The 57671-nt window shown below is 44.3% G+C and carries 55 protein-coding genes and 8 tRNA genes (1 of these 63 running past the window's edge); 50 read left to right on the plus strand and 13 right to left on the minus strand.

The window, feature by feature from the left end:
• Positions 1–116: 116 nt before the first annotated feature.
• The 16 genes from IEW05_RS20920 to IEW05_RS20995 all read left to right on the plus strand — a co-directional run bounded on the left by IEW05_RS20920 (position 117) and on the right by IEW05_RS20995 (position 7346).
• Positions 117–208: transfer RNA gene (locus tag IEW05_RS20920), tRNA-Ser, on the plus strand.
• A gap of 45 nt (positions 209–253) precedes the next feature.
• A tRNA-Met gene (locus tag IEW05_RS20925) sits at positions 254–330 on the plus strand.
• 7 nt (positions 331–337) lie between these two features.
• Positions 338–413 (plus strand) — tRNA-Val (locus tag IEW05_RS20930).
• Between the two features lie 42 nt (positions 414–455).
• Positions 456–531: transfer RNA gene (locus tag IEW05_RS20935), tRNA-Thr, on the plus strand.
• A 29-nt stretch (positions 532–560) separates the two neighbouring features.
• Positions 561–637 (plus strand) — tRNA-Asp (locus tag IEW05_RS20940).
• A gap of 79 nt (positions 638–716) precedes the next feature.
• Positions 717–789 (plus strand) — tRNA-Phe (locus tag IEW05_RS20945).
• Positions 790–835: 46 nt separating this feature from the next.
• Positions 836–920: transfer RNA gene (locus IEW05_RS20950), tRNA-Tyr, on the plus strand.
• 15 nt (positions 921–935) lie between these two features.
• Positions 936–1008: transfer RNA gene (locus tag IEW05_RS20955), tRNA-Lys, on the plus strand.
• A gap of 169 nt (positions 1009–1177) precedes the next feature.
• Positions 1178–2278: a PucR family transcriptional regulator gene (locus IEW05_RS20960; RefSeq protein WP_188541816.1), complete on the plus strand. Its 1101-nt coding sequence runs from the start codon at positions 1178–1180 to the stop codon at positions 2276–2278.
• Positions 2279–2404: 126 nt separating this feature from the next.
• Positions 2405–3523, plus strand: coding sequence for an ABC transporter ATP-binding protein (locus IEW05_RS20965; RefSeq protein ID WP_188541817.1), 1119 nt, complete (start codon positions 2405–2407; stop codon positions 3521–3523).
• 48 nt (positions 3524–3571) lie between these two features.
• Complete coding sequence (locus tag IEW05_RS20970; protein ID WP_188541818.1) at positions 3572–3766, plus strand: hypothetical protein; 195 nt, start codon at positions 3572–3574, stop codon at positions 3764–3766.
• A complete protein-coding gene (gene hprK / locus IEW05_RS20975; protein ID WP_188541819.1) occupies positions 3759–4700 on the plus strand; it encodes an HPr(Ser) kinase/phosphatase in 942 nt (313 codons plus the stop codon). Before IEW05_RS20970 ends, hprK begins: the two co-directional genes overlap by 8 nt.
• Positions 4701–4711: 11 nt before the next feature.
• Positions 4712–5725: a prolipoprotein diacylglyceryl transferase gene (lgt, locus tag IEW05_RS20980; protein ID WP_188541820.1), complete on the plus strand. Its 1014-nt coding sequence runs from the start codon at positions 4712–4714 to the stop codon at positions 5723–5725.
• A 17-nt stretch (positions 5726–5742) separates the two neighbouring features.
• Positions 5743–6396, plus strand: a complete 654-nt coding sequence (gene ppaX, locus IEW05_RS20985; RefSeq protein ID WP_188541821.1) for a pyrophosphatase PpaX — start codon at positions 5743–5745, stop codon at positions 6394–6396.
• Positions 6393–6911 (plus strand): acyltransferase, encoded by a 519-nt coding sequence (locus tag IEW05_RS20990; protein WP_188541822.1) that lies wholly within the window; start codon positions 6393–6395, stop codon positions 6909–6911. The genes ppaX and IEW05_RS20990 overlap by 4 nt, the downstream gene beginning before the upstream one ends.
• Positions 6912–7025: 114 nt before the next feature.
• Complete coding sequence (locus tag IEW05_RS20995; protein ID WP_188541823.1) at positions 7026–7346, plus strand: carboxymuconolactone decarboxylase family protein; 321 nt, start codon at positions 7026–7028, stop codon at positions 7344–7346.
• 77 nt (positions 7347–7423) lie between these two features.
• Here the strand turns inward: IEW05_RS20995 and IEW05_RS21000 are convergent, their stop codons facing one another.
• Together IEW05_RS21000 and IEW05_RS21005 are read right to left on the minus strand one after the other, a co-directional pair.
• Positions 7424–8806, minus strand: coding sequence for a DUF4179 domain-containing protein (locus IEW05_RS21000; protein WP_188541824.1), 1383 nt, complete (start codon positions 8804–8806; stop codon positions 7424–7426).
• Positions 8799–9323, minus strand: a complete 525-nt coding sequence (locus IEW05_RS21005) for a sigma-70 family RNA polymerase sigma factor (RefSeq protein WP_188541825.1) — start codon at positions 9321–9323, stop codon at positions 8799–8801. Before IEW05_RS21005 ends, IEW05_RS21000 begins: the two co-directional genes overlap by 8 nt.
• A gap of 186 nt (positions 9324–9509) precedes the next feature.
• On the opposite strand from IEW05_RS21005, the gene IEW05_RS21010 reads away from it, so the two are divergent.
• The 12 genes from IEW05_RS21010 to IEW05_RS21065 all read left to right on the plus strand — a co-directional run bounded on the left by IEW05_RS21010 (position 9510) and on the right by IEW05_RS21065 (position 20799).
• A complete protein-coding gene (locus IEW05_RS21010; RefSeq protein WP_188541826.1) occupies positions 9510–10727 on the plus strand; it encodes an acyltransferase in 1218 nt (405 codons plus the stop codon).
• 265 nt (positions 10728–10992) lie between these two features.
• The gene (locus IEW05_RS21015; RefSeq protein ID WP_188541827.1) at positions 10993–12198 is read left to right on the plus strand and encodes an ATP phosphoribosyltransferase regulatory subunit; all 1206 of its coding nucleotides are present in this window, start codon (positions 10993–10995) and stop codon (positions 12196–12198) included.
• Positions 12199–12201: 3 nt separating this feature from the next.
• A complete protein-coding gene (gene hisG / locus IEW05_RS21020) occupies positions 12202–12840 on the plus strand; it encodes an ATP phosphoribosyltransferase (protein ID WP_188541828.1) in 639 nt (212 codons plus the stop codon).
• Positions 12837–14147 (plus strand): histidinol dehydrogenase, encoded by a 1311-nt coding sequence (gene hisD / locus IEW05_RS21025; protein ID WP_188541829.1) that lies wholly within the window; start codon positions 12837–12839, stop codon positions 14145–14147. Before hisG ends, hisD begins: the two co-directional genes overlap by 4 nt.
• On the plus strand, positions 14134–14745 hold the full coding sequence (gene hisB, locus IEW05_RS21030) for an imidazoleglycerol-phosphate dehydratase HisB (RefSeq protein ID WP_188541830.1): 612 nt from the start codon (positions 14134–14136) through the stop codon (positions 14743–14745). The genes hisD and hisB overlap by 14 nt, the downstream gene beginning before the upstream one ends.
• 4 nt (positions 14746–14749) lie before the next feature.
• Complete coding sequence (hisH, locus tag IEW05_RS21035) at positions 14750–15379, plus strand: imidazole glycerol phosphate synthase subunit HisH (protein ID WP_188541831.1); 630 nt, start codon at positions 14750–14752, stop codon at positions 15377–15379.
• 70 nt (positions 15380–15449) lie between these two features.
• The gene (gene hisA / locus IEW05_RS21040) at positions 15450–16187 is read left to right on the plus strand and encodes a 1-(5-phosphoribosyl)-5-[(5-phosphoribosylamino)methylideneamino]imidazole-4-carboxamide isomerase (protein ID WP_188541832.1); all 738 of its coding nucleotides are present in this window, start codon (positions 15450–15452) and stop codon (positions 16185–16187) included.
• Positions 16188–16210: 23 nt separating this feature from the next.
• A complete protein-coding gene (hisF, locus tag IEW05_RS21045; protein ID WP_188541833.1) occupies positions 16211–16969 on the plus strand; it encodes an imidazole glycerol phosphate synthase subunit HisF in 759 nt (252 codons plus the stop codon).
• On the plus strand, positions 16966–17661 hold the full coding sequence (hisIE, locus tag IEW05_RS21050; RefSeq protein ID WP_188541834.1) for a bifunctional phosphoribosyl-AMP cyclohydrolase/phosphoribosyl-ATP diphosphatase HisIE: 696 nt from the start codon (positions 16966–16968) through the stop codon (positions 17659–17661). Before hisF ends, hisIE begins: the two co-directional genes overlap by 4 nt.
• Before the next feature lie 17 nt (positions 17662–17678).
• Positions 17679–18506: a histidinol-phosphatase HisJ gene (gene hisJ / locus IEW05_RS21055; RefSeq protein WP_188541835.1), complete on the plus strand. Its 828-nt coding sequence runs from the start codon at positions 17679–17681 to the stop codon at positions 18504–18506.
• A 35-nt stretch (positions 18507–18541) separates the two neighbouring features.
• On the plus strand, positions 18542–19489 hold the full coding sequence (locus IEW05_RS21060) for a ribose-phosphate diphosphokinase (RefSeq protein WP_188541836.1): 948 nt from the start codon (positions 18542–18544) through the stop codon (positions 19487–19489).
• Positions 19490–19572: 83 nt separating this feature from the next.
• On the plus strand, positions 19573–20799 hold the full coding sequence (locus IEW05_RS21065; protein ID WP_188541837.1) for an aminopeptidase: 1227 nt from the start codon (positions 19573–19575) through the stop codon (positions 20797–20799).
• Positions 20800–20944: 145 nt separating this feature from the next.
• Here the strand turns inward: IEW05_RS21065 and IEW05_RS21070 are convergent, their stop codons facing one another.
• Positions 20945–27310 (minus strand): S-layer homology domain-containing protein, encoded by a 6366-nt coding sequence (locus IEW05_RS21070; protein WP_188541838.1) that lies wholly within the window; start codon positions 27308–27310, stop codon positions 20945–20947.
• A 321-nt stretch (positions 27311–27631) separates the two neighbouring features.
• On the opposite strand from IEW05_RS21070, the gene IEW05_RS21075 reads away from it, so the two are divergent.
• On the plus strand, positions 27632–29362 hold the full coding sequence (locus IEW05_RS21075; RefSeq protein WP_188541839.1) for a tetratricopeptide repeat protein: 1731 nt from the start codon (positions 27632–27634) through the stop codon (positions 29360–29362).
• Positions 29363–29538: 176 nt separating this feature from the next.
• Positions 29539–30489 carry a thioredoxin-disulfide reductase gene (gene trxB / locus IEW05_RS21080; RefSeq protein ID WP_188541840.1) on the plus strand — a complete coding sequence of 317 codons (951 nt, stop codon included), beginning with the start codon at positions 29539–29541 and terminating at the stop codon, positions 30487–30489.
• 108 nt (positions 30490–30597) lie between these two features.
• On the opposite strand, the gene IEW05_RS21085 is transcribed toward trxB, so the two are convergent.
• The 4 genes from IEW05_RS21085 to IEW05_RS21100 are packed head-to-tail and all read right to left on the minus strand — an operon-like array spanning position 30598 to position 33994.
• On the minus strand, positions 30598–31200 hold the full coding sequence (locus IEW05_RS21085; RefSeq protein ID WP_188541841.1) for a response regulator transcription factor: 603 nt from the start codon (positions 31198–31200) through the stop codon (positions 30598–30600).
• Positions 31197–32339: a sensor histidine kinase gene (locus IEW05_RS21090; protein WP_188541842.1), complete on the minus strand. Its 1143-nt coding sequence runs from the start codon at positions 32337–32339 to the stop codon at positions 31197–31199. The genes IEW05_RS21085 and IEW05_RS21090 overlap by 4 nt, the downstream gene beginning before the upstream one ends.
• A 6-nt stretch (positions 32340–32345) precedes the next feature.
• Positions 32346–33083: an ABC transporter permease gene (locus tag IEW05_RS21095; protein WP_188541843.1), complete on the minus strand. Its 738-nt coding sequence runs from the start codon at positions 33081–33083 to the stop codon at positions 32346–32348.
• Between the two features lie 2 nt (positions 33084–33085).
• On the minus strand, positions 33086–33994 hold the full coding sequence (locus IEW05_RS21100) for an ABC transporter ATP-binding protein (RefSeq protein ID WP_188541844.1): 909 nt from the start codon (positions 33992–33994) through the stop codon (positions 33086–33088).
• Positions 33995–34227: 233 nt separating this feature from the next.
• Between IEW05_RS21100 and IEW05_RS21105 the strand changes: the two genes are divergently transcribed.
• Positions 34228–34461: a ferredoxin gene (locus tag IEW05_RS21105; RefSeq protein WP_188541845.1), complete on the plus strand. Its 234-nt coding sequence runs from the start codon at positions 34228–34230 to the stop codon at positions 34459–34461.
• Between the two features lie 139 nt (positions 34462–34600).
• Here IEW05_RS21105 and IEW05_RS21110 read toward each other — a convergent pair whose 3' ends face one another.
• Entirely contained in the window at positions 34601–35350 is a 750-nt protein-coding gene (locus tag IEW05_RS21110; RefSeq protein ID WP_188541846.1) for an MBL fold metallo-hydrolase, read from the minus strand.
• Between the two features lie 130 nt (positions 35351–35480).
• Here IEW05_RS21110 and IEW05_RS21115 point away from each other — a divergent pair, with 130 nt between their 5' ends.
• Positions 35481–35909, plus strand: a complete 429-nt coding sequence (locus IEW05_RS21115; protein ID WP_188542087.1) for an Lrp/AsnC family transcriptional regulator — start codon at positions 35481–35483, stop codon at positions 35907–35909.
• Positions 35910–35959: 50 nt separating this feature from the next.
• Here the strand turns inward: IEW05_RS21115 and IEW05_RS21120 are convergent, their stop codons facing one another.
• The 5 genes from IEW05_RS21120 to IEW05_RS21140 all read right to left on the minus strand — a co-directional run bounded on the left by IEW05_RS21120 (position 35960) and on the right by IEW05_RS21140 (position 40775).
• Entirely contained in the window at positions 35960–36694 is a 735-nt protein-coding gene (locus IEW05_RS21120; RefSeq protein WP_188541847.1) for an ABC transporter permease, read from the minus strand.
• A gap of 1 nt (position 36695) precedes the next feature.
• Positions 36696–37412 carry an ABC transporter permease gene (locus IEW05_RS21125; protein ID WP_188541848.1) on the minus strand — a complete coding sequence of 239 codons (717 nt, stop codon included), beginning with the start codon at positions 37410–37412 and terminating at the stop codon, positions 36696–36698.
• Positions 37409–38323, minus strand: a complete 915-nt coding sequence (locus IEW05_RS21130; RefSeq protein ID WP_188541849.1) for an ABC transporter ATP-binding protein — start codon at positions 38321–38323, stop codon at positions 37409–37411. Before IEW05_RS21130 ends, IEW05_RS21125 begins: the two co-directional genes overlap by 4 nt.
• Before the next feature lie 371 nt (positions 38324–38694).
• Positions 38695–40092 carry a sensor histidine kinase gene (locus IEW05_RS21135; RefSeq protein ID WP_188541850.1) on the minus strand — a complete coding sequence of 466 codons (1398 nt, stop codon included), beginning with the start codon at positions 40090–40092 and terminating at the stop codon, positions 38695–38697.
• On the minus strand, positions 40089–40775 hold the full coding sequence (locus tag IEW05_RS21140) for a response regulator transcription factor (RefSeq protein WP_188541851.1): 687 nt from the start codon (positions 40773–40775) through the stop codon (positions 40089–40091). Before IEW05_RS21140 ends, IEW05_RS21135 begins: the two co-directional genes overlap by 4 nt.
• A 175-nt stretch (positions 40776–40950) precedes the next feature.
• On the opposite strand from IEW05_RS21140, the gene IEW05_RS21145 reads away from it, so the two are divergent.
• From IEW05_RS21145 to IEW05_RS21230, 18 genes are all read left to right on the plus strand, one after another.
• A complete protein-coding gene (locus IEW05_RS21145; protein ID WP_188541852.1) occupies positions 40951–41178 on the plus strand; it encodes a DUF1858 domain-containing protein in 228 nt (75 codons plus the stop codon).
• A 207-nt stretch (positions 41179–41385) separates the two neighbouring features.
• Positions 41386–42660: a DUF438 domain-containing protein gene (locus IEW05_RS21150; protein WP_188541853.1), complete on the plus strand. Its 1275-nt coding sequence runs from the start codon at positions 41386–41388 to the stop codon at positions 42658–42660.
• 202 nt (positions 42661–42862) lie between these two features.
• On the plus strand, positions 42863–43813 hold the full coding sequence (locus IEW05_RS21155; protein WP_188541854.1) for an ROK family glucokinase: 951 nt from the start codon (positions 42863–42865) through the stop codon (positions 43811–43813).
• Positions 43814–43859: 46 nt separating this feature from the next.
• Entirely contained in the window at positions 43860–44762 is a 903-nt protein-coding gene (gene rapZ, locus IEW05_RS21160) for an RNase adapter RapZ (RefSeq protein ID WP_188541855.1), read from the plus strand.
• 18 nt (positions 44763–44780) lie between these two features.
• Complete coding sequence (gene mgfK, locus IEW05_RS21165; RefSeq protein ID WP_188541856.1) at positions 44781–45767, plus strand: gluconeogenesis morphogenetic factor MgfK; 987 nt, start codon at positions 44781–44783, stop codon at positions 45765–45767.
• Between the two features lie 5 nt (positions 45768–45772).
• Positions 45773–46702 (plus strand): DNA-binding protein WhiA, encoded by a 930-nt coding sequence (whiA, locus tag IEW05_RS21170; protein ID WP_188541857.1) that lies wholly within the window; start codon positions 45773–45775, stop codon positions 46700–46702.
• 108 nt (positions 46703–46810) lie between these two features.
• Entirely contained in the window at positions 46811–47080 is a 270-nt protein-coding gene (locus IEW05_RS21175; protein ID WP_188541858.1) for an HPr family phosphocarrier protein, read from the plus strand.
• A 175-nt stretch (positions 47081–47255) separates the two neighbouring features.
• Positions 47256–48011, plus strand: coding sequence for an SIMPL domain-containing protein (locus IEW05_RS21180; RefSeq protein WP_188541859.1), 756 nt, complete (start codon positions 47256–47258; stop codon positions 48009–48011).
• Between the two features lie 400 nt (positions 48012–48411).
• The gene (locus IEW05_RS21185; protein ID WP_188541860.1) at positions 48412–49380 is read left to right on the plus strand and encodes an ABC transporter ATP-binding protein; all 969 of its coding nucleotides are present in this window, start codon (positions 48412–48414) and stop codon (positions 49378–49380) included.
• Entirely contained in the window at positions 49377–50225 is an 849-nt protein-coding gene (locus tag IEW05_RS21190) for an ABC transporter permease (protein WP_188541861.1), read from the plus strand. The genes IEW05_RS21185 and IEW05_RS21190 overlap by 4 nt, the downstream gene beginning before the upstream one ends.
• On the plus strand, positions 50225–51031 hold the full coding sequence (locus tag IEW05_RS21195) for an ABC transporter permease (protein ID WP_188541862.1): 807 nt from the start codon (positions 50225–50227) through the stop codon (positions 51029–51031). The genes IEW05_RS21190 and IEW05_RS21195 overlap by 1 nt, the downstream gene beginning before the upstream one ends.
• A 39-nt stretch (positions 51032–51070) precedes the next feature.
• On the plus strand, positions 51071–52117 hold the full coding sequence (locus IEW05_RS21200; RefSeq protein ID WP_308420460.1) for an ABC transporter substrate-binding protein: 1047 nt from the start codon (positions 51071–51073) through the stop codon (positions 52115–52117).
• Between the two features lie 143 nt (positions 52118–52260).
• On the plus strand, positions 52261–53361 hold the full coding sequence (locus IEW05_RS21205) for a PdaC/SigV domain-containing protein (RefSeq protein WP_188541863.1): 1101 nt from the start codon (positions 52261–52263) through the stop codon (positions 53359–53361).
• A 289-nt stretch (positions 53362–53650) separates the two neighbouring features.
• Positions 53651–54385 carry an HAD family hydrolase gene (locus IEW05_RS21210; RefSeq protein WP_229753638.1) on the plus strand — a complete coding sequence of 245 codons (735 nt, stop codon included), beginning with the start codon at positions 53651–53653 and terminating at the stop codon, positions 54383–54385.
• 15 nt (positions 54386–54400) lie between these two features.
• Positions 54401–55258, plus strand: coding sequence for a MurR/RpiR family transcriptional regulator (locus IEW05_RS21215; protein WP_188541864.1), 858 nt, complete (start codon positions 54401–54403; stop codon positions 55256–55258).
• A gap of 20 nt (positions 55259–55278) precedes the next feature.
• On the plus strand, positions 55279–56013 hold the full coding sequence (locus IEW05_RS21220; RefSeq protein WP_188541865.1) for an MBL fold metallo-hydrolase: 735 nt from the start codon (positions 55279–55281) through the stop codon (positions 56011–56013).
• 21 nt (positions 56014–56034) lie between these two features.
• Positions 56035–57624, plus strand: coding sequence for an ABC transporter substrate-binding protein (locus IEW05_RS21225; protein ID WP_188541866.1), 1590 nt, complete (start codon positions 56035–56037; stop codon positions 57622–57624).
• A gap of 20 nt (positions 57625–57644) precedes the next feature.
• On the plus strand, positions 57645–57671 hold the beginning of the coding sequence (locus IEW05_RS21230; RefSeq protein ID WP_188541867.1) for an ABC transporter permease. Its footprint extends 918 nt past the window's final position; only the first 27 of its 945 coding nucleotides appear in the window; it begins with the start codon at positions 57645–57647; its stop codon lies beyond the right edge, outside the window.

Raw genomic sequence — 57671 nt, forward strand, 5'->3', positions numbered from 1 at the left:
CGGTCGAGGGCTTATCCTAAAGCTTTACGATTGTATCGTAAGCATAGGCGATTACACACTACACACAATGAATTTCGTATCCAGTTTTCAAGGATTAAACCTTGGTATTATAGCTTGGAGAGATACCCAAGTGGCTATAAGGGGACCCTCTGCTAAGGGGTTAGACTGCGTAAGCGGTGCGAGGGTTCGAATCCCTCTCTCTCCGCCATTAGTACAAGCTTATTGCTGTAAATAAGATATATACTTTTAATGTGGCGGTGTAGCTCAGCTGGCTAGAGCGTACGGTTCATACCCGTGAGGTCGGGGGTTCGATCCCCTTCGCCGCTACCATATTCCTGGAGGCTTAGCTCAGCTGGGAGAGCATCTGCCTTACAAGCAGAGGGTCGGGGGTTCGAACCCCTCAGCCTCCACCATAATTTTTTACCTGCTTCATATCTCATGAAGACCTTACACTTGCCGGTGTAGCTCAACTGGTAGAGCAACTGACTTGTAATCAGTAGGTTGGGGGTTCAAGTCCTCTCGCCGGCACCATTCTTTATCTGAACTACACATAATACTGCGGAGTCGTGGTGTAGAGGCCTAACATGCCTGCCTGTCACGCAGGAGACCGCGGGTTCGAATCCCGTCGACTCCGCCATTTTTTACAACACATGTTTCCACAAGAAAGTGGGAAGGTTAACAACTGTTCCACTTTATTTTTTTGACCAATTACATATGGCTCGGTAGCTCAGTCGGTAGAGCAGAGGACTGAAAATCCTCGTGTCGGCGGTTCGATTCCGTCCCGAGCCACTTTTATGTCAATCAAATCATCGCGATTTGAAGCAGACATCAATCCGGAGGCTTAGTGAAGTGGCTAAACACGGCAGACTGTAAATCTGCTCTCTTCGAGTTCGGTGGTTCGAATCCATCAGCCTCCACCATTCTTATTTTAATAAGAGCCATTAGCTCAGTTGGTAGAGCACCTGACTTTTAATCAGGGTGTCGAAGGTTCGAGTCCTTCATGGCTCATCATAGAAGTCGTTAACCTTAGGGTTAGCGGCTTTTTTGCATACTCACATACTAGGGAAGAAGTGGATTGTGCAAGTAATAGCTGAAGAAGAAATGTTGTTTACGACATGTTATGATAAAATAAACTTGTTTAGCTAAAAATACGTTAGGTTAGGGAAAGGCGCTCGCGATGAATATTGACACGCTAAAACAACAAATTGAAGAAGTTGTCGGAGTTCCTTTAACTCTGTCAGAAATGGACATTCAGTCTTGGCATCAACTGATGGAGGAAGCAAATCCTGTACACGCTGGATATATTCAGTTGAACGATCGGTTTCTTTGGTTATGGCAGTCCCGCTCTTCAAGTGTTCAGTTGATTGAGGCGGAGGCAGCTCGCGTGACAGAGAAAGAAGCCAAGCTGATTATGCTCTTACTAACAGCGGCTCTTGAAGGTATGAAGCCAGCTCTTTCCACAAAAAGAGACGATGAAATTCGAAGCATCCAGTTAGGTGAATGGGTTGAGGAGAGAATTCAGCAAGGTGAACTTCATAGCCCGGTTCCAGAGCAATTGATTGGAAAGTATCGTCTGAATGGAACCATGCTTCCTTTTCTACTATCCTGTGAGATGGGATCAGGACATAGTATTCAATTCTCCAAATTGAATAAGCTATTGCGCAGTTATTTTGGCGGAGAGGTCATGTTAGCCACGTTAAAAGAGGAATGGCTTATTTTGGTTAGCGAGCGATTACTTGTTGATCTTCGTGAAGAAAGCGAGGAAGGTACTGAAGCGGAACGGGAGATGCTTAGCGCACTGTGCCAAGGTCTGTATGAGCTCATTACGAGCGAGTGGGGCGGCAGCGGGTTCTATGTGTCAGTAGCTAGTCAGCTCATTACTGATCAACAATTGACGCAGACGGTTCTCATTTTGCGTGAAACACTTAAGCTTGGACGAGCATTCCGTGTAACCGAGCACGTACATCTTCCATGGGAGCTTCAATTAGAGCGGCTTGTGTACAGCATATCTGATCTAGAACGGAATCGCTTCATAGAAGAGAGCGGTAACGATACTAGCTTATTACATGATGAAGAGACCGTAACGACAATTGAAACGTTTTTTGAATTGGACTGTAATGTAAGTGAGACGGCAAAGAGATTGTATATCCATAGAAATACGTTATTGTACAGATTGGATAAGTTCAAACAAGAGACGGGGCTTGATGTTCGGAGCTTTCGAGATGCTGTTCTCGTTCAATTGGGATTGCTATTGTACAAAGTGACAAAAAAGGTCTAATATTTTTGTGCATTTTGTGGGTAGTAGACTATTGGTGCTTTAGGTTAATATGAATATAGAAATTGTATACGATTACATTTGGTATAGATCTTATTTTAAATACATTATCCCTAGGAGGAAAAACAAATGGCTGGAGTAAAATTAGAACACATCTACAAAAAATATGCAGGTTCAGACAAAGCAACTGTAATTGACGTTAACCTTGATATTCAAGACAAAGAATTTCTCGTATTGGTTGGTCCTTCCGGTTGCGGTAAATCCACAACTCTTCGTATGATCGCTGGTCTTGAAGAAATTTCTGAAGGTAAATTGTATATCGGCGATCGCGTCGTAAATGACGTAGCTCCTAAAGATCGTGATATCGCGATGGTATTCCAATCTTACGCGTTGTACCCACATATGAACGTATATCAAAACATGGCGTTTGGTTTGAAACTTCGTAAAGTTAAGAAAGAAGAAATCGATCAACGCGTTCGCGAAGCAGCGAAAATTCTTGATATCACTCACTTGCTTGATCGTAAACCAAAAGCTCTTTCCGGTGGTCAACGTCAACGGGTTGCCTTGGGTCGTGCGATTGTCCGTGATCCACAAGTCTTCCTTATGGATGAGCCTCTTTCCAACTTGGATGCTAAACTTCGTGGTCAAATGCGTGCGGAAATCACAAAATTGGTTAAACGTTTGGAAACTACTTGTATCTATGTAACGCATGACCAAACAGAAGCTATGACAATGGGTGACCGTATCGTAGTTATGCAAGACGGTATCATTCAACAAGCTGCTTCTCCAGAAGAACTTTACAACCAACCAAATAACATTTTCGTAGCTGGATTTATTGGTTCCCCTACGATGAACTTTGTTAATGGTACAATTGTAGAACAAAATGGCGCTATCTTCTTCCAATCCGATCTTATCAAAGTTGAGGTTCCACAAGGCAAAGCTGTTATCTTGAAAGATAAAGGCTACGTAGGTGGTAAAGAAGTGATCATGGGTATTCGTCCAGAAGATATTCATGAAGAGCCAATCTTCTTGGAAGGTTCCCCTAACAGTATCTTCACTGCATCTGTTGATGTAACTGAGAACTTGGGTCATGAAATGTTGTTGTACTTGAACAACACATCTCCATTGATCGCTCGTGTAGACGGACGTTCTAACACTCGTGAAGGTGACAACGTGAAGCTTGCTATCGATATGAACAAAGTTCATATCTTTGATAAAGAGTCCGAATTGAATGTATTCTTCAGTTAATCGTAATAACGATTAATCCGAAACCGCCCTTCGGGGCGGTTTTTTAGTATGAGTTCAGCGGGCGTGATTGATTTACGCTGCGTTTTCATTTACGATGAATACATTGAATTAAAGTATGGAGATAGCGAACATATTTTACATAATATCCGCAGGTACATTTCTGGAGTTATGAATAATTTCAATATCATTATTGAAGTGATCCAGATGATTAGTAGTTTGGGGAAGGGAGAACATCATGGTTAAAAAAGTGAAGGTATCGGAAATGGTTAACCAATTTGGACTTGAAGTTGTCTCTGGAGAAGAGGGCTTGAAGCGGCCGATCACGGTAGATGATCTATACAGACCAGGTCTGGAAATGGCCGGTTATTTTGAGTATCATCCACCAGAACGCGTACAAATTTTAGGGAAAACGGAGCTTGCTTTCTTTGAAATGCTTCCTCCTGAAGTACGTAAGGATCGGATGACGCGCCTATGTAGCAGTGAAGAGACACCTTGTATTATTGTGACAAGATCTTGGGAAGTACCTCAGGAACTGATTGATATTAGTGCTGAGAATCATATTCCTATTCTGCGAAGTAGTATGGCGACAACCATTCTTTCCAGCCGGATTACGAGCTTCCTGGAACGGAAGCTGGCACCTACGGCGACAATCCATGGTGTACTCGTGGATGTATATGGTGTTGGTATGTTAATTACCGGTACAAGCGGCATCGGGAAGAGTGAGACAGCCTTAGAACTCGTAAAGCGGGGTCACCGATTGATTGCCGATGATGCAGTAGAAATTCGTCAGACATCGGACAACCAATTGCATGGTACGGCACCGGAATTGATTCGTCACCTACTTGAAATCCGCGGGGTCGGCATTATTAACGTGATGACACTCTTTGGAGCGGGCGCAATTCGTAACAATAAACGGATCTCGCTAGTCGTGAAGCTGGAAGCATGGCAGCAAGAGAAGCAATATGATCGTTTAGGTCTTGATGAAGAAACGACGCGTATCATTGATACAGATGTGCCACTGGCTACGATTCCAGTCCGGCCTGGACGGAACCTTGCTGTTATTATCGAAGTAGCTGCGATGAATTTCCGTCTGAAACGGATGGGATATAACGCAGCGCTTCAATTTACTACGAAGCTGACGGAGACGATTGCGGAAGATATTGACGATTTGGATTAGGAGTGTGAACGATGGGAACTTTGTTGTTGAATCCGATTGTTTTCTCAATTGGTAGTTTGAGCGTACGTTGGTACGGCTTGATTTTGGGAGTCGGCGCGTTAGTTGGTTTGCTGCTTGCTATTCGGGAAGGCAAACGGTTCGGTATTCCTCAGGAATTCTTCATGGATGTACTGTTGATTGGTGCCCCATCGGCGATTGTGGCGGCGAGAATTTATTATGTCGCTTTTATGTGGGACGAATATAAGAACGATTTGTGGAAGGTATTTAAAATTTGGGAAGGTGGCATCGCTATTTATGGCGCACTAATTGGTGCGATCATAAGTGCGGTCATCTTAGTTCGTCGCCGGGGTTATAATTTCTGGCGTATTGCAGATATTTGTGCACCGGGTCTAATTGTTGGTCAAATGATTGGACGTTGGGGTAACTTTATTAATCAGGAAGCTTATGGTGGTCCGACAACAGAGAGTTTCCTAAGGGATACGCTGCATCTGCCTTCATTTATCGTCAACCAAATGAATGTAGAGGGTACATTCCATCATCCAACATTCCTGTATGAGTCTTTATGGAGTCTAGGAGTTCTTATTGTTCTGTTTATTTTAAGAAGAAGGAAATCTTTGCGTGCAGGAGAACTATTCTTCTCCTATTTTATTCTTTACTCTATCGGGCGCTTCTTTATCGAGGCTGTACGTACAGATAGCTTGGCGTTTCAGGGACCGGATTGGCTTGCTTCGTTCATTAATGGTTTATGGACTCCGATGACTTGGCTTGGATTTGAGCAAGGGGCACTGGATCCAGCATACGGTAATATTAGAATATCTCAGTTACTACCGATTTTCATCATAATTATTGCTATTGTTAGTATGATACTTCGGCGTAAAATGATTCCGAATCTTCCTCGTTATAGTGATCCGATTATTTCGACGAAAGCTAGTTACATGGACAGTCTACCAGGCGAGGTTACGCAGGAGAAAGCCGCTGCATCAGCAAAAGACACGAGTCCAGAGCATCCAGATAAGACAGAATAAAAGGAGCAAATATTGTAATGATAGACACGGTGTTATTTGATCTTGATGGAACAATTGTTAACACAAACGAATTGATCATTTCCAGCTTTCAACATGTTCTAGATAAGCATATGAAGCAGCAACTTACCCGGGAACAGATCATTCCGCATATGGGAACAACTTTGGAGCATCAGCTTCAAACTTTCACTGGACTTGAAGATATTAAGCAAATGGAGCTAGACTACCGTGCGTTTAACTCGATACATCATGATGCATTGGTAAGGGAATTCCCTCATGTAAAAGAGGTTATAGCTACATTGCATGAACGTGGGATTAAACTTGGTGTGGTGACGACGAAGATTCGGCCTAGTACTTTGAAGGCATTGGAAATGTTCGGGTTACTTCAATATATGGATACGATTGTTACGGTAAATGATGTTGAGCATCCGAAGCCGCATCCTGAACCAGTCCTAACGGCGCTGGATAGATTGAAGGCTGATCCAGAGCGCACACTTATGGTAGGTGATAGTGCGGCGGATATTCAATCCGCGAATGCGGCCGGTGTGAGTTCGGCTGCTGTGGCTTGGTCTCTCAAAGGTGTGGATGTGCTGCAGAAGTACAACCCGGATTATATCCTAAATGACATGACCGATCTGTATGGTGTGTTGGGATGGGAGCTTGAGAAGAAGTGAGAAAAGTGCAGCGTTATCCAGTTGAAGGCCCTAACGCTTTGTGGCAATTGTATCGTACCGTGAGTCCTTGGAAAGGTGTAAAGAACTTCATCTTTATCCAGATCGCACGTTATTGTCCGGTGTTGTCCATTAAAAACTGGATTTACCGTCATATTCTAGGCATGAGGGTTGGGGAGCATACCGCCTTCGGCCTGATGGTGATGGTCGATGTATTTTTTCCCGAATTAATTACGGTTGGCCGTAATTCGGTAATTGGATATAACACAACGATTCTTGCGCACGAGTACCTGATCAAAGAGTATCGACTTGGTGAAGTGAATATTGGCTCAGAAGTAATGATTGGGGCCAATTCTACAATTTTACCAGGGATAACGATAGGGGACGGTGCGGTAGTAGCAGCGGGTTCTGTTGTACATAGGGATGTGGCACCCGGTACGTTTGTGGGTGGCAACCCATTACGTGTACTGGAGCGTAATACGCCAGAAGGAAACAGACCCATTGATAGCGAAAATTAATTGGTGAAGTTTATTTCAATAAATTACGTGTTCAAAAAGTTAGCTTTTCAGCACCGAGAAGGTTGAATGAAGTTAGATGACTTTTTGAACTACCTCTTAAAGGAGTCTTTTGAAATGAGTGACATGTCTACGGTTAGTAATGCATTTCACACCTTCATCAAAGAAGCGCCGGAACAGCAACAAATTTGGATGGAAACCGTGCAGAAGTTGGGTGCTGCCAGTAAATTAGACCCCAAAACCGAAGAGCTTGCGTATATTGCTGTTCTCGCAGCTACGCGGATGGAAAGTGGTCTTCCTTTTCATGTGAAGCATGCCAAGTCGCTTGGAGCAACGCGAGAAGAGGTCATTAGCGCTATATTGGTGGGACTTCCTGCGGTCGGGAATGCCGTGATCCAAGGGTTGCCGGTAGCTATCAAGGCGTATGACGAATTATAATGATTAAATTGAAGAACGGATCGTTCCGGGGTGGACGATCCGTTCTTTTCTATGCGTAACTATTAGCCGTCGTCTACTTACTTAAGCTTAACGCGTACGTTCTCTTTGATTATTTTCCCAGGGTAAGTTGAAATATCAAAGGTTAGTGGTTGAGGATAGCTCCCCGGCTCTAGTTGGTAGGTGGCTTTTTCAAAATTGTCATTACTTGAAAATGTACTTGATCGTCCACCTTTAAAGGAATGTGTTGTACCGTCAGCATCCGTAAATTCATAGTTCAGATTGAGTGTAGTGTGTTCATTAGGTTCTTCTCTATAAACTTTTAATTGGAGGTCGGTTGAGTCTTTACCGGGAATAACATTTAGCAGCTCTACCATAGCATCTGGTGCGCTAATCAGCTTCTTTGTTTCTGTATCAATAACGAGCTTCAAGTCCTTTCCGATCGATTCTTCAATGCCAGAGACTAGAAAAGAAAGATCATCCCATTTGGTGTAATATAGGCTTGGAAAGTACATCGAAGTAATGAGATCTTCTCCATTAATTGTGCTGAAGCTTGCTCCCTTTGAGTCTAACGTTTGGTTTCCTGACTGACCTCTAATATATAACTGAGGGGTGAGATAACTTTGTATTTTTTTATTAGACAAATGGTTATATTGGATCCTGATGGTTGTGCTGAGTGGTCTAATCGTTGCTTCAGTTATCGTGATCTCATGACCGCTAATTGAAGCCTTTTGGTTCACTTCAAAGTTCTTTTCTAGGCTGGTATAGATATTAGGATCTAACTTGACAGGGATATCAAATTGCACCCGTTTGTCATCGGATTGCTCACCAATACCCCATTTTCCGGAAAAAGTAAATTGTTCAGGTGTATGGCCATCGTAGAACTCAAGTACATAGTGACCGTGTTCCGTATTAGTCGGACTTCCCGGAGGATTCTCCTGTGGATCATATAAATAAATCCCTGCCTCTAAAGACTTTCCCTCTTTATCTACAAAGTTTGGATTTTTGGTGCGAATCGGCACATTTCCTGGTAAGTACTCCGAGGTGTAGAATACAACCATGGTGTTGTTATCAGCGAGCACACCGTCGATAGTCACCTTATAACCGCCATGTGTAACCATTTGATTCATGGGCTGATACAATCCATGCTTAACGGCTTCTTTCATCTCTAGTGTAAGCATATCGGCGACATAATCGGGTATATCTATCTGGCTTCCAAGGACAGTATCCTTGTGCGTAATTGGGCTCCAGAACTGCCAAACAGCAATTAGTAGGAGGCAGTAAGCCAGAACGCCGGCAGGGATTCCCCATCTTCGTTTAAGGAGAGTACTTTTTCGTTTCATTCGACCACGCTCCATTCCTTTCTGTAGTGCGAGATCGAGTTTGTGCTCATCTACTTGTTGTTCAGCGATTCGACTATGCTCAAAGAGTTGCACGAGGTCGAGCTCTTCGCGTTCAGCCATAGTAACGTTCACCTCCATAATCCATTTGTCCCCGAATTTGTTTTAGACCTTGATGCAACCAGGTTTTGACGGTGCCTTCCGGGCAGTCAAGGACTTTGGCTATATCGGTCAGCGTCATGTCTTGATAATATTTTAAAGTAAGAACATGACGGTATTTGGGTTTTAGTCGTTCGAGAGCTATCTCTAAATCCAAACGTTGGACACTAACCATTTCCGCTGTACCTGTGGAAGTCTCTACTGTTTGTGGAGCAACTCTTTTCCGACGCTTCTGTTCATCGATACTACAGTTAATTAGAATACGGATAAGCCATGGTATAAAGGACTCGGGATCTTTGAGTTGATGACATTTACTCCAAGCTCGACATATCGTCTCTTGAACGACTTCCAAAGCATCAGCCTCATTCTTTAAATAACTAAAGGCAATCCCATACAGTTTCCTCTTATGTGTGGTTATTAAATGATAAAAGGCGTCCTCGTCTCCTTTGCATGCAGCATCGGCCCAATCTCTCTCTATCATTGCTCGGGCTCCTTTCTGTGTAACCTTATCGGTGACTGAATTCGTTATATATGAATAAAGACGGGGGGGAGGCGCAAACGGTTTTATTTTAAGTATAATGAGATAAGAAAGATGGCAAAGTGGACAAGTTCCTAATTATTAGGAGATAATAAATATGTTACTATCAAACTGCAAGGAGCTGGTTAAGTGAATAGGATTATGAAGGAACGATTGCCTCAGTTAGATCTGTTTAGAGCATTCGCGATCTTCTGTGTCATTCAGGTTCATTCATCTTCGTTTGCCGCTGCGGAGCAAGCGTTGAATTCACCCTATTTTTATTTTTACAATTGGATGAACATTTTCTTTAAAGTAGGTACACCGTCTTTTATTTTTCTTAGTAGTTTTGTCTTATTCTATAATTACTTTGATCAACCGGTAAATGGAGCGCTGGTTCGTAAATTTTACAAAAAGCGGCTAACCTATATCATATTGCCGTACATATTGGTCTCTTGTTGTTACTATGCGGTTGTTGCTTATGAACGTGGAATTCTGCGCTCGACACCGATTCTGGATCATTTACAAACTCTCGGTTTTAAGCTACTGACGGGCACAGCGTATACTCATCTATATTTCGTCTTTATTAGTATTCAATTCTATATCTTGTTTCCGCTATTATTGTGGTTATTTCAATCATTCCGTAAGCACAAAGTGTTGTTAGCTCTTATTCTGCCGCTGGGGCTTGCGCTGCAGTGGGGCTTCGTATTCTTGAACAAATATCAACTGCAACTTCCCAATAAAGGAAGCTACGCGTTATCTTATATGGCTTACTACATGATGGGTGCCGCCTTTGCTATTTATTTTGAACAGATCAAGGGTTGGTTGAAGACGGACTGGAAAAAGATGTCCAAACGCTATAAGTTGTATACCGTAGCTCTCTGGTCCTGTTGGTTGATCATTGCTTTTGTACATGTTCAACTGTGGTACTCCTATCGTCTAGGCTTAAGTAAGCCTAATACGTTCTGGTTCGAATTGTTATGGAATGTGCATACGCTGTTCTCGGCTATTGTGTTAATGAAGGCTGCTTTCATTATTCATCGTAAAGCATCGACATTTTGGGTTAAATTTTTCACTCGTATGGGAGAGGTATCATTTGCAATGTATTTGTTCCATCCGATCGTGCTGCTATATTATCGTAAGATAAGAAATTATGTGTATCTTCCTGGTGAGTCCCTACGCTATTTAGCTTTTATTGTGGGTGGATCGCTGTGTGCCATAGGTATATCATGGATTTTTGTGCAATTCTGTTTCAAACGACTGCCATTTGCATCTTTGTTCCTAGGCAGTGTTCCTTCCTCTTTGCGAAAGAAGAAAAGTCCGGCGGGAACAGACTCCAATCAGAAGCAATCGATTCCTTCTAATATGTAAAGTTGTAACTTCCGGCTTGGATATCAAGCCGGTTTTTTTGTGATTTCGGTAAATAAAGATGACCTCATGACATGTACAGATTTTACCACTATACTAATAGTACGAGCCTAGCTTATTCCATTTTGGACCGCAAATTGTTAGTAAAGAGACAAGGTTAAGCGCGTTGACGGTTGATGAAAAAGTATGATAAGATATCCCATATTCTTTAATTTGGTAGTATGGTAGCACTTTAATTTACTAAAGTAAATGTTGAGAGGTGAAGGTCTTGTCGAAACCTAAAGGATTTGAAAAACCGTCCGGCGTACGCGACTATCTTCCTTATGCGGTGGAGAAACTCCGGGCGATCGAACGTAGTGTTCTGGATTGTATGGCTGGCTGGGGTTACTGCCAAATTATGACACCAACGATGGAATATTACGAGACGGTAGGGGTAGCTAGCTCCACGTCTGATCATAAGCTGTTCAAGTTACTCAATAACCGGGGAACCTCGATGGTTCTGCGTTCGGATATGACGGCTCCGATTGCGCGAGTCGTATCATCTCTACTCAGGGAGGAGCCATTGCCACTTCGACTGTCTTACCATGCGAATGTGTTTCGCGCGATCGAAGAAGAAGCGGGTCGGGAAGCTGAATTTTTCCAAACGGGTGTAGAGCTTGTTGGAGACGACTCGCCCGAAGCGGATGCTGAGGTAGTTGCACTTGCTGTAGCTTCGCTGCAAGCCGCCGGTGTCACATCGTTCAAAATCGCGCTGGGACATGTGGGATTTCTGAATGGGTTACTGGAGGATGCGGTTCCCGGGAGAGAAGATATTCGGGAAGCCCTTAAGGATGGATTATTGCATCGCGACTATGTTGGATATCGTGAGACGTTGACACAGCTTTCCCTGTCGACGGAACAACGGGAAGAGTTAGAGGGAATTCTTCGGCTTCGCGGGGGCAAAGAGATCTGTTCTCAAGCGCTTTCGCTTAGTCAGAACACACTAGCTAAGGCTTCAGTGGAGCATCTCAGTCAAGTGTGGGACGCTTTGGAGGATTACGGCGTTGCTGAGCATGTGATGATCGATCTAACGATGATTGGAGATTTCTCTTACTATACAGGAATGACATTTGAAGGTTATGCAGCTGAACTAGGATTCCCCGTTTGCAGTGGGGGGCGTTATGATAATTTACTTCAGCAATTTGGTCGTCCAGCTCCGGCAACGGGGTTCTCCTTGAAGACGAACCGGATCTTAGACGGCGTTAATGGGATTCAAGTTAATTCTGCGCTCCCAATTCTTGTACAGTATGATGTGGCTCATCGAAAAATAGCGTTTGCTGAGGCTAAGAGACTGCGTGGCGAAGGGCGAAGTGTAGTAATGAAGCATTGTGATGGACCTTTCGATTTGGTCAGTGATGCGGTAGGTCAAGAATCCCGTAAGGGGCCACTCGGGCCAGCCTATGGTGAGATCATCAGCTTTGTAGGGGGGGACTGAACCGTGGGGGAAATTATTAAAGTTGCCATGCCTAAAGGGCGTATTTATAAAAAGGCTTCGGAGTTATTCCGCGCTGCCGGACTACAAATTCCGGTCGATGTGGATGAATCACGAAAACTAGTCATTCCACTTCCGGAGATCGGCATGGAATTTATTATGGCTAAGCCAGTAGACGTTCCTACCTATGTGGAATATGGGGTAGCTGATATCGGTGTTGTTGGAAAAGACGTGCTATTGGAAGAGAACCGAGATGTATATGAATTGCTTGATTTGGGCATCGCTCGCTGTCGTATGTCAGTGATTGGGTTGCCAGATTGGAAGCCAGGCATTCATCAACGTGTGGCGACAAAGTATCCCAATGTGGCTTCGCAATATTTCCGTGAACAAGGACAACAAGTTGAGGTAATCAAGCTAAATGGATCAATCGAATTGGCACCTCTTATTGGGTTGGCTGATCGGATTGTTGATATGGTAGAGACGGGCCAGACATTGCGTGAGAACGGTCTGGTCGAGATGGAAAGTATCTTTGAAATCACAAGTCGCTTGGTCGCCAACCGTGTCAGCTATCGCATGAAGAATGGAGAAATCCAAGCGGTATGTGATGCCTTAAGCCGGGTGATACAAGGAGGCATGCAATTATGAGAATCGTTGCGGCAGAGGATTATGATCTACGCCGAGAAGTAGAATATGGATCTCCTGAACAGAACGAAGCGGTTAAGCAAATCGTGGCGGCTGTGAAGCAGGAAGGTGATGTAGGGCTCCTTCGTTATACAGAAGAGTTTGATAGAACAAAGCTGGAAGCGGGTGCCCTTCGGGTTACGCAAGAGGAACTGCAAGCGGCTTACGAACGTGTGGAACCGTCATTCGTGAGCGCTATTTCAGCAGCGGCTACTAATATTCGCGCTTTTCACGCGAGACAGAAACGAAATTCATGGATGGATGTACAGCCTGACGGCAGTCTATTAGGGCAAATTATTCGTCCTCTTAATCGGGTGGGTGTGTACGTACCAGGCGGGAAGGCATCGTATCCTTCTTCTGTATTGATGAATGTAATTCCTGCGCAGGTGGCAGGTGTGCCGGAGATTGTTATGGTGACACCACCAGCAACAGGAGGGCAAGAGGGGATAGACCCTTATATTCTTGTCGCTGCAGCTGAGGCTGGGGTAACGGAGATTTACCGAGTCGGCGGGGCGCAGGCTATTGCGGCACTCGCCTATGGTACAGAGAGCATAAATCCTGTAGATAAAATCTGCGGTCCAGGCAATATTTACGTTGCTCTAGCTAAACGTGAAGTTTATGGAGTAGTGGATATCGATAGTATCGCTGGACCAAGCGAGATCGCCATCTTGGCAGATGATAGCGCAGATCCTGCATATGTTGCAGCCGATCTACTATCTCAGGCGGAACATGATGAGATGGCCTCTGCTATTTTGGTGACAACCTCACCGGATTTTGCTAAGGCATGCCAAGGAGAAGTAGAACGACAATTGTCAGAACTGCCGCGGAAAGATATTGCCGGAGCTTCGATTGAGAATTACGGCGTAATTCTCCTCGTCAATTCAATAGAAGAAGGCATCGATGTGATCAATCGGCTGGCACCTGAACATTTTGAATTAATTGTAGAGAACCCCATGGGTTATCTCGGAATGATTCAGAATGCGGGAGCGATATTCCTTGGACCGTATAGCTCGGAACCTGTAGGCGATTATTTTGCAGGACCCAACCATATTATTCCCACCAATGGAACGGCGCGATTCTCATCGCCAGTTGATGTAGATGATTTTATCAAAAAATCAAGTCTGATTTACTACAGTAAGGAAGCACTATTAGAGAACGGTGAGACCATTATGGAGCTTGCGCGTAAAGAAGGGCTGGAAGGCCACGCACGGGCGATAGAAATTCGACTTCGCAAAGAAGGAAAGGCGGGAACAAGCAATGACGACAAGTAACGGGGAAGTACAAGCGCGTAAAGCGGATATTAGTCGCAAAACCAATGAGACGGATATCAAGCTGCAATTTGCGGTAGATGGTACGGGGAAATCTTCACTCGAGACGGATGTACCATTTCTGAATCATATGCTAGACCTGTTTACGAAGCATGGTCAATTTGATCTGTCGGTTGAGGCGCATGGGGATATTGAAATCGATGACCATCATACGGTTGAGGATATCGGTATTTGTCTTGGACAATGTATACATGAAGCGTTGGGTGATAAAAGAGGAATCAAACGTTACGCTAGTGTCTTTATTCCGATGGATGAAGCATTAGCTCAGGTCGTTATTGATGTCAGCAATCGCCCACACTTCGAATATCGTGCGGAGTATCCTTCGGACCGAGTTGGCAGCTTTGATGTGCAACTTGTCCAAGAATTCCTGTGGAAGCTGGCGCTAGAAGCACGGATTACGCTACATGTTATTGTGCACTACGGGCAGAACACGCACCATATGGTCGAAGCGGTGTTTAAGGCACTTGGGCGTGCGCTTGATGAAGCGACGAGTATAGACCCGCGCGTAAGCGGTGTGCCGTCGACGAAGGGAGTGCTATAGAGCTGTGGGCATAGCCATCGTTGATTACGGAATGGGCAACTTGCACAGCGTTGGCAAGGCCGTCGAGCGTTTAGGATTTGAAGGTATCGTGACCGGAGATGAGCGGGAGATTCTGGAGGCGGGTGGCGTCGTGTTGCCAGGCGTTGGCGCCTTCGGCGATGCGATGAAGCATCTGCGCGAAACCGGACTGGACGCGGTAGTGAAGCAAGCGGCGGCAAGCGGTAAGCCGCTGCTTGGCATTTGCCTTGGCATGCAGCTGCTCTTCGACGAGAGTGAGGAGCACGGCCTAAACACGGGCCTCGGCATTCTACCGGGCCGTGTGGTTCGGTTTCAAGGCGGCGATTATAAGGTGCCGCACATGGGCTGGAACCGGCTGGAGTTCAAGCAGCCGGATAGTCCACTTCTGGCGGGACTTACGGAAGGACACGTATACTTTGTCCATTCCTATCATGTGCTGCCAGAACGCGGAGATGATCTACTAGCCGTGACCGATTACGGTCGACCGGTGACAGCTATTGTCGGCCGAGGTAACGTATTCGGTATGCAGTTCCATCCCGAGAAGAGCAGCGAGCTTGGTATGGCGCTGCTCGGCAATTTTCTCTCGCTAGCTGAGGGTCGTGGGGAACGGAACTGACTAGAAGAGAAGTATTGGGCTTATGAGCTTATATGCAGAATCGATTAATTAGAGCGGGAGGAAAGCAATCATGTCTTCATTCGTAATTTACCCTGCGATTGATATCCGGGGAGGAAAATGTGTACGACTGGTTCAGGGCGATTATGGCCGTGAGACCGTTTATAATGATAATCCGCTCGAGGTGGCAAAGTCATGGGAAGCTCAAGGCGGAAGTTATATCCACTTAGTGGATCTGGATGGAGCAAAAGCAGGCCACCCTGTTAATGATGAATTAATTGGACAGATTGCTCGCAGCGTGCAGGTGCCTGTGCAAGTGGGCGGTGGATTGCGGACATTCGAAGATGTTCAGCGCCTGTTATCTCTTGGCGTTAGCCGCGTAATTATTGGTACAGCAGCGATTGAAGATGTGGAGTTTACTGAGAGTGTACTAGCTACCTACGGGGATAAAGTCGCCATTGGCATTGATGCACGGAATGGTTATGTAGCTACTCGTGGATGGCTTGAGACTTCGGAGGTTAAGGCAGAGGAATTGGCTAAGCAGCTTGCTGCTAAAGGTGCTGAAACGTTTATTTTCACCGATATTTCTCGTGATGGTATGATGCAGGGACCAAACGTGGATGCAATTGTTGCACTTGCCAAGGCATCCGGTCGGACCGTTATCGCCTCCGGTGGTGTTACAGTTCAAGATGATTTGCTAAGTCTTGCAGCACATGCAAATCAAGGTGTTGGTGGTGCGATTGTCGGCAAAGCTCTTTACACAGGCAATATCGAACTAGCTCAAGCGATTAGTGCTACCTCGAAACTATAGATGATGAAAGGAAGTCGATGTTCATGCTAGCTAAGCGAATTATCCCCTGTTTGGATGTAAAAGATGGGCGGGTTGTGAAAGGCGTGAATTTCGTCAATCTGCGTGATGCTGGCGATCCGGTTGAACTGGCAGCGCTGTATGATCGTGAGGGTGCAGATGAGCTTGTGTTTCTCGACATTTCGGCTTCAAATGAAGGCCGGGCGACGATGATTGAGGTCGTGAAGCAAACGGCAGGAGAAATTGCGATTCCCTTTACGGTAGGCGGCGGCATTTCTGGGGTAGACGATATGAAGCGTATCCTGCGTGCAGGAGCAGATAAGATTGGCATTAATACGGCGGCGGTACTAAATCCAGATTTGATTAGTGATGGAGCACGGCGGTTTGGTTCCCAATGCATTGTGGTTGCAGTTGATGCCAAATACAATGAAATTTGGGGCGAATGGGAAGTATATACCCATGGTGGACGGAAGCCGACGGGCATTCGAGCTTTGACTTGGGTGAAAGAGGCGGAATCGCGCGGCGCAGGAGAGATTCTTCTGACGAGCATGGATGCTGACGGAACAAAGGATGGTTTCGATCTGCCGCTGACGAAGGCGGTAAGTAGTACCGTAGGAATTCCGGTTATCGCATCAGGTGGAGCAGGGAAGACGTCAGACTTTTACGATGTATTTACAGAAGGTCAGGCAGACGCTGCATTGGCAGCGACTATTTTTCATTATAAAGAGATTGCGATACCCGATTTGAAACAGGGTCTAAAATCCAAAGGGGTTGAAATACGATGAGTCAGTCATTAGAATTATCACTTCCGTTTGAAGAGCTTGTGAACAGTATTAAATGGGATGAGAATGGTTTGGTTCCGGCAATCGTACAGGATGCAGATACCAAGGAAGTGCTCACGCTTGCCTATGTGAATCGTGAATCGCTGGGTAAATCGGTAGAAACAGGGCAAACTTGGTTCTGGAGTCGTTCTCGTGCGGAGCTGTGGAACAAGGGGGCAACTTCAGGTAATACACAACAGATTATCTCGATGTCATATGACTGTGATGCAGATACATTGCTGTTCGTAGTAGATCCAAAAGGCCCAGCTTGTCATACAGGAGCAGAAAGCTGCTTTTTCCGTACGGTGGCAATGGCGACGGGTCAAGAGAAGTCACCCAAATCGCCGAGTCAGAGCGATCGTTTTATGGTGCTCACCGAACTAGAGCAATTGATTGCAGAGCGTTATGAGAGTCGTCCAGAAGGTGCTTATACGACCTATTTATTTGAAAAGGGTCTAGATAAAATCCTTAAAAAAGTAGGTGAAGAGACCGCTGAGTCGATTATTGCAGCTAAAAATGGCGATAATGATGAGCTACGGTATGAGGTAAGTGACTTGATCTATCACTTATTAGTGCTATTAAGAGAACGTGGATTATCATTGGATGAAATCATGCAGGAATTGGAGCGGCGTCATGAACGTCCGCGCCGTGATTAGGACGAGGTGAAACGACGATGTTAATCGATTATCACACTCATCATGCACGCTGTGGGCATGCCGTGGGCAATCTGGAGGATTATGTACGGCGGGGCATTGAGATCGGATTGGCGCAAATCGGCTTATCAGACCATATGCCCTTGTTACATGTTGATCCAGCTACATATTATCCGGAAATGGCGATGGCCAAAGAGGAACTCCCACGTTATGTGGAGGAAGTTCTGGAACTGAAGGAGAAGTATCGCGGTCAAATCGACGTGAGACTTGGTCTGGAGGGCGATTATATCGAGGGTTGGGAATCTGAGATTGAAGCCATCGTGCAGAGCTATCCATGGGATTATGTCATTGGTTCGGTTCATTTCTTAGGAGAATGGGACGTTTCGGACTTTCGCCAGGTGCATCATTGGGAAGGGCAGGACATTTTTGCCGTGTACCAACGATATTATGATGCTGTACAAAAGGCCGCAAAGACTGGGTTCTACGATATTATGGGGCATCTAGATGTGATCAAGCGTTTTGGTCATAAGCCAGATCCTGTGCGGGGTAATGAGGTTATTCAATTAGAGAATAGTGTGCTAACAGCAATTGCTGGTGCAGGAGTGGCGATGGAACTAAATGCCTCGGGATGGTCTAAGCCTTGTGCGGAATCTTTTCCAAGCCGCCGAATCTTGGAATCGGCTCTGGAACTTAGAATACCACTAACCGTTGGTTCTGATGCCCATGATCCGCTCAAGTTGGGTGATAATTTGGATGTAGCTCGCAAGATGCTGCATGAAATTGGGGTGACCGAGTTAGCCACTTTTCAAGGTCGGAAACGAACGATGATTCCGCTCGTGAATAACTGATAACGTAATTTACTATACGATTGTGGGAGGATGTTATGGAATCCAAGCTGCGAATCTTTTCCGGCTCGTCGAATCCGAAGTTAGCAGGGCAAATTTGTAGGCGGTTAGGTGTTGAGCCTGGGCAAGTGAAGTTATCACGCTTCAAAAGCGGTGAGATTTACGTGCACTATGAAGAGAGCATTCGCAACTCCGATGTATTCATCGTGCAATCACTCTCTCATCCGATCAATGAGCTATTTGTAGAGTTGCTGGTCATGATTGATGCTGCGAAACGAGCCTCAGCACGGACGGTTAACATTATTATGCCTTATTACGGTTATGCTCGTCAGGAGCGCAAGTCGGCTCCAAGGGAACCTATTTCCGCTAAAATGTTAGCCGATGTGCTGACGACTGCTGGTGCAAGCCGGGTAGTGACAATTGATCTACATGCTCCAGCCATTCAGGGATTCTTTAACATTCCAGTAGACCATCTCACCGCACTCGATCTCATGACGGATTATTTGAAATCTAAGGATATTCGTAATCCTGTCGTCGTATCACCGGATGCAGGAAGGGCCTCCATGGCTGAGAAGCTGGCAAGTGGTCTAGACTCACCATTCGCCATCATGATCAAGAAGCGCACCGCTCACAATGAGTCTTCCATTACGCATGTCATCGGGGATGTGGCGGGTCATACACCGATCATTATTGAAGATCTAATTGATACCGGTTCCACGATTATCAACGTAGTTGAGGCACTCAAAGAGCGGGGGGCGGAGGATTCATTTGTCTGTGCAACACATGGGTTATTCTCTGATGATGCTCTAGAGAGACTGGATCATCCTAATATTCGGGAAGTGGTCACGACAGATTCTATTGCGTTACCAGAAATTCATTCTTCCAGATTCAAAGTATTGTCTGTTGCTCCTATGCTGGCGCAGGCAACGCAGTTTATTATGGAGGGCGGATCTATCGCTGCCTTGTTTAAGGATCGAGGGATTTAATACATTATTGGGTAAATAAGAAATCTGGATATGGATAATCAAACAAGTCATCATATAACTGGAGAGCTAAAGGGAGTGTTTAGATGACTTTTCAGGAGAAGTTAGCTAAATATGCTGACTTGATCTTAAGTGTGGGCTTGAATCTCAAACGAGGAGAGAATATTCAAATTAAATTTGATTCGCACAATCTCGAATTAGTTCGATTGATCGTCAAAAGAGCGTATCAAATGGGAGCCTCTCATATTGTATATGATTTTCAAGATGATGAAATGAATTTGGCAAGGTACCACGATGTGCATGATGACTATTTAGATGAGTTCCCATCTGTAGTGGCCGATTTTAAACTGAATTTGTATAAAGAAGGTTTTTTGCAATTGTCGTTAGTATCTCCCCATACAAACCTGTTACAAGAAGTAGAGAGCGATCGAGTGGGAAGAATTAATAAAGCTCGCTCACAAGCTATGCAAGCAACGATGAGATACGGCATGGAAAATCACACGAAATGGGTTGTGGCAGCTGCGGCATCAAGAGACTGGGCAAAAGCTGTTTTCGAAACCTTACCTGAAGAAGAGGCCTTATCCCTTTTATGGGAGAATATCTTTATAGCAACACGTGTTACTATGGAACATCCTAAAGAGGCGTGGATACAACACGATGCTCATTTAAAACAGTATCAAGCGTATTTGAATCAAAAAAGATATTCCAAATTGCATTTTGTAAGTAAGCAGACGGATTTAACAGTAGGACTTACTCGAGGTCACGTGTGGAATGGTGGCTCGGATAAAACCATTTCAGGCGAAGTGTTTATGTCCAATATGCCCGTTGAAGAAGTCTGGACGATGCCAAATGCATTTGAAGTAAACGGATATGTTACTATGACGAAACCGCTAAACATTTTCGGTAGGATAGTGAAAACATTGAAGTTGGTATTCAAAGATGGGGAAGTAGTGGAGTATGAAAGTGATCAGCCAGACATTATTAAGTCGTTACTAGAATCAGATTCTGGAGCTAAACGTTTAGGAGAAGTTGCGCTGGTTTCTATTGATTCACCCATTGAGAAAACAGGTGTCTTATTTAAAAATACGTTATTTGATGAGAATGCGGCGAGTCATTTGGCTCTTGGTCAAGCTTACATAGACAATATAGAAGATGGCAATATCATGAGCCTTGAAGAAAGAAAAGAACGTGGTATGAATCATTCTTCAATACATCAGGATTTCATGATTGGCAACAAGGAAATGGTAGTTTATGGTGTTACAAATGTTGGTGAAGAAGAACCTATAATGATAAAAGGGCAGTGGGTAATTTAATATTAGGTGTTATGATTCTGTCACACAAGGAGGAGCCAGTCCTCGCCGCCCTTCTGGGGCGGGATTTTTGCTGTATCATCAAAAAACAGGTTGATCTCAGGTTCTGGCCCTGGATCAACCTGTTTTAGTTAAGAAACTTCTGCTTCTATGGGTTCAGCAGCTTACCTAATACGAGCAATCTGGATAAAATGACAGCTGATTCCGCCCGGGTGGTCTGGCTTCCGGGAGCAAATCGTGCTTCGCTTTGCCCCTTCATGATTCCTGCGGCAAGCAATAACTCTACATCTTCACGAGCCCACTCATGTACGAGAGCAGCGTCATTAAAAGCGACAAGCAGAGGAGAATCCTGAGTCACTTTTGCTTGTAACAGCTTCAGTGCTCGAGCTGTCATAACCGCCATTTCTTCCCTACTAATGTTGGCGTTTGGACGGAAAGATCCTTCCTTATAGCCATTTACCAACCCGTAATGGGCTGCAGCAGCGATTGCTTCACTGTACCAGGCATTCGAGTTCACATCTTGGTACGTAACGTTGTTCCCACCGCTTTGCAGATCAAGTGCTCTAACAAGCATGGCTGCAAATTCGGCCCGGCTTACTGATTGTCCTGGCGCAAACCGATCCGAGGATATCCCTTTCACAATATACCGGGAGGCTAATCTGTCAATTTCCGATTTAGCCCAATGATTGTTAATATCGGAGAATGTCATCGGGTGATTAGCAACAGTAAAGATTCCATTAGCCGTACTTTTGATGGTTACAGTCGTTGTTCCATCAGCATTTACCACGAACAACGCAGGTACGTAGCGTAGTGTGCCTGTTGTTGGATCATAGAGTAATACTACGGCAGTCGCAGGATCTACTTTTCCATTTACAGTCATCTGACGTTCAACGTATGTTGTGCCATCATAATGGGTAATTTCAGTTGTTTTATTGCCTTCAGCCACGCTTACAGTAAATTTCTTGGCGTCGCCAATGAGCTCTACACCTTGTTTCTTTGCTTGTTGCGACAGTCCGGCTTGCTCTGATTCTGTAATTGGCGATACCTGAATAGATATAACCGCCTTACTAGAATCAACAACTCCAGCTTGCTTCAATACTTGTTCGGTTAATGCCAGCGGGAAGAGATACGCTGCCCCATCACCGACAACCGCAATCATTGTATCAGGATGAGCAGTTGCTGCAGCTAATAAAGCCGATGCCGTCAGGTTAACATTTCCGTCAGAACCAACCTTAAGCTCAATCCTTGCCTGGCCTGCTTCAAGACCAGCTTTTAATGCAGCATCAAAAGCGGCTGTAGAAGAACTGGATGGAGCTGTACCGGACGCACCACCGCTACCACTCGCTCCTGAACCTCCACCTGGACTACCTGGTTCATTGGGATCGCCCGGATCAACGATCGGTGGGTTCTTGAGCGAGGCAAAGCCTAGGTTGATTTCATTGAATCGGAATTGTGGTGCAGGATTGGACACCATCTTCATTCGATCTCCACGAACAATTACATTGTCTACTGTTGCAGAGCCTTTGACTTTAGGTGTCACGTCAATTCCGTTCGTACCTGTACCGTCAATAACGATATTTTGCAGGAGAACATCTTGCATCGTAAAGTCACCGTGGGCGATAAGTCCTGCATAGGTGCTATCTTGTGCGACATTGTTCCGCAATATGATTTTGCCTGTCATATCGCTTTCTCCGGCAAATAACCACAAAGCCCCTAGACTGACTCCGTATCCGGTATCATAGCTACCGGTTCTTGTTAGTGTGTTGCGTTCCACAATAGTCGTTCCTTCAAATGGCTCTGCACTGAAACGGGTCGAGACCGCAATTCCCGCGCCATTGGTTACCGTGTCCTTTACGATATTATCCTGTATTTTGTTATCTTTGCCGCCAAATAAGACAATGTTATCCGCGAGCCACGGAATGGATACCGTGTTAAAGCGAGCCGTGTTGTTCACACTAGGCGTTCTTTCCGTACCATTCACATCGTTCAGTTTCGGATCTGTGAACGACCACATGGCGATTCCATCATCGCCTGGGTATCTAATATCACTTTGCTCCATCATGCTGTCATGTGTCCCAACGGCAAAGTTAATTCCATCAGCCATCAAATTACGGATACGTAGTCCCATCATATATAGTCCGTTGGTACGTGCTTTCTCGCCAATTGGTTGAGTCAGCCACAGACCTGCTTTGGTGTGCTCGATCCATACTTGTTGAATGACCGACTCTGGCCCGAATGCTCCGTGGAAAGCATTGGTGAACGCCTCATCGTCCCGTTCATTAATACCTCCGTCAATCAGTAGGTCATATACTTCGATCCGGCCACCATGACCAAAGAATTTGGCGCCGTTAAGTGTTGTATACCACATTCCAGCACCACGGATGATTGCCGAGTCCAAATCCAGCAAATCATCGCCAAAGTCGAAGGTTCCTGCCGGGAACCATACTCCTGTGCCCTGATTATTGGCAGCTTCTAAGGCTTTATTGAATGCTTCGGTATCATCCATACCATCATTAGCTACTGCTCCGAAATCGGTCACGGAGACGAAACCTTCAGGTTGTTGATTAGCAGGTGCGACTTGCTCCATATCAACCAAATCGATGACATAGGATTCTGCCTGATTACCTGAGTCCTTCTTCAACTGAATCGTTGCTCCTTGTGGAACGTCACCGATCAATGCATGTATTTCATCAAAGAAGCGATGTCCGCTACCTTGACGCGGGTCGTTGGACCATGGATAGCTTCCGTATTCCCATGCATATTTCGATGTTAAGTTCAGCGATTGCTTAAAGACTCCATCGATATAGAGGGATAAGGTCTCATCAGCACCTAGTCCATCCTTACTATCCGGTATCGAGTACCGAAGTACGAGAGAGTTAGCTGGTTTAGCCAGCGTAAATTCCACGTAGTCACCGCTGTTGTCCAAGCTTACAGCCTTGCGGCCAGAAGCCTCAGAAGCGATGCTGCGATATTTACGGGATGGGCCAATTAGCGTTCCGTTTGTCTTCATGTCTTCTGCTTCATAGCTGATATAAGGCACTGTTGCTCCCCGGTAAGCCTTATTCACGCTGTTCTTTACAGTTAGGCCGTCAACTTCAACTTTAGCGATAGCTTCGCTTGTTCCGCTTAGCGAAACCGAGTTCATGCCTGCTCGAAGATTCAGCGTTACTTCGGCTGTACTCCAGCCGGATGAGCCTTTAATAACAAGTTCTTGTTGAGCGTATCCATTTACAGAAAGCTGCAGCTTTTGCTCTGTATTCGCTCCATTTCTATAACGAATTTGCCCTGTAAACTTACCTTCAGTTTCTGCATTCACTGCGAAATGGATGACCGTATCACTCTTAAATGCATCCTTTGCAGGATAGGTAACATCCGAGGCTACGGGTTGGAAGCTCCATTTAGCTTCCTCAAGGGAAGCAGACTCCGCGAAGCTGATTCCGGCTGCTGTATGCAGCAATAAACCATTCGCTCTTTTGGCATTGGACAGTGTACGATACCCCAATTTATCTTCCAGCGTCCATTGAGAGCTTAAATCCCCCGTGGAACTGGAGACTATTGGCTCGAGCTTGTCATTTAAGGACAAGTAATGATTGGATGAAGTATTTTTGAGCAGATAACGTCCGTTGAAATCTTGTAGTAACCATTTGGAGTAAATATTGCTCTGATTTGCATCGGCTAATACAATCTTTCCGCCACTTTCTGCTATCACTTTGCCTTGTGTACCTGGAACAGATATAACGACCATATTGGTATCATCTTGAACTGGAGTCGTCGTATTCAAATTCCGATACTCTTGCATGTTTGGTGTTGTGAATTGCGCCGGAGCAGCTTGAAGCTCCCATTGTACTGAACTTGATGAATCCAGTAATAAACCACGTTCTGCATAACCAGTATTATTTTCAATGTTAATGAATTCATCGTCATAACCAGCATAATTACTACGAACAGTTACACGTTCTCCGTCTGGTGCCCGTTGGACTGACCAAGAAGAGGCACCGCTATCAGCTGGAGTTGCATCCTTACTCTCTAAGAAGGTATAGTCCTCAGTTAATGTTAAATAGTGTCCAGTGGCTCGATTCTGGATCAACTGCTTACCATCGGACCCTATTGATATGAGCCAATGAGCATATCCATTGTTCTCCGCAAGATCACCATACAATACGACTCCGCTACTATTCTCATAGAGATAGGATGAGCCCATTACACTCTTAATCCGAACCGGTGTCTGTGGAATAGGTTGTGGTGCGATTTGTACCGTTTCTGGTACGAAGATAGATTCTGTGCGATCGGCAGCTCCGCTTGCCTTACTTACTTTAAAGACAGGTCTGTTCTGATCATCATGTGTAGCATATAGATAATGGGCATTTGTCCACCCACTCTTGATATTAACCTCTCCAGTTTCAGGTCGATTCTCAAGCAGCCATTTGATACTGGCCCAAGAATCATACACTTCAGTCCGTGTTTCAACAGCTAATGCAGGTTCTTCTTCGGTTTCTTTACCTGCGATATTCTCCATCGATAGCGTTCTACCGCTGCCTTGGTTCTTCATGATCAGTTGCCCGCTAGCGTTCTCCTTGAGGAACCAAGTGGAAAAGTCACCATCCAGCGGTCCGTAAGTTGCAGTACTTATAGTATCCGTGCTGTGATCATCATTAAGGTATTGATCCGTTCCTTTAAGCTTGAAATGATAAAACTGCGGTTTGTTTTCTTTTACAAGTATAAACCTCCACTGTGGGCTGCCCCAAGATGGATTAATTACGCTGTATTCAGCATATTTGGTTAGGTTTTGCAGGGACATAAACTTGGTAAAGGGTTGCCCTGGCACTTTATCCGTTAAATTGCTTATGACGTATGTGCTTGCACCTAGGTTTTTTCCACTCCAGATATACGTATTATCCACGTTTGATAGATCGGCAAGCTCAGTCGCTTGAATATGGCCATCAGGCATATCGGCTATGTTCATATAGTGGCCGGTTTCACGGTTTTTGAACAGTTTGCGACCATTATATTTCACTACAAGCCATTGATCGCGCTGATCATCCTGACGGATATTTCCGTATTTCAGCGTCCCGTCCTGATTCTCATATAAATAAAAGGGCTGCCAGACATTCTGAATCCGAATGTAATGATCGGATCCATCTGTTGGTGTCGAAGGGTCAACCAACTCCCACTGTGCCTCTAGACTACTGGCATCCGCCGACACCGTGGTGGAATCTCCACCACCTATTGTAATATACAGATTAGGGTTGCCTACGTTCTGAATGGTCTTATAATCATCGTAGCTGTCGGACTCTGTGAAAGACCACTGATACGTTGCTTCCGTAGCACTGACTGGTTGGGCAAGCAAATTGCTCCCATCTATCATGAGATAATTATTACTGCCTAGATTCCGGATGCGTTTACTTAGATCATAGTCTTCCACGACCCAAGAGAAGTAAGGATTATTGTCTGTATCGATGGATCCATGCTTTATACTGCCATTATCTTCATAGAGGAAGTCGGTGGCTACATTGTTATCTGTATAAGCACCAATCCGAACGGACGGTAACTTTGAAGTGGGAACAATTTTCCACAGTGCATTTATTCCATCTGGTCCACCTGCCCAGTTATTCGAGCGAAGAACTTGGTCACTTGGTTCTTGTGGATGAATATAGTTGCCGGGTTGAGCAACACTTTCGAATACGACATAACCTGGCTTATTTGTTGCAGGTAGTTGTAACCAATGAGTTGCGTTGGGAATATCAGATGGTTTTTTTGTGGTAGATATTCCTGCCCAGGACAACTCTTCAGTATTCTGCTTAATGAGATTGCCCGTTCCTGCGTTACGTATGGTAATTTGATTGCTACCTTCTTCACTATCAATATACCATTGTGAATACAAATCACCTTCTTTTATTTCACCATGTTTCACATCACCTGTTTCTTCATCTTCATAGATGAACTCATTAGGTTTCATATTGCTTTGAATCCGTACCGGAGAAGGAGCATCAACTGAACTAAATGCCCACTGCGGACTCTCGAAGGTGATGTTGATATCCGAGCTAGCTTCGGCGAATCCAAGTTGATCCTCTTCATGAATGACTAGATTCCCTTGCGGTGCTGTTGCGCTGCGAATCACCATGAAGCCGTCCCGATTGGATAGGTCGATGATCCACTGTGTATCGATGGAGTCACCGGATGCTGTTGTCGTCAACGCATTATTACGCTGAGGGGTATTGGAAATTGTAATGTAATTACCTGTTTTGACATTTCGAATGCGTGACAATCCATTTGCAGTATCAACAGCCCAATGCGCTGACTCGTCCTGCGGATTCGTCATACCGTACCTGACCGTCGCGTTCGAGGCTTCGTACAGATAGTTTCCCTTCCATTTGTTCATGATGGTTACGGTTCCTGAAGGAATCTTTGTCGCACCAGTTCCTCCAGATGCTGCTTGAGCTGAATACGAGGGGATGACTGACAAGATGAGTAGTAGGGACATCAGGCTCGCGAATATTGGCCTGAATCGTTTCATACTCGAGACCTCCTTTGTTATTTGGACTTCCCTATCATCTTAGAATAATAGCGCTTACAATCTGATGTGTGATTTTATGGGAAAGAGGTGTATTTATACGCAACATACTTAACAGGAGTTGGACTAATTACGCTCCCAAAGCTCGAAATAAATAGCGTTATATTGTTTTAAGTCATATAAGATCGCATTTAGTTAAGTATTGTCGGATGTTCCGTTAATAACCACTTGTCTACAGGATGGGAGGAGTGCTTTCACTATGGTATACTGTTTGGAGGGATATATAGGACTAAGGATTTAGAGTATATGAAGGAGGTGCCTTGTATGAAAGAGAAAAATCAGCCGGCTGAGAGCTCGGGCTCTAATGTAGTGCCCATCTCTATGGATGCAGGCTTTTTCTTCCAGAGAGCCGTCTCTTCATTAGACCGCTATCACTATGACAAGGCATTGAAGTATTTTCGCAAAGCAGTAGAATATGAACCTGAAAATCCGGTTAATCATTGTAATATGGCGGGGATCTTGTCGGAAATGGGAGATTATGCGGCTTCAAATGCCGCACTATCCGTTGTTCTGAAGGATATCGATCCGTCGATGACGGAGTGCTATTTCTATATGGCGAACAATTATGCGAATATGGATATGTTTGAAGAGGCGGAAGAAGCGCTGGTGAAGTATTTAGAGGAAGACCCAAATGGGCAATTCCTCGGAGAAGCGGAAGAAATGATGGATTTGCTGCAGTTTGAGTTGAATCGACCAACCAAGCTGAAGAGCATTAAATCAAGAGAAGGCATTGTGGAGCATGATCAGGCAAGAGAATTGCTAGAGGAAGGTAAGTTCATCCAAGCAGTTAAATTGTTAGAGGGCGTTACGGAGAAGCATCCTGATTTCTTGGCTGCTCGTAATAATTTGGCACTGGGATATTATTATCTTGGACGGTTTGCTAAATCGAAGGATACGATTCATGGCGTGCTGGAACAGGAACCTGGTAATTTGCATGCGCTATGTAATCTAGCGATATTCTATCAATACGAAGGACAAGAAGAGTTGCTGCTAGAGCTTGCTGGACGTCTCCGCAAGGTAGTTCCGTTCCATCAGGAGCACGTATTTAAACTAGCAACTACGATGGGGATCTTGGGAGAGCATGAAGCAGCCTACGGCCATTTCAAAAGATTGCTTCAAGATGAGGAAGTTAATTTTGATCCTTGTCTTTATCATTATGCTGCAGTAGCTGCGTATAATTTGGGTCGTTATAAGGAAGCTACAACATTATGGACCCAGGTGAAGAAGCTTGATCCTGATTCTGTAATTCCTATATTCTATTTGAGCCGAATTGAGGGAATTCATGCTGGAGAGCAGGCATTGCCTATAAGCTATAACTACCACCTTCCCTATGAGGAGCAGTTCCGTCTATGGGAGGAGTCGAAGGAATGGCTTCCAAATGATTTGGGAAAGAACCCGTTGATCCGTTCCTCGTTCTTCTGGGCACTTCGCCATGGCGATCAAAAGACGAAGCTACAAGTAATTCAAGCCTTCGGCCGAATTGCCGATAGGGAAGTAGAGGAAGCGTTACAAGCATTTCTGCTCGAGCCGGATGAGGATGAGTATTTGAAGGATATGGCACTCTTTGTTCTTCGTAATATGGGCGTCACCAAGCAGATCGCAGTAACATCGGAAGGCTCGACTACTATGGTAGATCCAAGTAAGGTATCGACCAAGCTGCCAGTATGGAAGAGCGAATGGCAGTCTGTTGTGGATTTGGTATTGACGAATATGAGTAACAATTTCGATCTTCAGCAGCAATATGATCTCGAAACGTTGTGGGTCGATTTCTTGACTCGGTTATATCCAGATACTCCCGCGATCAATCATATTGAAGGTTGGGCAGCGGCACTTGAATATTTGACGGCCAAAATACACCACCTTTCCATCTCATATGATGAGGTGGCGAGTCGGTATGGTATTTCGGCTTCTACTGTCCGTAGGTATGTTGGTCGAGTGGATGAGGTGTGCGGGATTAAGGAGAAAATACAATCTGTTTTCCCGTCGGTTCAGTAGTTTTGACTATTTGGTAAACATAGCACTCGCTAACTTCACATATTAGGGGTAAAGAACGGCCTCCTTGGGAAAAACTTGTTATATAAGAGGTAGTTCAAAAGGTCATCTTTTGAACACATACTTTAAGGGTAGTTGCCTTAACTCTTACGATAGCAGGAACCGGGAGGTTAAAAGTCATGTACAAGTCTATTGTTATTGGAACGGGTCCAGCCGGGTTAACGGCCGCCATTTATTTAGCAAGGGCTAATTTGAAGCCGATCATTATTGAGGGTATACAGCCTGGGGGACAGTTAACTACGACCACCGAGGTAGAGAACTTTCCTGGTTTTCCGCAGGGGATTATGGGTCCGGAACTCATGGAGAACATGCGTAAACAAGCCGAACGCTTTGGTGCAGAATTTAGGAGCGGATGGGTGGAGGAAGTCGATTTCTCTAAACGACCTTTCAAAGTGAAGGTTGATGGTGGCGATGAACTGCAGGCAGAGACGGTTATTCTGTCAACAGGGGCATCGGCAAAATATCTAGATATTCCAGGCGAACAGGAGAATGTTGGACGTGGCGTGAGTACGTGCGCAACCTGTGACGGATTTTTCTTCCGGGGGAAGAAGATCATCGTAGTTGGTGGTGGTGATTCCGCGATGGAAGAAGCAAGCTTCTTAACGCGCTTTGCGTCCACTGTAACGTTGGTGCATCGGCGTGAAGAACTCCGTGCTTCTAAGATCATGCAAGACCGCGTCAAGAGCAATGAGAAAGTGAAGTGGGCGCTTGGACGTACACCGCTGGAAGTAGTCACGGATGATAATGGTGCTGTTATCGGCCTCAAGGTCCGTAATAATGTAAGTAATCAGGAAGAATTGGTGGAGGCGGACGGTGTCTTTGTAGCCATTGGACATACTCCTAATACGAAGTTTCTAGGTGGTCAGATTAAGATAGATGACCATGGCTATATTGTAGTCAAACCAGGGACGAGTGAGACGAATGTATCGGGGGTGTTCGCTTGTGGTGATGTGCAAGACACACGTTATCGTCAGGCGATTACTGCAGCAGGTTCAGGATGTATGGCTGCGATGGACTGTGAGAAGTTCATGGAAGGTAGTATGGTTCATGATTGGAGTGAGAATCTGTAGCTCTAACGGGTTATAGGGTTTGTTTAAAACGAAGAAGGCTGTCCCACCTAGGTTTTTGTAGATGACCTAAGGGACAGCCTTTATGTCTATTAAAGACTAATTAAGCTGCTACATCCAGCCTTTTTCCTCGGCTAGACGGACAGCCTCAATCCGGCTTTTGACATCCAGCTTATTCATGATCTCAGAAATATAATTGCGTACGGTTCCGTAAGAAAGGTGCATCGAGCTGGCGATTTGGTTGGCGGTCAGACCTTCTGCGGCAAGCTTTAGAATTTCCCGCTCTCGATCACTCAGCGGATTGTTCTCTTTGATGCTGCCGAAAATAAGCTCGGGAGATATTTCCCTGTGACCAGCCATGACACGACGGATGGATTCCGCCAGCTTATCGCTGGATTCGTCTTTGAGGAGGTAACCATGAACTCCCGTTTTGACTGCGCGCTCGAAATATCCGGGACGAGCAAATGTCGTCAGAATGATAATTCGGCAAGGAGATGATTGTTCTTTTAAAATTTCGGCTACGTCTAACCCGCTCTTTAGGGGCATTTCGATATCCATTAGACAAACATCTGGTTGAATTCGTTCGATTAGTGCGAGAGCCTCTGCTCCATCTCCGGCTTGGCCGATGACTTCAATGTCATCTTCCAGATCCAGTAGGGAAGCAAGCGCCCCTCGTAGCATACGCTGGTCTTCAGCGATGACGATTCGAATCATGCGGGTTCACCCTCCTTTCGGTCTTTCACGATGAGTGGAACTGTGACAAGGAGCCTGGTTCCTTTTTTTGTACCAGGTGATAGATTTAAGGTGCCTTCAATAAGAGAGAGTCGTTCAGCCATGCCTTTGAGTCCATTGCCATGGAGAGAATCACCTGATTCCCTGGAATGTAATCCAATTCCATCGTCCTCAATATTAACGCTCACCTTAGCTTCGGTGACTCCGATTCGAATCACGCAGTTCTCGGCCTGGCTATGCTTCACAATATTAGTCATGGCTTCTTTGATACATAAGCTTAGAATATTCTGGGTTAGGTCGGATACACCCTCTAAATGTGCATCTCCTTCTATTTCTAGAGCGATATTCGCCGATTTGAGTATTTCCCCAGCTCCTGCTAGTTCTTCCGCCACGGTAATCGCGCGCATGTCGGATACTAACTCACGGACTTGGCGTAACGCTGCCCTAGACGTTCGCTGAATTTCCGCTGCTTCAAATTGAGCGCGATGTGGATCCTTCAGAGCGAGCTTCTCCACCAGCTGACTTTTTAAAGTGATCAGAGATAAAGTATGGCCTAGTGTATCATGCAGATCCCGGGCAATCCGCATCCGTTCCTCTCGTTTGACTAATTCCTTGATCTGTTCATTTGCTTGATCCAATTCTCTCTCTAGATTCTGCCGACGATTCATTGAGCGAATACCAAAGGGTGATATCATCATGATAATAAAGAAGGGGAGCATGAACAGAATACCGGTACCATCCAATTGGTCCCTTGTTAATATCAGCGGCACAAGCTCTACGGCAGCGAATATAACCATAGCCATATTAAATTTACGTCGGTCCGTATAATATCCGATAAAATTAGCCGTGAAGAATCCCATGTACAGATTAAATGGGTTGTAGAACACGGACATGATGACGATAATCGACATCTGAATGCCCAGCCATATAGAAAAAGTAGTAGTAGCCCAGTACAATTGCCGATAACTTACTACGAATAATGCGATGAGTGCGTATCCAAGAATGAGCTTAACCCCGGTTTCGTTACGGATATTGAAAATGGGGAGGGCGATATACACTAACCAAATGAAAGGATAGAATCCTAGCTTGCTAGGGAAAAGGCGAAACTTCTCGCGTGTCATTTCATATTACACCGCTTCCTGTTTTTTTCGGATATACGTGGATAATATCATAAAAATAACAAGGTAGCCCAGTGAAATAATGACGTTGCTCCACTCTGGGGATTGCCCACGGACGATCTGCCATGCTCCATTTCCGTAATTGTAGGATGGAAGCCATGTGCTAATATGCTGCATGAGTTTTGGTAATACCTCAATAGGCATCCACATACCTCCCGCTACTGCCAATACCATATAGACTGCGTTGCTGACACCACTGGCGGTATCCACCCGTTTCATCGCACCAATGAGTGTACCGATGGCGAGGAAGGGAAGGGAGCCGATAAGAATCCATAGACCACAGGTAATCCATTGATAAGCTGACAATGAGACTCCGTTCATTAAGTAACCAGCAAGAAATATTAGAATAATCGAGAAAATATGCATCATCGTTTGACCGAACATTTTACCTAGAAAATAAATGCGTCCCGGCAATGGGGTAATCCGCATAAAGGTAGCCCAGCCTTCTGTACGTTCCTGAACAAGCCTTATTCCAAGCGTCATAATGGATGAACCCATGACACTGAACGTTGTCATCGACATGAGGTAGTGTGCTTGCCACAGTTTGGGGTCACCGTTTCCTGTGTTTACGATACGGGTGAAAATAAAGTAGAACAATATGGGCATCAGCAGAGACCAGAAGACGTAATAAGGATTTCGAAATATCCTTAGTAGCTCAGCTTTACATTGCATCACGGTCTTATTCATAGTTAAACGGCCTCCTCTTGATTCTGGGTCAATTGCTCAAAAGCTTCATCAAGACGTCCTTGATCAATTCGTACATCACGTACAGGTAATCTTCCAATAAAAATAGCAGCTAGCGCTGAATCCGTATCGTCAGTCGTTACATGAATTCTACCGTCCTTATCGTAGCACTCTGATATATCAGGTAGAGCCTGTAGCTGCCGTCTAAATTCAGGACTATCCTGATCAGACAGAAATGAAAGGGACCGCTTCACAATTCGAGCTTTGATCTCTTCAGGTGTTCCGTCAGCGACGAGGGTACCACGACTGATGAGAAGGATACGGTCAGCCGCATCGTCGGCTTCTTGCAGATAGTGAGTTGTGAATACAACGGTTTTACCTTGATTGGATAATTGGCGGATGCTATCCCAGAATCTACGTCGTGCTGTGGTGTCTAAGCCTACCGTAGGCTCATCAAAAAATATTAAGTCAGGATTACCTGCTAATGCGAGTGCAAAGCTTAAACAACGCTTCTGTCCACCAGATAGCTTCTCGGCATATCGATTCAAATCGCTTGGAGTTAGGCCGGTTAGGTTGATCAGATATTCCATTTCCATAGGGTGCGGATAATAACTGCGAAACAGTTCGAGAACTTCACGTACCTTTAGGCGGTCAATGACACTAACCTGCTGTAGCATAGCGCCAATCTTCTCACGTACTGCGATATCCTTGGGGTGTCGCCCAAATATCTTTACGTCTCCTTGGGTTGGCTCCAGCATGCCTAGCATCATGGATAGGGTCGTAGTTTTTCCTGCGCCGTTTGGGCCTAGGATTGCTACGATAGAACCTTTTTGAATATTAAAACTGATATTGTCGACAGCCTTTTTTTCCTTGAAGGATTTGCTGATTTGCTTCATTTCCACAACGACTTCCATAGAAGGTTCGCCTCCAGTTATAAATAACGTTTCTTGCTCTGTTTCAAGAATATATCAATAGAAGGTATGTAGTTAGTAAGGACTGTCATGAAATGAAGGTGACAATTGTCATTTTTTTATTTCGATAATTTTTTGAGTTATTTCCTAAAATATACATTAAGTCACATACTTATAGTAAATCTCAATTTTATAATGGTGCTGTTCATAAATTATATTAAGGAGATGGACTTGTAATGGGGAAATATGTAGTTGTGAAAAAAGAGGATTGTACTTCGTGCGGTTCCTGTATTTCTGTAGCCCCGGACATCTTTGATCTAGATTATGACATGCTGGCTGAAGTGATTTACGAAGGGGATAGTAATCGTGGGATCACTAGTATTGCTGATGATTTAATTGATGAACTAGAGGAGGCCATGGACAGCTGCCCAAGTGAATGTATATTTCTAGCTGCGGTCCCTTTTGCGTAAGGTTCAATCGATCTCTAAATGCCTCTCCCCCTGCTTAATCTCTCATACAGACTGACCACTTAAGCAGCGGTATTATTAATCCTTCATCACTTATATGCTTCTTTTTGAAGTACATATAGATGATGAAGGATTTTTTGATTCATTCTATCCACTGTCCGTCTTCAGGAATTAAGACCTGATGTGTCAGCTTCTCTAGTTCAAGACGACGAAGCAAATCAGAACGTGTGACAAGGCAGTGATTGATGGCATCCATGTGTACGGCGATAACATTTGTGTCCGGTGCGTAACGACATAAGGATACTACATCATGATCATCCATTGTAATAGGGTCACCAACCGTGAATCTTGCACCTCCAGCGTTAACGATCGTCATGTCAGGATGATAGGTATCAACAGCACTGCGAACTTCTGGGCACCAAATTGTATCCCCAGCAATGTACAGCGTAGGCTCTCCATCTGCTTGAAGAATAAATCCCGAGACATTTCCCATGAGTTGTCCGATCTCGCCCTCCCCATGTCGACCTCCAGTTCGAGTCAAAATAACACCTAGTCTATTCAATTGATCGACGATAGGAATGACCTGTTCAAATCCAGCAGAATGGAACACGGAATCATCTCCAAGCTGGCACAGGATGGGGGTTGATTTGGGTAATTTCTCGACTGCTTCGGGATCCCAATGGTCGTTATGCAGATGAGTTACGATTACAGCGTCCGGATTCAGCCAATGATCCACGGATAATGGAAGTGGAACCAGTGGATTCCGTTTGTCATTTGCCGAGTTAGTAATGGGAGGGTATGCTCCTGCTTCTCCAAGCATCGGGTCAATCAGAAACTGTAATCCTCCGTAATTGAGCCAAAGGGTAGCATGTCTTACGAGTTGAAGTTTCAATGGATCCACACTCCTATTCATATACAAACGATATGCTACAATTATATAAGAATAGTAAAACGACTCATACGATCCGATGAAAAGATAAACCGCAATTTGCTTGCGTTATGAAAGGAATGTTGGTGAAATGATGAATCATCCTATGATTGACGAGACCGATCTGGCTATTCTTCAGCTATTGCTGGAGGATGCAAATCTTTCGTATAAAGAGATTGGGCAAATGGTTCACATGACGGGGCAAGCAGTGGGGGCACGTGTACGTAAACTGGAAGACCTTGGTATAATTGAGGGATATACACTTCGTTGGAATCCTGAGCGTCTTGGTTTGGTGGTTCGTGCTTTTGTGACGGTATTCATGAAGTCAGGCTTGGCTCATCAATCTTTTCAGGATTATATTACCGACAAAGATAGTGTGACAGAAGTACATCGTGTAAGTGGCGAAGGGTGCTACTGGATGTCAGTCCGAGTGGACACTCTGGCCCGGTTAAACGAACTTCTAGACGGTTTGCTGCAGTTTGGAAATTATAAGGTTAGCTTGTCCATAGGTCAGGTGAAATAGGGGAGAACATCCATTATGGAATGCTCTCCCCTTTTCCAATTATATAGGGTCTATATCTCTTTGCGACGGAAGTACATGATCCCAGCGGCAAGGAACAGTACAAAGCTGCCGAGTATCGTAATGATCAGACTTTGAAATGGAAGATTGAAGGCGCCAAAATCCATCTCTCCATGAGGGATCATTGCCAGAAGGGGTTGCGCCCAGGGATAGAACGGACCGATTTTATCTGAGTTGAGGATTAGCATATTGGGAATAGTTAGCGAAACATTGAGTGCTAACGGGGCCGCGAAACTAGCCCAACCGAGTGAAACCCCAAGTTGAAGTGCTGCAAGCGGCATACAGGCGATCCAGCCTCCAATGACACTAATGGAGATCATGCTCCAAGGTATCGGATATGAAAACGCTAAGGACCAGCTAACGAATAACATGCAGATCAGAAAGATCAATTGGCATAGCGCTAATAAAGCCATAACAACGGTGAATTTGGCTAAATAAACGGCGGTACGCGAGACGGGGAGAACGAGGAGTTGCTTCCAACCCCCACCCGTATGTTCATATCGGCAAATGAATGCGGAGAACAAACCAGCCATAATTGGCAAGAACAGCATGCCATGGATCAATGACATACTAGAGACCAGAATTGGCCAAGGATCTATCCCTTCGGGGGCTCTCTCAAGAAGTCCAATCAACATGGCGATCAGGGGGCTGGCGATAGTCACGAGCCAAAGATGTGACTTGGACATTTTCAGTGATTCAGCAGATAGTACTCTTAGAAAAGTCCTCATTTTAATCCACATCCTTTCGATTGAAGTGAACCAATCCGATGAACATAATGATGAATCCAAGACAAAGCCCAGCAGAAATAAACCATGCGTTATTAGGACCTGCATATCCCATCGCCGGCCAATTGAGCGGGAACCATTCTGACAAAGTCCCAGCGAATGGGGAGACAAGTGCAGCAGTCACCCCTAATGAAACTGGCAAGGCCTGATTTCGGAAGCTCAGCGAGAGCCAGAGCTGAAGAGCTAGCATTGGTAGCGCCGCGAAAAAAGGGAAGAAACCCAGTTTGATCGTATCGGCGATTAGCGGAAAAGAAAACCCAAAGCCAAAAGCCAATCCGAGTATTATCGTTGCAAGCGACAGTAGGATGCAAGAAACGGATAATAGAATAACGCATAGCGTGAATTTTGCGCTGAAGACGGCGGTTCGTGAAATCGGCAGGGCGAGTAATTGTTTCCAAGAGCTCATTTGATGCTCGACATTGGCTACTAATGAAGCGATGAGTGTACAGCCGAGATACAGGGAAATGGGGACGAAAAATGAAATATTAGTGATTAAACCTCCCCACAGATCATCGGCATATTGTTGCTTCATATAATCGAAGCGGAGTCCGAAATTGAGCGCCTGCATAGCGATAATGCCGATGGGAGCTAGAAAGACTAGGAACCAAATCCCTTTCTTACGAATCTTCAGGAAGTCCGCTGATAATGAGCGAATCATCATTGGACTCCTCCCTCCCCGATCACCTGCATGAATATATTTTCTAGTGATTTTTTCTTTTGCTCGACACGATAGATTTCATGTCCGTTTTCTACCAGTCGTTTAACCAGAAGAGCAACCTGCGGATCTTGCATTCCAGGGAAGGTTAGAGTTCCTCCTTGCAGCGTTCCGACTGCTCCTAGGTCGCGAGCTAACCATAGGGCTGACTCAGGTTCCGTGACGACCAGCTCCATATCGTGAATAGACTGGAGCAACAGGTTCTGAATAGTATTCTGGAAGACCATTTCCCCTTGAGAAATAATGCCGACCGTATTAGCCATTTGTTCTATTTCTCCTAACAAGTGGCTGGATATTAACACTGTAATACCGTGTTGTCCTGGTAGACTCTTAATGAGCTCGCGAATTTCTTGAATACCCGACGGGTCCAGGCCGTTCGTCGGTTCGTCTAGTATAAGTAGCTCGGGATTACCCAGCAGAGAGGCCGCAATGCCTAACCGTTGTTTCATGCCAAGGGAGTATCCTTTGACCGGACGATGTGCTTCCTTACTTAAGGAAACGATATCGAGCACTTCATCAATACGCGATTTTGGTACACCTAAGATTCGGCGAATCGCTTCAAGATTGTCAATTGCGTTCAAGTGGCCATAGTAGGAAGGGTACTCCACCAGTGACCCAATCCGGCGTAGAATATCTAATTTGTCTTTACGTAGATCCTGGCCGAATACTCGAATCGTTCCTTCTGTAGGCTGAATCAGACCAAGCAGCATGCGGATGGTGGTCGTTTTACCTGCTCCGTTAGGTCCGAGGAACCCATAGATATCACCTTTAGCGATTTCAAGATTTAAGCCGTTTACAGCGGCGCGTCCACGGTATTTTTTAGTCAAATTCTTTGTTTGAATGATCATTTCACTCACAATTTATCACCTCGATATGCATCATATCGTCCTAAGTTTAAAAGTAAGGGTCAGCCAAGTTTAAATTTAGTTTAAAAAAAATGAAAAAAGCCCTGATTCCTACAGCTGTAGACTGTAGAGAATCAGGGCTTTAGTGCAGACAACAGGAATTAGCAGGAATTCCTCCAGTTAAGTCCGTCCTGTTTAACGCTAAGGGGGACTTAACAGGAATTTCTCCTGTTAATCTCGCCGATAGGAAGAGGTAGAATGAGATATGATAGAAATAGATGGAGGAAATCCAGCTAAAGTGGGGGAAAGTAGAATTTCTCACTAAATTAACGGGAGTTTTTCCCTCACATAAGAGAACAATAACCAAATGTGTTTAGTAATCACTAGAACTCAACCGGATATATATAGATCGAAGTCCCCTCACTTGATGATTCCGTATCTCGAACGAGCCCCATTTCGCGCAGCAACAAGTCAACAATGGGTAGCCCCAGCCCGGCACCTTTGGCGGGAGAACTTGAACCCATACCTGGGCCGTGATCAGAGATGACCAGTGCTGTTCTTCCTTGCCATTTCTTTACGGAAATTCCTACATAACCACCCGTGCTAGCGTGACGCACGAGGTTCTGGAATAAGTTATCGAGCACGCGGCGAAGTCCCGGTTCGTCCACATTCCAATGTAGGGGTTCGTCATCGGGGAGCTCAATATCGGCTTCAATACCTGACTTTTCCCAGACGGGATACCAAGCAGCCGCACTCTCACGTACGATTCGCAGTATGTCTTGTCTCTTTAGAGATAGGGCATATCGACCACTGGAGAGTAAATTATAGGACAACAAGTGATCGATGAGTCCGTCAAGATCCCCGATCTTAGACTCCATGAGGGAAAGTGATTTTTGTCCCTGCTCTGATAATGGTTCTTTGGAGATGGAATAGAGATGACTGGCTAGAACCGTTAACGGAGTCCGTAAATCATGAGAAAGATTGCTGATGAGGCTTTTACGAAGTTCTTCTTCCTCATGCTCCCGCATTCGGCTACCATTCAAATCGTCAACCATATGGTTAAATGCCGTCTCCAAGCGACCGATCTCGTCCGGTCTGCCCTCTTGGATAGGGGTAGGAACGCCATTCTCCCCCGTATAGGTCATGGCTGCTTCGAGCCTTAGTAAACGCCGTCGGATATCGCGGAAGAAGAGGTAGGATAAGAGAATGAAGGATATCAGCATTAATGAGAATAAACCTATATAAATACGAACATCGCTAGGCTGACTTGCTACGGTTTGTTTCAAAAACTTACGTGGTAACTCAAATACCATGAATCCTTTTTTTGTTTCTTGATGATCACCGATAAAGGCAACAATGGTTAATGGATCGGAGTTGACCCTTTGCTTCATGAAAGCAATGGTGTCTTCAATGGACCAATTCGTAGGTAACGCTGCTTGCTTAGGTAATTGAAGGCGAGTTGTCCCTTCCGAATCGACCCAGAAGAGAGAAGCGTCGGGATATTTTTGTTTCAACTCTTCTAGTCGTTTGTTTATATCTTCCGGTGTTGAAGTAGCGAGTGCCAGGGCTTCATTGTGCCATATAGTTTCAAGCTTTGCCGAGGATTGATAGATTCTATTCTCCACGATTGGGATAGGGGGATAAAGTATACGGTTGATACCCCAAGAAGCCAGAAGGCTGAACGGAATAAGGACAGGTATAAATAGGAGTGCCGCAGCAATAATCAGGATAAACCTGGTCAGTAACGAGCTGCGCAATTTCTTTCTTGGTTTTAGTTTCATGACCTCACCCTATAACCGATCCCACGTATCGTCTCGATAATCTCGGGAACGGCCGGATCGCGTTCAATTTTTTCCCGTAAATGACGAATATGCACCATTAAGGTTTTGTCTCCATCCAGATAAGACTCTCCCCATACCGCCTCATAGATTTGCTCTTTCGTCATGATTTGCCCCATGTGGCGTAATAAATAGCTAAAAATATAAAATTGTTTACCGGTTAAGACAATTTCTTCTCCAGTATCTTGATTCACAATTATATTCTCCTTCTCATGAAAGAGCAGATGCTTGATTTTGAGCGGCTCAGGTGATGGAGATCCTGTTCTTCTTAATAGCACCTCAATACGTGCGACCAATTCATCAGGGTGAAAAGGTTTGGTCAAATAGTCATCAGCAAACTGAAGCCCCTGCAACTTATCATCAATCGAACTCCGAGCAGATAACATTAGCACGGGGAGCAGAGGGGATTGTTTCTTAAGACGTTGCCCAACCGTAAATCCATCGAGTCCGGGGAGCATGACATCTAAGATGACCAATTGGCAGGAGGTAGCTTCCTCCAGAGCACGATCGCCACTCGTGAGCCATGTTACTACGTAACCTCGCTCTTGTAGATTCCGGCAGACCCAGTCACCGATTTCAGGATCGTCTTCTATATATAGCAAATGTATATTCGTTGTATTATTCATTGAGCGTATTCCTCCTAATGTATCTATTGTGGCAAATTTACTATTAAAAATAAACTACTTACTGTAAACATTCTGCAATTTGTGATTGCAATCACAAGGTCGTGCTACGGCATGTGCTACTTTTTAAGTGAGAAAGGTTATCAATAGAATTTGAAGGGAATGTAGGTGGAGTCATATGAGTAATAGCATCGATTTGCGTAAAACCGTATACGAGTTATGTTCAGCCGATCCCAAAATCATGGACATGATGGTAGAGCTCGGTTTTGAGCAATTAGCCTTGCCTGGCATGCTGCAGAGTGCCGGACGTTTCATGACTATTCCCAAGGGAGCTAAGCTTAAGAAAATTAAACTTGAACATATTAAATCGACATTCCGAGCGAACGGTTATGAGATAGAGGAATAGATGGTTACGATGAATTATCGTGAAAGAAGAGCGGAATGAGCCATTTGAATCTGGAGAAGCGCTAGCGTTCGCCTTTGCAGCCGAATTATTACCTTGTAGGGTGTAAGAAATCAGATCATCTGGCTGCAACAGCGATCGAAAGATCAAACGGTTTACGTAGCGGATAATTTCTTTTTTATAAATATCAAACTTTGAGGAGGAATCATCATGAGCGAATTGATCAATAATCGCGAGTATTTGGTACCAGAGCAAGGTCGTCGTCAAGAGATGCTGAAGGAAATCATGAAGGATCTGCACGCAGGGAAAAGTGTTGATGAGGTGAAGGCGCGTTTTCAGGAAGCTGTGGGTGACGTAACTGTCGAGGAGATCTCCGCGATGGAGCATGCTTTAATGGAAGAAGAAGGAATACCGGTATCTGAAGTGCAGCGGTTGTGCTCCGTGCATACGGCCATTTTCAAAGGATCAATTGAAGAGATTCATCGTTCGTCGAAGCCGGAGGATCAACCCGGGCATCCGGTGCATACGTTCAAACTAGAGAATCGTGAAATCGAACGGTTAGTTAATTTCAAGCTGCAATTGCATAGTGACAAGTTCCGCGTAGAAGATAGCACCGAAATGATTTATAAATTACTGGATGATTTGAACCTCTTGTTAGATATCGATAAGCATTATAGCCGTAAGGAGAACTTATTGTTCCCCTACTTAGAGAAATACGGCATTTATGGGCCTACGAAGGTGATGTGGGGCGTTGATGATGGAATTCGCGCGATGATTAAAGAAGTTAAAGGCAAATTAATGAACTATGATGGGGATAAGGAAACCTTAAGCATTGATTTAGCCCGTATTATTTCAGAAGTCAATGAAATGATTTTTAAAGAAGAGAACATTTTGATACCAATGGCACTAGGGAAATTGACTGAAGATGAGTGGGTCAAGATTGCGGAAGAGAGTGAACTAATTGGCTTTTGCCTCGCAACTCCCGAGTCGAAATGGATTCCAGAGCGGGTTCCAATGGTAGGCGTGGAATCAGGCGAAGTGGTAGAATCGGACGAACAAGGTGACGCGAAGCAGATGCGTCAAGGCTTCGTCAAGTTCGACACGGGCATATTATCTATGAAGCAGTTGGAAGCGGTAATGAACCACCTACCCATTGACTTAACCTTCATTGATGAGCATGATGTTGTACGTTATTTCTCACACGGTAAAGAACGGATATTTGCCCGGACCAAAGCAGTGATCGGACGGACGGTACAGAACTGTCATCCACCGCAAAGTGTGCATATCGTGAATGAACTACTAGCTGATTTTAAATCGGGTAAAAAGGATAGTGAGGATTTCTGGATCGCGATGGGTGATAAATTTATCTATATTCGTTATTTTGCTATTCGGGATGCTGAAGCCCAATATATGGGAACTTTGGAGTTCACGCAAAATATTGCCCCGATCCGTGCACTAGAAGGGCAGAAGCGGATTATGTCCTAAGCAGCATCATAGCCATCTTGAATCTCGTCTTAGCGAGTTTCGGGGTGGCGTTTTTTTGTCCTCCTGTGATCTAGATCATTCCCCAAAAGCCTTATGATTACTGGGTTTACGATTACCGCCGTCTCTTGACCGAAAGGGTGGGTTCGCTTATAGTTGGTACGTAGGATAAACAATTTTATTAGAGAAAAAGGTGGCTTGTGAAATGTCTGAAAAAATCTACATTGGCGTTGATCTAGGCGGAACGGCGATTAAAGTCGGCATCTGTAATGAAGAAGGACAGCTTCTTCATACCTATGAGGGACCAACTGAGACCGAGAAGGGTTCCGATACGGTTGTTAACAATATCGAGAAATATGTCCGGCTTATTGTGGAACAATCACCGTTTGATTGGGAGCAAGTAGCAGGTGTCGGTGCAGGGGTTGCTGGCTTTACTAACGTACGCGAAGGGATTATTATTTTTGCGCCGAATGTAGGTTTGAAGGATTTACACATTCGTGAAATTCTGGAAGAACGTTTAGGCAAGCCGATCAAAATAGACAATGATGCTAACGTTGCTGCACTTGGAGAAGCTTGGGGCGGTGCAGGTAAAGGCATCGATAACTGTGTTTGCTATACGCTGGGAACAGGCGTTGGTGGCGGGATTATTATTAATGGCAAAATATATCAAGGCTTCTCTGGTTTTGCCGGAGAACTTGGTCATGTCTCCGTAGTTCCAGATCTGGAAGCGATCCAATGCGGCTGTGGCCAAATGGGCTGCTTAGAGACTGTCTCCTCTGCAACTGGAATTATCCGGATGGCTAAAGACGCAGTAGCACGCGGGGATCGTACTTCACTAGCGCTCGTAGAGAATATCATGGCGAAGGACGTATTTGATGCAGCCAAAGAAGGCGATGAAGCAGCGATTCGCATTGTTAACCGTGCAGCCTTCTATATCGGCAAATCGCTTGCAGCAGTAGCGGCTGTCCTTAATCCAGAAGTCTTTATTATCGGCGGTGGGGTTTCCAAAGCAGGTGACATCCTATTTGACGAGATTCGTAGTGTATTTGCGAAGCTTACTCCTGCACCGATTCAAGAAGGTTTGAAGATTGTTCCCGCAACATTAGGTAATGATGCTGGAATGGTCGGAGCTGCCGGACTGTTCATCCGTTCTTAATAAGAATATATAGAGGATTAGGAGAATTTTGCGGGGAGGGAAATGTATGCCGGATAAGGAAGACACCTCAGTTGCTTCAGTTGCTAATCTGATTATTATCACAGGGATGTCAGGCGCAGGTAAATCTCTTGCAGTAAGAAGCTTGGAAGACCTTGGCTTTTTTTGCGTAGACAATCTGCCACCGGTGCTAATTCCCAAATTTGCTGAACTAATTGAACAATCTAAAGGGAAGATTGCCAAAGTAGCGTTGGTTATCGATTTGCGCGGCCGTGAATTTTTCACAGCTTTGTCGGAATCGCTTGGATACGTGAAGGATCACTTTACGATTAATTGCGAAATCTTGTTTCTTGACGCGTCGGATTCTATTCTCGTTCAACGTTATAAGGAGAGCCGCCGTCGTCATCCACTTGCACCGGAAGGTATGCCTTTGGAGGGTATCAATCTGGAACGCAAAATGCTGGATGAGCTGAAGATATCCGCTACCCAAGTGATTGATACTAGTAACATGAAGCCGGCTCAACTTAAAGAGAAGATTATTTCAAGGTTTTCACATTTAGAGAGCAGCACTTTATCCGTCAACATTACATCCTTTGGATTTAAATATGGCATACCAATCGATGCAGATCTTGTATTCGACGTTCGGTTTTTGCCTAACCCTCATTACATTGAACAGCTACGACCAAACACAGGACAAGACAATGATGTATATGAATATGTTATGAAGTGGCCGGAGACGCAGCTGTTTTTGACCAAGTTGCTCGATATGCTGCATTTTTTGCTACCTCAATATCATAAAGAGGGTAAAAGCCAGGTCATTATTGGCATCGGCTGTACGGGTGGAAAGCACCGTTCAGTGGCGATTGCCGAATATTTAGGCCGGATGCTGGGAACAAGCGAAACGGAGACGGTTCGTGTAAGTCACAGGGATTCGGATCGAGACCGGCACTAAGAGGTGAATTATAAATTCATGAATCGGACGAATGAAGGAAGAGTTCCACGAATTGTAGTGATGGGTGGGGGAACAGGTCTCTCGGTCATGCTGCGTGGATTGAAAGAGAAACCGCTTGATATTACGGCCATCGTCACGGTCGCCGATGATGGGGGGAGCTCAGGCATTCTTCGGAATGAGCTGCACATGCCACCTCCAGGTGATATTCGTAACGTATTGACTGCTCTAGCAGATGTTGAGCCGCTATTGTCCGACATGCTGAGTTACCGCTTTGCCGCTGGTTCAGGTCTGGCGGGACATAGTTTAGGTAATCTGATCTTGGCGGCAATTACGGATATTTCAGGTGATTTTGTTACGGCAGTTCGCGAGCTTAGCCGCGTGTTTGCCGTTCGCGGACGTGTTCTACCTGCAGCAGGTCAAGCGGTAATACTTCATGCAGAGATGGAAGACGGAAGTATTGTTACGGGTGAATCGAAGATACCGGAGGCTCAGGGTAAGATCAAACGGATCTTCTTAGAACCACAGGAAGTTGAGCCGCTACCTGAGGCAGTGGAAGCGATTCGAGATGCGGATGCGATCCTTATCGGACCGGGAAGCTTGTATACCAGTATTATTCCGAATTTGCTTGTACCGAAGCTGGCAGAAGCCGTTCTTGAGAATACCGAAGCGATCAAAATATTTGTATGTAATGTAATGACCCAACCTGGTGAGACAGATGATTATACGGTTAGCGATCACTTGCAAGCTGTTTATGAACATGTAGGGCATCATTTATTTGATTATGTCATCGTTAATGATGGTGAAATTCCACCTCAAGTTCAGGATTTCTATGCAGAAAAGGGTGCCAAACCTGTCCAGATTGACATGGATGTGGTGACGAGCCGAGGTTATAAAGTTATTTCAGATACACTGGTGTTATTCCGTCGGTATTTAAGACATGATGCTGACAAGTTAAGCCAACACATTTATCAATTAGTGCAGAACTGGATTTTACGAAAGAGGTGAGTCCCTTGTCGTTTGCGGCGCAAACCAAAAAAGAATTAACCATGATCGAAGCTGAACCTTGCTGCGAGCAAGCCGAGTTGTCCGCTCTCATTCGGATGAACGGTTCGGTGTCAGTATCGAACAAAAAGGTTATCTTGGACATTTCCACGGAGAACGCCGCGATTGCAAGGCGAATATATTCATTAATCAAGAAGCACTTTCAAATTCATACGGAATTATTGGTCCGTAAAAAAATGCGTTTGAAGAAGAATAATGTGTATATCGTGCGGATTCCAGCCAGAGTTCAAGAAATCCTTGAGAAGCTGCACATCGTGTCAGAAGGATTTATTTTTACACCGGGGATTAATAGTGACCTTACCCGGAGAAACTGTTGTAAGCGGGCGTACCTTCGGGGCGCGTTTATGGCTGGGGGGTCTGTTAATAATCCTGAGGGCTCATCGTATCATTTAGAGATTGCCTCTATGTACGAGGAACACTGTAAGGCGTTGGTTGAGCTTGCTAATGAATTTCATTTAAATGCTCGCTGCATCGAACGTAAGAAAGGTTTTATTTTCTATATTAAAGAGGGCGAGAAGATTATTGAGTTATTGAATATCATTGGAGCCCACCAAGCGTTATTTAAATTCGAGGACGTTAGAATTATGCGTGATATGCGTAATTCTGTGAATCGGATTGTCAATTGTGAGACGGCTAACCTAAATAAGACCATCGGTGCAGCAGTTCGGCAGATTGACAACATCAAATTGCTTCAGCAGGAAATGGGTCTTCACAATTTGCCCGACAAGCTCAGAGAGGTTGCTGAGGTGCGTTTGGCACATCCCGATATGAATCTGAAGGAAGTCGGTGAGTTACTCAAGGGAACCGTTAGTAAATCAGGGGTCAATCACCGACTACGTAAAATTGATGAGCTTGCGGAAAAAATTCGTGGTAGCTAAAGTCTTTTGCTAGTGTGTTAGATGAAGTGTATGCTATAATGATATAAATAATAGTGACTATGATGTGAATATTGTGATAATTGAATTTGTAATAGGGGGTTAGGTTTCATGGTCAAAAACCCGGTAACCGTTCGTTTGAAAACGGGACTTCATGCCCGGCCGGCGGCACTTTTCGTTCAAGAAGCGAATAAATATTCGTCTGAAATTTTCGTTGAAAAAGATGATAAAAAAGTTAATGCCAAAAGCATCATGGGGATTATGAGCCTTGCCATCAGCACTGGAACAGAAATCTACATCAGTGCAGAAGGCGCAGATGCGGAGCAAGCCGCAAACGCTTTAATTAATTTAGTCAGCAAAGAAGAATTGGAAAATCAATAATTAGCAGATTGTTTATGATTATGATTTCCAATGTTATAAGGGGATGGTTTCGTTAGATTCATAACGAAGCTGTCCCTTTTTAATTGGTCTGGTAAATTTTAAATAAAAATTTGCAACATTTGTCCATTGATTTCGTCAGGTAGTTAAAGTTATCAAAAAATGGAGGTCATGACCAATGAAAACGTGGATGAAGCCCGTAAGTGCAGTCTTGATTGCAGGTACTTTACTTGTTGGAGGAACGGTGATGAATGGAGCATTAGGATTGTCTCAGCCCGTATATGCCGATAGTGATGTACAGAAAAATGTAGTTAACGTAACCGGAACTGGAGAAATATCCATTAAGCCGGATGTGGCGTATTTGTCCATAGGTGTACAGACTGAAGCTACAACAGCAAAGGAAGCACAAAGTGCTAATGCAGCAAAAGTGGCTAAGCTGAACACGCTTCTCAAGGATACCTGGAAAATCGATAAGAAGGATATCCAAACTGGACAATTCTATGTACAACCCAATTACACCTACAGTGAAAAAGAAGGACAAAAGGTAAAGGGATACACAGCGGTGCATACCCTCCAAGTGACTTATCGTGATCTGGATAAAGTAGGTCAATTGCTAGATGGAGCTTCCGGAGCAGGTGCTAACGTAATTAACAACATCACTTTTGATACGGAGAAACGTGATCAGTTTGAAGAGCAAGTGATTCAGAAAGCCATGGCTAACGCGAGCATGAAAGCTTCAGCTATCGCTAAAGCTGCAAATCGCCAAATCGGCGTTGTAATGAGCGTTACTCAATCCAGTAATTCGGTAGGTGTATACACTCAGAATTATTTGATGAAAGAGATGGCTACAGCCGATTCCGGTGCAAGCACACAGATCGAGGCAGGCGAAATCAAAGTAAATACAACGGTAAGTGTAACGTATGAGTTGAAGTAAATTATTTTTCCTCATAATATATGGGAGGCAAAAGATCGAGATATCGCTGCTTTGCTTTATGGGCGATGTTTCGGTTTTTTTTTGTTATTTTAATCTAGAAGGATGTTCAAAAGCGATTATGATAAGAAGTGGAAATAAGCTATAATGATCTTTGGGTTATCGATTTGCTTAATTTAGTAAAAAGGGAGTTATTATTTAACACGATGTCCAAATACCTTCCAAATCATGACTGAGTACCTAGAAAAGTGTTGTAACCCGTGACAAAACAAGGTATAGTGAATATGCAAAAAATGAAATAACGACCCGATAAGCCATACCAATGGATATGGTTTTTTTTTCTTAAATTAGATCATAGTATGGTTGACCATATAAAAATACATTTAAAGGAGTTGAGGCATACATGATTGAACTAGTCCAGGTCGAAAAGCAATTTGCGGGACAAGTTGTTGTGCATCCGCTATCTCTCACCATTAGGGAAGGTGAATTCCTGACCTTACTTGGTCCAAGTGGCTGCGGCAAAACAACAATTCTGCGCATGATCGCAGGATTCGAGCAACCAACAGAAGGAAAAATCTTACTTGATGGTAAAGATCTAACGAATCTGCCTCCAAATCGTCGGGATTTGAACTTGGTCTTTCAACATTATGCCTTATTCCCACATATGACGGTTGAAGATAATATTGCTTTTGGATTAAAGATGAAGAAGATGCCTGTAAAGGAACAACGGCAGCGTATTGAGGAAGCTGTCACGATGACACAACTAACTGCACTCGTGAAGCGTTACCCACATCAATTGTCTGGTGGGCAGCAACAACGTGTAGCCATTGCCCGTGCGATTGCTAATAAGCCTAAGGTTCTTTTATTGGATGAGCCTCTGGGTGCACTAGATTTGCAACTGCGAAAGAATCTACAGTCAGAGTTGAAGCAATTACAACGGAGTTTGGGTATAACCTTTGTATATGTTACACATGATCAAGAAGAAGCGATGATGTTATCCGACCGGATCGTCATTATGAATAGTGGACAAGTTGAACAAATCGGTTCACCACGTGAAATCTACGCCACGCCGACAACTCTGTTCTCGGCTACTTTCGTGGGCGAGAATAATATTTTCTCGCGTGATGGCAAATTAATTGCCATTCGTCCAGAAAAGTTACGAGCATCACGTGACCTGGAAGGCGCTAAGCGGGTTGGTGAAGTGTTAGATGTATTATACCTAGGAAGTATTCATAAGCTACTCGTGCAGCTCGATAACGAGCCAATGACAGTTTCTATCGTCCTTGATTTCACCGACAATCGTCCATGGGTGGTTGGAGAGAAAATCGGGGTGGACTGGAGACCGGAAGACGAGGTGATCATCGGATCATGAAGAAATCAAACCTGAGTGTATTGCCGGTAATTGCATGGCTGGTTCTGTTTCTGGTTATTCCAATGTTAATCGTCGTAGGAATCTCCTTCATGGGACGTGACGACCTCGGCAATGTGGTGTTAGATTTCAATCTGGAGTCGTATTCCAGGTTTTTCGATCCGTTGTATCTAGGTATTTATTGGGACACGATTGAATTGTCGGTGCTGACAACGGTTCTATGTCTTCTGCTCAGTTATCCGCTGGCTTATTATATTGCAAATGCGGGTCCAAGAATGCAAACATGGGGACTTGTGTTGATTACGATTCCTTTCTGGATCAACTTTTTGATCCGCACTTATGCTTGGGTACTATTACTTCGTACGCAGGGAATAGTGAATAATCTATTACTCGATTTTGGCCTAATCCAGGAACCACTGCAGATGCTGTATACTAAAGGCGCAGTCTTATTGGGCATGGTATATACATTTATTCCGTTTATGGTGTTACCAATCTATGTAGCACTTGAGCAGATGGATAAGAAGCTACTGGAAGCAGCCAGCGATCTTGGGGCTTCGGGATGGAAATCATTTTGGCACATTACACTACCTCAGACGAAGTCAGGTATCATGACAGGTTCTGTATTGGTGTATGTATCTACAACAGGGATGTTTGTTGTTACGGACATTCTAGGTGGATCGAAGTCTTCTATGATTAGTAACATTATTCAAAGTCAATTTCTAGGGGCACGGAACTGGCCATTTGGTTCCGCACTGTCCGTCATATTCGTCATAACGTCGCTGATTATGATTGCGCTGTTTAACAAAGCTATGACTTCAAAACACATGGCAGCGAAGGAGGGACGCTAATGAAAAGTAAGAGTCACCCACTTCTTGGGATTCATTCGTTGCTCTTGATGGTATTTATTTATGTGCCGATCGCGTTTATCGTGATTTATTCTTTCAATAGTTCCCGGCTTGCCGCCGATTGGAGCGGATTTACATTCGATTGGTATATCTCGCTATTTGATAACAGGCACGTTATGGAGGCGCTTAGCAATAGTATGATTGTTGCAGTGACCTCGACCATTGTCTCTACGGTGCTTGGTACGATAGCTGCATTATCTATGCGGAACCTGAGTAGAAGGATGAAGTCTGGAATGGGCGGTTTACTGTATTTGCCGATTATCATTCCTGATATCATCATGGGTTTATCTTTACTTGTTCTGTTTAACCAAATGCATATACCACTTGGTAAGCTTACGATTATTATCGCGCATATCACCTTCAGTGTGTCTTATGTACATGTTGTTGTAACTACCCGGTTAGCCGGAATGGGTCAACAACTGGAAGAAGCAGCAAATGATTTGGGCGCAGGGCCGTGGCAGACATTTCGTTATGTGACTTTGCCGCAAATACTTCCAGGTATAATTTCTGGTGCATTAATTGCGTTTACCTTGTCACTGGATGACTTCATGGTCAGCTTCTTTGTCAGTGGGCCAAGCTCTACGACATTACCGATCTATATTTATGGTCAGGTGAAGCGAGGTATTTCCCCGGAAATTAATGCATTGTGTACGATATTGATTTTAGTTAGCGTGACATTGATATTTATTGCACAGTTTGTGTTAAATAGAGGTAAGGGACAGAAAAAACAATCCGTGCTTCCTTTTTAAAAAAATAAATCATGTATAGGAAAGAGAGGAGATAATGAATTGAAAAAAATGAGATGGGCTGGCTTATTGCTGGCGGGAATAATGGTGCTTACGGTGTTGTCTGGTTGCGGATCTTCTAAGGAGACGCTGAATATTTATAGTTGGGCCGATAATTTCGATGAGGAAGTTCTCAAGGAATTTGAGAAGCAGTTTGATGTGAAGATCAATTATGATAACTTCGCTAATAATGAAGACTTGCTGGCTAAGATCAAAGTGGGTGGCAGTGGCTACGATTTGATTCAGCCGTCCGATTATATGGTGGCAACCATGATTAAGCAGGACCTTTTGGAACCGCTGAATAAGGACAACATTCCGAATTGGGTCAATATTTCCGATACCTTTAAGAACCCTTCTTTTGACCCTGACAATAAATACTCTATCGTATATACGTCCGGGGTAACAGGAATTGCATATAACAAGAAGTATGTGAAGGAAGAAATTACGAGCTGGGCGGATCTATGGAATCCTGAATATAAGGATAAAGTCATTTTACTAGATGATAACCGTGAGGTCATTGGTATGGCGCTCAAAAAGGCAGGACTGACCAACAGTTCTACGGATGAGGCGCAAATTAATGCAGCTGTGAGTGATTTGAAGGCATTGTTGCCTAGCGTATTGGCTTTTGATACGGATAACATTAAGCAAAAAATGATTCAAGAAGAAGGTTGGATCGCTACAGTGTGGTCCGGCGATGCTTCGGTTATTGCTAAAGATAACCCAGATGTTGCATATGTGATCCCTAAAGAAGGCGGAACGATCTGGTCGGATAACTATGCCATTCCTAAAGGCGCGAAGAATAAAGAGTTAGCCGAGAAATTCATTAATTTTATGCTTGATCCTGAAATTAGCGCGAAAAATTATGAATCTATTGGTTACAGTGATCCGAATACAAAAGCAGCCCCATTTCATAGCGAACAATATAACAATGATGAAATGATTAACTTATCTGCAGACGAGCTCTCGCGCACAGAATGGCTTGGTGACGTAGGAGATAAGCTTCAACTTTATGATCGCTTATGGACAGAACTGAAGAGCGGTAGAGAATAATACTTCTAAACAGACAGTGATGAGCATTTTGCCCCCGGGCGAGATGGCATCACTGTTTTTTTATGCACTTTTCAAGAAAAGGCATTATTTCGTACAGGACGGGAAATAATTGGAGTATCCTATGAAGGGGGACAACGATGATCATGAAATTGAAGACTATGATGATGTTTAAAATATTAACGATATGGATCACGGTATTCTTGTTAGGCAGTCTGCTGTTTTTTCCAGCGGGTATTAGTAAGGTATGGGCAACAGAGGAATCTGGACAGACTCAGATGGTTACCGTCACCTTAGACGGAAAGCCTCTCAAGCAGCAGGGTATTCAAGGCAAAGAGGGTGTATTAGTTCCATTGGAGTTAATTCGGAAGGGATTGAAGCTTCCTGTTAAATACGATGCTAAGAGTAAGCAGTATACGATTAAAAGACAAAATGTAATCGTACAGCTTCAGCCTACAGAAAGTGGGGCTAATGCTACGGTTAACGGGAGTACGCAGATTCTACCGTACGAATGGAAGGTGATTGGGGATAAGCCATATGTTTCGGTTAAAGTACTGACCGACCATTTAGGATATACATCTTCGTGGAATGAAGAATCGAAGACACTGAATTTGGTACCGCATCGTATGAATGATATTAAGGTGAGCACACGGACAATTAACGAGTCGATTCCAGAGGCAACGATTAAGGTGCAATATCCACAGGTCAGCGGCTTGCGCAGCAAAGAAGCTGAGAAGAAGATCAATACATTACTTCAGTCTAAGGCTGATACTTTTGTAAAGGATGCACTCAAAGAAGCCAAAGAGAGCCAGCCCTCTCCAAATGGGAGTAAGTATGAATATCAGGCAAATTACACCGTGACCTACAATAGAAATGGTGTACTGAGCATTCTAGAGCAGACCTATGCTTACACAGGAGGAGCGCACGGAAATAGTGTTCGTGATGGACTAAATTTCCGTTTGAGTGATGGAAAATTACTGACGTTGGATGAATTGCTTCGTGCTAATCCTAAGTATCGCGAGATCGTCGATCCCGCTATTAAGAAGAAGTTCGAAGAGACTGAAGGTTATTTTGGCAACTTCACCACGGTTGGGCCTAACCCATCTTACTACTTAAAAGATGATGGTGTCGTTATCTTCTTCCAGTTGTATGAGTATGTACCTTACGTTAACGGTTTTGCTGAATTTTACTTCCCGTTTACAGAGTTACTACCGGCGGGGGCTAATCCTTTTGACTTTAAAGACTGATCATGCTGACGGAAAACGTAAGTAGATAAAAACGACAGAAGCTGTTCTCTAAGTAGATTCCTTCTACATGGAGGCAGCTTTTTTATTTTATTACGCAATTGCTTTCTCGTGCTGAATATTCATAATTCAACCATTAAATCTCATGTAGATTTAATGGTTTTTTATTTATTTTGAATTTTAAGAGCTTTACGAAAAGCAGAAATTGATTTAATTTTCGACAAATATTTTATATCTAAGATGAATGTGAAGGGAAAATAACATTTTGATAAATGTGAAGGAAATCCTACGAATGGGAGAAGTGGACGCAGCTATGATTCAGTACTTATGGTTCGACCTAGGATACACCTTGGTCAAGACAAATCGAGAAGAGGTCTATCAGAAGACGCTGGAAAGGTTTGAAGCCATCAGAACATTGGATGAAATTACGATGGCATATCATCAGGCAGATAAATTATTTATGAGAGAGTATCAAGGTGTTTTGGGTAAAGACAGCAGGGTGTTTATGCCTTGGTACACAGGTACTTTAAATTACTTCTTACAGCTCTCATTACCTATTGAAGAGGTAATCCAAGTTCACATGGTTATGACAAAGGAACAACCGGTTCAGTGGCAAGCTTTCGATTTCACCAAAACAACACTTCGTCATTTAAGAGAACTAGGCTATAAGCTGGGTTTAATCTCGAACTGGAATCATACGGCTCGTGAAGTGCTTACGCGCAACGGACTTGAAGAGGAATTCGATGAAATTATTATCTCTTCAGAAGTAGGGGTTGAGAAGCCTGATTCGGCGATTTTTGAATTGGCTTTCGCAAAAGGTAATGTAACAGCGGGGCAGTCCTTGTATATAGGTGACAATTATTATGATGATGTTATGGGTTGTCAGAAAGTTGGCATGAACTGTCTGTTGATTAATCCTTATGAGAAACAAGGTATCGAGGAATTAGACTACAAGCATGTAGTTTCTAGCATCCAAGACGTGGTCTCTTACTTGGGGCACTCTCAGGTTCCCCTTGAAATTAAATAGTTTGGAGCAGTCAGGATGGCGACGATTAAGGATAGGATACAGGAGCAATTTGAAACGTTAAGTTCGGGGCAAAAAAGAGTAGCCCATTATATTCAGAATCATATGCAGGAAGTCGCGTTGCAATCAGCGCATAAGATCGCGATGAAATCGGGGGTTAGTGAGGCTACGGTTCATCGGTTAGCCCAAGCCCTTTCGTACTCTAGCTTTTCTGGAATGCATCAAGATATTCAGCAATTTGTGCTTAGGGATCAACGGGCCGTTAACAATTTTGTGCACTCAACAAGTCAGCAGGAGGAAACGTGGTTAGAGAAGCACTTTACACAGGAGATTGAGAATATTCGTGAAACGATGCTGCAGGTGGACAAGGCGCAGATTCATCAGGTGGTCAAGTCGCTGCTGCAAGCGGATCGGATATGGGTTGCTGGGTGGAGAATGGGCTTGTCCGTAACTTCATTTTTCAGTTTTGTTCTGAAATATATGTTAGGGAACTGTGAGTTGATTCCTCAAGGAGGTGTTGCGGAATACGCATCATATATTCAAAAAAATGATGTCGTGTTTGCATGCGGATTCCCAAGATATTGTACTAGAACATTAAAAGTATCCAAATTAGCGAAGGAACAAGGGGCAACAGTTATTGTACTTACGGATTCAGACCTCTCGCCATTCGCAAAGTTAGCTGATCTGACGCTATTGGCGAAATGCAAATCAACGGGTTTCTTAGATTCCTATACGGCTTCGCTCTCGGTAGTCAACGCAATTATTAATGAAATCTCTTATTTGGAGAAAGATCGGGTCAAGCACAACATCGAAAAGATGGAGCTTATGTTTCAGGAGTTCCAGGATAGTTTCGAGTGGATGAGTAGAACGAAGTGACCTAGAGGGAAGGACATAGTATGGAGTTTACAGTTATCGGTCATTGGGGAGCATACCCCGAGACAAATGAAGCCACTTCTGGCTATTTGATAGAGCATAAGAGCAGCAAAGTTTTGTTGGATTGTGGGAGTGGCGTGCTGTCGGGACTGCAAAATTATGTGATGCTTGAAGATTTGGATACGGTGTTCATTACCCATTTGCACGCAGATCATATTGCAGATATGTATAGCTTGGAATTTGCCACTCTGATTCTGATGCAGATGGGGAAGCGTACAACACCACTGGATATCTATGTCTATTGTAAGGATCTAACTAAGCTCGATTTTTGTTATCCGGAATATGTGAAGGTTCATCCCATTGATCTTCAGGCAACTGTTGCTATCGGGGACATGACCTTTACATTTTCTGAAAACATTCATGATGTTCCAAGTTGTGCGGTGAAAGTCAGCTCCTCGGAGGGTAAATGTCTTGTTTATTCCGGTGATACAGGGTATTGCCAGAGTATTATTGAGTTCTCGCGAGGTTCAGATGTACTAGTGCTGGAAAGTAGCTTCTACAATGTTCAAAAGGGTTTGAATAACGGTCATTTGACGGCTGGAGAAGCAGGGGATATTGCAGCTTTGGCACAGACTGGACAATTGATACTAACGCATCTCCCCCATTATGGAGATCATAACCAACTGGTAATGGAAGCCTCTAGCCATTTTGACAGACAGATTCAATTAGCTTATTGCGGTATGAAACTGACTATTTAATTTTGAAAGGGGTTCTCAATCTTGACAACATTTAAGAAAAAATTTGCTCTTGGTCTATCGACGCTTTCCATTTTGGCAATCATTATTTCGGGGTGTGGTAGTAACACGGGGTCAATCAATACTTCGAATGGTGCATCCGCGGAGAGTGAAACCAATACGGGAACGGCACAGAATACGACTGGCAAGGTTATGGCGGGCGGTACTGTACGTGTTGCGATGTCGACCGAGCCGGACAATCTCGATCCATACCTATCCGCCGCAACGGATACCCAATCCATGATGGACAATGTGTTTGACGGGTTGTTTGAAGCGGGTGAGAATAGCGATCTGATTCCTGCCATTGCATCATCCTATCAAGTATCAGATGACGGATTGACTTACACATTTACCTTGAATCAAGGGATTGTATTTCATGATGGATCTGAGCTTACCGCTGAAGATGTGTATTACTCGTACGCTAAATTATCCGGTCTAAATGGACAAGAGCCGCTATCATCAAAATTTTCTTCGATTACGAGTATTGATACGCCTGATGACTATACGGTTGTTATTCAATTGAAAGATAAGGATGCAGCCTTTCTAGCTGCGAATATTGTCGCGATTGTACCCAAGGATTATGAACAACAAAGTGAAAAGCCGATTGGTGCTGGACCATATAAGTTTGTTGAATATAAGCCAGGACAACAACTTGTTCTAGAGAAAAATGAAAACTTTTACGATAAAGAGCATGCTCCAATGCTTGATAAAGTCGAATTCAAGATCATGCCTGATACAAATTCGGCGGTACTTGCACTGCAGTCTGGGGACATTGATATGATTCCCGGCATTACGGCACAAGGAGTACTTCAATTAGGCGACGGTTATACGGTTGTATCTGGGCCACAAAATATGGTGCAGCTCATGGCATTAAATAACTCCGTCAAACCGTTAGATGATCTAAAGGTTCGCCAGGCGATTAACTATGCCATTGATAAGGATGTCATTATTCAGACTGTTGCTGAAGGAAACGGGACGAAATTAGGCTCTAATATGAGCCCCGCGATGAAAATGTATTTTCAAGAGGGCTTAGAAGATTACTATACGCCAAGTATCGATAAAGCTAAGGAACTATTAAAGGAAGCGGGTTATGAAAATGGATTTGATTTAACCCTAACGGTTCCATCAAATTATCAATTCCATGTCGATACGGCTCAGGTTATCGCAGATCAACTTAAGAATGTAGGGATTAAAGTCACCATTAAGCAAATTGAATGGAGCAGCTGGTTAGAAGATGTATATAACAACGCCAAGTACGAAGCCACGATTGTTGGCCTGACGGGTAAGCTTGATCCGCATGAAGTATTAGGCAGATATGAAACAACCTATGCTAAGAACTTCTTTAAATTTAGTAATAGTGAATTCGATAAGCTAGTCAATCAAGGAAAGACAGAAATCGATGAGGCTAAAAGAGTTGATTTGTATAAGCAAGCTCAGACCTTATTAACTGAACAGGCAGTGGCTGTCTATATTATGGACCCTAGCCGAACTGTAGCGATGAAGGGCAATTTGCAAGGTTTCAAGATGTATCCGGTGCAAAAATATAATTTCGCCGAGATGTACTACACAGAATAGAAAAGTAGGGGAAATGATCCTTGAGATTTTATATTCGAAAGCTGGTT

The sequence above is a fragment of the Paenibacillus segetis genome (genome assembly GCF_014639155.1).
In the GTDB taxonomy this organism is placed as follows: Bacteria; Bacillota; Bacilli; order Paenibacillales; family Paenibacillaceae; genus Fontibacillus; species Fontibacillus segetis.

Excerpts from the sequence above, each read along its gene's own strand:
- IEW05_RS20960 (WP_188541816.1), top strand. The coding sequence starts at position 1,178 with ATGAATATTGACACGCTAAAACAACAAATTGAAGAAGTTGTCGGAGTT.
- IEW05_RS20965 (WP_188541817.1), top strand. The coding sequence starts at position 2,405 with ATGGCTGGAGTAAAATTAGAACACATCTACAAAAAATATGCAGGTTCA.
- IEW05_RS20970 (WP_188541818.1), top strand. The coding sequence starts at position 3,572 with ATGAGTTCAGCGGGCGTGATTGATTTACGCTGCGTTTTCATTTACGAT.
- hprK (WP_188541819.1), top strand. The coding sequence starts at position 3,759 with ATGGTTAAAAAAGTGAAGGTATCGGAAATGGTTAACCAATTTGGACTT.
- lgt (WP_188541820.1), top strand. The coding sequence starts at position 4,712 with ATGGGAACTTTGTTGTTGAATCCGATTGTTTTCTCAATTGGTAGTTTG.
- ppaX (WP_188541821.1), top strand. The coding sequence starts at position 5,743 with ATGATAGACACGGTGTTATTTGATCTTGATGGAACAATTGTTAACACA.
- IEW05_RS20995 (WP_188541823.1), top strand. The coding sequence starts at position 7,026 with ATGAGTGACATGTCTACGGTTAGTAATGCATTTCACACCTTCATCAAA.
- IEW05_RS21000 (WP_188541824.1), bottom strand. The coding sequence starts at position 8,806 with ATGGCTGAACGCGAAGAGCTCGACCTCGTGCAACTCTTTGAGCATAGT.
- IEW05_RS21005 (WP_188541825.1), bottom strand. The coding sequence starts at position 9,323 with ATGATAGAGAGAGATTGGGCCGATGCTGCATGCAAAGGAGACGAGGAC.
- hisD (WP_188541829.1), top strand. The coding sequence starts at position 12,837 with ATGAGAATCGTTGCGGCAGAGGATTATGATCTACGCCGAGAAGTAGAA.
- hisB (WP_188541830.1), top strand. The coding sequence starts at position 14,134 with ATGACGACAAGTAACGGGGAAGTACAAGCGCGTAAAGCGGATATTAGT.
- hisA (WP_188541832.1), top strand. The coding sequence starts at position 15,450 with ATGTCTTCATTCGTAATTTACCCTGCGATTGATATCCGGGGAGGAAAA.
- hisF (WP_188541833.1), top strand. The coding sequence starts at position 16,211 with ATGCTAGCTAAGCGAATTATCCCCTGTTTGGATGTAAAAGATGGGCGG.
- hisIE (WP_188541834.1), top strand. The coding sequence starts at position 16,966 with ATGAGTCAGTCATTAGAATTATCACTTCCGTTTGAAGAGCTTGTGAAC.
- hisJ (WP_188541835.1), top strand. The coding sequence starts at position 17,679 with ATGTTAATCGATTATCACACTCATCATGCACGCTGTGGGCATGCCGTG.
- IEW05_RS21060 (WP_188541836.1), top strand. The coding sequence starts at position 18,542 with ATGGAATCCAAGCTGCGAATCTTTTCCGGCTCGTCGAATCCGAAGTTA.
- IEW05_RS21065 (WP_188541837.1), top strand. The coding sequence starts at position 19,573 with ATGACTTTTCAGGAGAAGTTAGCTAAATATGCTGACTTGATCTTAAGT.
- IEW05_RS21070 (WP_188541838.1), bottom strand. The coding sequence starts at position 27,310 with ATGAAACGATTCAGGCCAATATTCGCGAGCCTGATGTCCCTACTACTC.
- IEW05_RS21075 (WP_188541839.1), top strand. The coding sequence starts at position 27,632 with ATGAAAGAGAAAAATCAGCCGGCTGAGAGCTCGGGCTCTAATGTAGTG.
- trxB (WP_188541840.1), top strand. The coding sequence starts at position 29,539 with ATGTACAAGTCTATTGTTATTGGAACGGGTCCAGCCGGGTTAACGGCC.
- IEW05_RS21085 (WP_188541841.1), bottom strand. The coding sequence starts at position 31,200 with ATGATTCGAATCGTCATCGCTGAAGACCAGCGTATGCTACGAGGGGCG.
- IEW05_RS21090 (WP_188541842.1), bottom strand. The coding sequence starts at position 32,339 with ATGACACGCGAGAAGTTTCGCCTTTTCCCTAGCAAGCTAGGATTCTAT.
- IEW05_RS21095 (WP_188541843.1), bottom strand. The coding sequence starts at position 33,083 with ATGAATAAGACCGTGATGCAATGTAAAGCTGAGCTACTAAGGATATTT.
- IEW05_RS21100 (WP_188541844.1), bottom strand. The coding sequence starts at position 33,994 with ATGGAAGTCGTTGTGGAAATGAAGCAAATCAGCAAATCCTTCAAGGAA.
- IEW05_RS21105 (WP_188541845.1), top strand. The coding sequence starts at position 34,228 with ATGGGGAAATATGTAGTTGTGAAAAAAGAGGATTGTACTTCGTGCGGT.
- IEW05_RS21115 (WP_188542087.1), top strand. The coding sequence starts at position 35,481 with ATGAATCATCCTATGATTGACGAGACCGATCTGGCTATTCTTCAGCTA.
- IEW05_RS21120 (WP_188541847.1), bottom strand. The coding sequence starts at position 36,694 with ATGAGGACTTTTCTAAGAGTACTATCTGCTGAATCACTGAAAATGTCC.
- IEW05_RS21125 (WP_188541848.1), bottom strand. The coding sequence starts at position 37,412 with ATGATGATTCGCTCATTATCAGCGGACTTCCTGAAGATTCGTAAGAAA.
- IEW05_RS21135 (WP_188541850.1), bottom strand. The coding sequence starts at position 40,092 with ATGAAACTAAAACCAAGAAAGAAATTGCGCAGCTCGTTACTGACCAGG.
- IEW05_RS21140 (WP_188541851.1), bottom strand. The coding sequence starts at position 40,775 with ATGAATAATACAACGAATATACATTTGCTATATATAGAAGACGATCCT.
- IEW05_RS21145 (WP_188541852.1), top strand. The coding sequence starts at position 40,951 with ATGAGTAATAGCATCGATTTGCGTAAAACCGTATACGAGTTATGTTCA.
- IEW05_RS21150 (WP_188541853.1), top strand. The coding sequence starts at position 41,386 with ATGAGCGAATTGATCAATAATCGCGAGTATTTGGTACCAGAGCAAGGT.
- IEW05_RS21155 (WP_188541854.1), top strand. The coding sequence starts at position 42,863 with ATGTCTGAAAAAATCTACATTGGCGTTGATCTAGGCGGAACGGCGATT.
- rapZ (WP_188541855.1), top strand. The coding sequence starts at position 43,860 with ATGCCGGATAAGGAAGACACCTCAGTTGCTTCAGTTGCTAATCTGATT.
- mgfK (WP_188541856.1), top strand. The coding sequence starts at position 44,781 with ATGAATCGGACGAATGAAGGAAGAGTTCCACGAATTGTAGTGATGGGT.
- IEW05_RS21175 (WP_188541858.1), top strand. The coding sequence starts at position 46,811 with ATGGTCAAAAACCCGGTAACCGTTCGTTTGAAAACGGGACTTCATGCC.
- IEW05_RS21180 (WP_188541859.1), top strand. The coding sequence starts at position 47,256 with ATGAAAACGTGGATGAAGCCCGTAAGTGCAGTCTTGATTGCAGGTACT.
- IEW05_RS21185 (WP_188541860.1), top strand. The coding sequence starts at position 48,412 with ATGATTGAACTAGTCCAGGTCGAAAAGCAATTTGCGGGACAAGTTGTT.
- IEW05_RS21190 (WP_188541861.1), top strand. The coding sequence starts at position 49,377 with ATGAAGAAATCAAACCTGAGTGTATTGCCGGTAATTGCATGGCTGGTT.
- IEW05_RS21195 (WP_188541862.1), top strand. The coding sequence starts at position 50,225 with ATGAAAAGTAAGAGTCACCCACTTCTTGGGATTCATTCGTTGCTCTTG.
- IEW05_RS21205 (WP_188541863.1), top strand. The coding sequence starts at position 52,261 with ATGAAATTGAAGACTATGATGATGTTTAAAATATTAACGATATGGATC.
- IEW05_RS21210 (WP_229753638.1), top strand. The coding sequence starts at position 53,651 with ATGGGAGAAGTGGACGCAGCTATGATTCAGTACTTATGGTTCGACCTA.
- IEW05_RS21215 (WP_188541864.1), top strand. The coding sequence starts at position 54,401 with ATGGCGACGATTAAGGATAGGATACAGGAGCAATTTGAAACGTTAAGT.
- IEW05_RS21220 (WP_188541865.1), top strand. The coding sequence starts at position 55,279 with ATGGAGTTTACAGTTATCGGTCATTGGGGAGCATACCCCGAGACAAAT.